Origin of the sequence: Pelagirhabdus alkalitolerans, from assembly GCF_900096905.1 — a bacterium.
GTDB lineage: Bacteria > Bacillota > Bacilli > Bacillales > Amphibacillaceae > Pelagirhabdus > Pelagirhabdus alkalitolerans.
Window position 1 is genome coordinate 57,672 of record NZ_FMYI01000008.1, and the last position, 43,375, is coordinate 101,046.

30 protein-coding genes (1 of these 30 running past the window's edge) are annotated in these 43,375 nt (G+C 36.9%); 20 read left to right on the forward strand and 10 right to left on the reverse strand.

Annotated elements, in window-relative coordinates; all coding sequences use genetic code 11:
* The 5 genes from BLR62_RS09925 to BLR62_RS09945 all read right to left on the reverse strand — a co-directional run.
* Window positions 1-1,281 carry the 5' portion of a glycosyltransferase family 2 protein gene (locus BLR62_RS09925; protein ID WP_090796434.1) on the reverse strand. 162 nt of this gene lie to the left of the window's left edge, so 1,281 of the gene's 1,443 nt are visible here — the first part of the coding sequence; it begins with the start codon at window positions 1,279-1,281; the stop codon falls past the left edge of the window.
* A gap of 34 nt (window positions 1,282-1,315) precedes the next feature.
* Window positions 1,316-2,266, reverse strand: coding sequence for a HEAT repeat domain-containing protein (locus BLR62_RS09930; RefSeq protein WP_176759274.1), 951 nt, complete (start codon window positions 2,264-2,266; stop codon window positions 1,316-1,318).
* Window positions 2,267-2,361: 95 nt separating this feature from the next.
* Entirely contained in the window at window positions 2,362-4,020 is a 1,659-nt protein-coding gene (locus BLR62_RS09935) for a response regulator (RefSeq protein ID WP_090796436.1), read from the reverse strand.
* A 21-nt stretch (window positions 4,021-4,041) separates the two neighbouring features.
* The gene (locus BLR62_RS09940) at window positions 4,042-7,275 is read right to left on the reverse strand and encodes an ATP-binding protein (RefSeq protein WP_090796437.1); all 3,234 of its coding nucleotides are present in this window, start codon (window positions 7,273-7,275) and stop codon (window positions 4,042-4,044) included.
* On the reverse strand, window positions 7,268-7,630 hold the full coding sequence (locus tag BLR62_RS09945) for a response regulator transcription factor (protein WP_090796439.1): 363 nt from the start codon (window positions 7,628-7,630) through the stop codon (window positions 7,268-7,270). The genes BLR62_RS09940 and BLR62_RS09945 overlap by 8 nt, the downstream gene beginning before the upstream one ends.
* A gap of 254 nt (window positions 7,631-7,884) precedes the next feature.
* Here BLR62_RS09945 and BLR62_RS09950 point away from each other — a divergent pair, with 254 nt between their 5' ends.
* The 18 genes from BLR62_RS09950 (at window position 7,885) to BLR62_RS10035 (ending at window position 34,506) form a co-directional block, all read left to right on the forward strand.
* Window positions 7,885-9,321, forward strand: a complete 1,437-nt coding sequence (locus BLR62_RS09950) for a M23 family metallopeptidase (protein ID WP_090796441.1) — start codon at window positions 7,885-7,887, stop codon at window positions 9,319-9,321.
* A gap of 142 nt (window positions 9,322-9,463) precedes the next feature.
* Window positions 9,464-10,165 carry a response regulator YycF gene (gene yycF / locus BLR62_RS09955; RefSeq protein WP_090796444.1) on the forward strand — a complete coding sequence of 234 codons (702 nt, stop codon included), beginning with the start codon at window positions 9,464-9,466 and terminating at the stop codon, window positions 10,163-10,165.
* A 4-nt stretch (window positions 10,166-10,169) separates the two neighbouring features.
* Entirely contained in the window at window positions 10,170-11,996 is a 1,827-nt protein-coding gene (walK, locus tag BLR62_RS09960; protein WP_090796446.1) for a cell wall metabolism sensor histidine kinase WalK, read from the forward strand.
* Between the two features lie 2 nt (window positions 11,997-11,998).
* The gene (locus tag BLR62_RS09965) at window positions 11,999-13,348 is read left to right on the forward strand and encodes a YycH family regulatory protein (protein WP_090796448.1); all 1,350 of its coding nucleotides are present in this window, start codon (window positions 11,999-12,001) and stop codon (window positions 13,346-13,348) included.
* Window positions 13,329-14,282 carry a two-component system regulatory protein YycI gene (locus BLR62_RS09970; RefSeq protein WP_090796451.1) on the forward strand — a complete coding sequence of 318 codons (954 nt, stop codon included), beginning with the start codon at window positions 13,329-13,331 and terminating at the stop codon, window positions 14,280-14,282. The genes BLR62_RS09965 and BLR62_RS09970 overlap by 20 nt, the downstream gene beginning before the upstream one ends.
* A gap of 3 nt (window positions 14,283-14,285) precedes the next feature.
* Entirely contained in the window at window positions 14,286-15,083 is a 798-nt protein-coding gene (locus BLR62_RS09975; protein ID WP_090796453.1) for an MBL fold metallo-hydrolase, read from the forward strand.
* Window positions 15,084-15,113: 30 nt separating this feature from the next.
* A complete protein-coding gene (locus tag BLR62_RS09980) occupies window positions 15,114-16,349 on the forward strand; it encodes a S1C family serine protease (RefSeq protein WP_090796455.1) in 1,236 nt (411 codons plus the stop codon).
* Window positions 16,350-16,815: 466 nt separating this feature from the next.
* Window positions 16,816-20,499: a glycoside hydrolase family 10-like protein gene (locus tag BLR62_RS09985; RefSeq protein WP_090796457.1), complete on the forward strand. Its 3,684-nt coding sequence runs from the start codon at window positions 16,816-16,818 to the stop codon at window positions 20,497-20,499.
* A 90-nt stretch (window positions 20,500-20,589) separates the two neighbouring features.
* Window positions 20,590-21,516, forward strand: coding sequence for an ROK family protein (locus BLR62_RS09990; RefSeq protein ID WP_090796459.1), 927 nt, complete (start codon window positions 20,590-20,592; stop codon window positions 21,514-21,516).
* 131 nt (window positions 21,517-21,647) lie between these two features.
* Window positions 21,648-22,988, forward strand: a complete 1,341-nt coding sequence (locus tag BLR62_RS09995) for an ABC transporter substrate-binding protein (RefSeq protein WP_090796461.1) — start codon at window positions 21,648-21,650, stop codon at window positions 22,986-22,988.
* A gap of 273 nt (window positions 22,989-23,261) precedes the next feature.
* Window positions 23,262-24,170 (forward strand): carbohydrate ABC transporter permease, encoded by a 909-nt coding sequence (locus BLR62_RS10000; protein WP_090796463.1) that lies wholly within the window; start codon window positions 23,262-23,264, stop codon window positions 24,168-24,170.
* Window positions 24,171-24,181: 11 nt separating this feature from the next.
* Window positions 24,182-25,003, forward strand: coding sequence for a carbohydrate ABC transporter permease (locus tag BLR62_RS10005; protein ID WP_090796465.1), 822 nt, complete (start codon window positions 24,182-24,184; stop codon window positions 25,001-25,003).
* A gap of 29 nt (window positions 25,004-25,032) precedes the next feature.
* Window positions 25,033-26,715 carry an ROK family protein gene (locus tag BLR62_RS12475; RefSeq protein ID WP_176759275.1) on the forward strand — a complete coding sequence of 561 codons (1,683 nt, stop codon included), beginning with the start codon at window positions 25,033-25,035 and terminating at the stop codon, window positions 26,713-26,715.
* 18 nt (window positions 26,716-26,733) lie between these two features.
* Window positions 26,734-28,272 carry a DUF4127 family protein gene (locus tag BLR62_RS10015; RefSeq protein WP_090796468.1) on the forward strand — a complete coding sequence of 513 codons (1,539 nt, stop codon included), beginning with the start codon at window positions 26,734-26,736 and terminating at the stop codon, window positions 28,270-28,272.
* Window positions 28,272-29,867, forward strand: a complete 1,596-nt coding sequence (locus tag BLR62_RS10020) for an FAD-dependent oxidoreductase (protein WP_090796498.1) — start codon at window positions 28,272-28,274, stop codon at window positions 29,865-29,867. The genes BLR62_RS10015 and BLR62_RS10020 overlap by 1 nt, the downstream gene beginning before the upstream one ends.
* A gap of 22 nt (window positions 29,868-29,889) precedes the next feature.
* Window positions 29,890-32,994, forward strand: a complete 3,105-nt coding sequence (locus BLR62_RS10025; protein WP_090796471.1) for an alpha-mannosidase — start codon at window positions 29,890-29,892, stop codon at window positions 32,992-32,994.
* A 45-nt stretch (window positions 32,995-33,039) separates the two neighbouring features.
* Window positions 33,040-33,744: an N-acetylmannosamine-6-phosphate 2-epimerase gene (locus BLR62_RS10030; RefSeq protein WP_090796472.1), complete on the forward strand. Its 705-nt coding sequence runs from the start codon at window positions 33,040-33,042 to the stop codon at window positions 33,742-33,744.
* Window positions 33,745-34,002: 258 nt separating this feature from the next.
* On the forward strand, window positions 34,003-34,506 hold the full coding sequence (locus BLR62_RS10035; protein WP_090796475.1) for a GNAT family N-acetyltransferase: 504 nt from the start codon (window positions 34,003-34,005) through the stop codon (window positions 34,504-34,506).
* A 44-nt stretch (window positions 34,507-34,550) separates the two neighbouring features.
* Here the strand turns inward: BLR62_RS10035 and mgrA are convergent, their stop codons facing one another.
* Both mgrA and BLR62_RS10045 read right to left on the reverse strand, forming a co-directional pair.
* Window positions 34,551-35,543 carry an L-glyceraldehyde 3-phosphate reductase gene (mgrA, locus tag BLR62_RS10040; RefSeq protein WP_090796476.1) on the reverse strand — a complete coding sequence of 331 codons (993 nt, stop codon included), beginning with the start codon at window positions 35,541-35,543 and terminating at the stop codon, window positions 34,551-34,553.
* Window positions 35,544-35,623: 80 nt separating this feature from the next.
* Window positions 35,624-35,983, reverse strand: a complete 360-nt coding sequence (locus tag BLR62_RS10045) for a Lin0512 family protein (RefSeq protein WP_090796479.1) — start codon at window positions 35,981-35,983, stop codon at window positions 35,624-35,626.
* A gap of 141 nt (window positions 35,984-36,124) precedes the next feature.
* On the opposite strand from BLR62_RS10045, the gene BLR62_RS10050 reads away from it, so the two are divergent.
* Both BLR62_RS10050 and rlmH read left to right on the forward strand, forming a co-directional pair.
* The gene (locus BLR62_RS10050; protein ID WP_090796480.1) at window positions 36,125-37,372 is read left to right on the forward strand and encodes a Zn-dependent hydrolase; all 1,248 of its coding nucleotides are present in this window, start codon (window positions 36,125-36,127) and stop codon (window positions 37,370-37,372) included.
* A 1-nt stretch (window position 37,373) separates the two neighbouring features.
* A complete protein-coding gene (rlmH, locus tag BLR62_RS10055; protein ID WP_090796483.1) occupies window positions 37,374-37,853 on the forward strand; it encodes a 23S rRNA (pseudouridine(1915)-N(3))-methyltransferase RlmH in 480 nt (159 codons plus the stop codon).
* A gap of 347 nt (window positions 37,854-38,200) precedes the next feature.
* Here the strand turns inward: rlmH and BLR62_RS10060 are convergent, their stop codons facing one another.
* The 3 genes from BLR62_RS10060 to BLR62_RS10070 are packed head-to-tail and all read right to left on the reverse strand — an operon-like array spanning window position 38,201 to window position 42,937.
* Entirely contained in the window at window positions 38,201-40,822 is a 2,622-nt protein-coding gene (locus BLR62_RS10060) for an AAA family ATPase (protein WP_176759276.1), read from the reverse strand.
* On the reverse strand, window positions 40,809-41,564 hold the full coding sequence (locus BLR62_RS10065; protein ID WP_090796489.1) for an ABC-three component system middle component 1: 756 nt from the start codon (window positions 41,562-41,564) through the stop codon (window positions 40,809-40,811). Before BLR62_RS10065 ends, BLR62_RS10060 begins: the two co-directional genes overlap by 14 nt.
* Before the next feature lie 2 nt (window positions 41,565-41,566).
* Complete coding sequence (locus BLR62_RS10070; protein ID WP_218119773.1) at window positions 41,567-42,937, reverse strand: ABC-three component system protein; 1,371 nt, start codon at window positions 42,935-42,937, stop codon at window positions 41,567-41,569.
* Between the last annotated feature and the right edge of the window lie 438 nt (window positions 42,938-43,375).

A 43,375-nucleotide genomic window follows, 5' to 3' on the forward strand; every position in this document is an offset into this window, starting at 1 on the left:
AATTAGGTATTCTTTTACATGATTATATTTTGAAAAGCTATATTCATCTAACAATATGGCACTACTTGATAAAAATATGCCATATAAAATGGATAATATGAGAAACACAATGAAAAATTCGAAGCTAACAATACCTAATAGGAATGATAATGGTACAAATAAATAACCGAAGACCTCTATGACACCACCAAGCATTTCAGCTAAGAAGAAATAAGGCATCGCCATTAAACCAACTGAGCCATATTTGAAATTTAAAAGCATGCTTTTATGGTTTAGCATTGTATCCATTAAGCCTTTATGCCAGCGTTTACGTTGGTTTTTTAAAATACGCCGATCTTCTGGTACTTGGGTCCAACATACCGGATCAGGAATGAAAACAATTTTATAAGGCTTTTTAAGTTTTCTTCTATTTCGATGAATCTTAACAATTAATTCCATATCTTCCCCAACTGTATCCTCTGTGTAGCCTCCTGCTTCAATGACAACATCTTTATTGAACACACCAAAGGCACCTGAAATGATCAGTAAAGCATTAAAGCTTCCCCAACCTAAGCGTCCAAATAGAAAGGCTCTTAAATACTCTACTGTTTGAAAGCGCACTAAATGTTTTTTGCTTAGGTGAATGGATTCAATAAAGCCTTTATCTACGACACAATCATTCACAGGACGAATGACGCCACCAGATACGACTACGGAAGGGTCTTCTACAAAGGGGCGAATGACTTTAGCTAGTGAATCACGTTCAAGAATAGAATCTGCATCTATCGCTGTAATAATTGGATATTTAGAAATATTAATACCAGCATTTAAAGCGTCCGCTTTTCCACCATTTTTTTTATCGACAACAACGATATTATCGAATAAACGTGAGAAATAGATGTCATTGATCTCTTCTGTATTTAGTTTTCTTCTGTAAGGCATTTTTATTTTTTGTAATTCAAATTCAGAAATTAGTTGATCTAAAGTACTATCTTTAGAACCATCGTTTACAATGATGAGTTCAAATTCACGATAATTCATACTTAACAATGCTTTCACATTATCATTGATGGTGCTCTCTTCGTTGTAACAAGGGATGATAAGCGATAACGGCGGGGTGTAATTAGATGCTAACATATCCTCATAAGACCAATACTTCTTTTTTTGTCGATGAATATATAAAGCGTGAATCGACACTAAAAAGAGAAGGGTATAAATAGCATTTACAAAAATCATGTAAAACAATACAAAGTAATTAAAATGAATCAGAATCGTTATTAAACTATCTGTCACTATATGCATGAAACCGCCCCTTTATGGTCAAAGAATAAATATATTAAATGTGAATCGCTTCCTTTTGAAGAGTGGCGTATGCGATATCCTGAGTGAACGGATCCTCTGCACTTAGTAAAGATAGTAAAGCGGATATCCCCTCTTCACCATGTGCTAACAAGGACTGAGATGCATTGTATCTGACATACCAATTTTGATCACTCGCCAAACGAGTCAACATCGTTATGGATCGATGATTACGCATCACTTGAAGGTATTTGGATAGAAAGAGTCGAACTTCCCAATCGGGATCGTTCACCCAATCTATAAGTGTTGATTGGAATAAATCGTCCCCCGTATATTCAAGGGAACGACTCGCTTTTAGTGCTGCAATTTTTAGTTCTTTCTCAGACTCAAAAAGGCAGGATTGAATCCAAGTGGTGGCTTCAACGTAACGTCTTCTACCCATTGCTTCTAAAACAATGGTTTGTATATACGTATCATGTTCATCCATCATTTCATTTAGAGCTTGAGAGATGTCACCTTCTACCAAGTCTAGGAGTGCTAATAAGTTAGACTTACTTAACCGATTTCGTTTGGTCCCTGTAATTAAGATATCAGATAAAAATTGATCATTCGTTAGTTTGATTAAACTTTTAGATGTGACAAAGAGCAATTCTGGGTCCAGTGTTTGCAACTGATGATAAAGATCATCGGTAAACATGCTTAATTCATATTCACCAACCCAATAAGTGGCTGCTTTTTGTTTCCACGTATTTTTAGAGTTTAAAAATTTTTCGACTCTTTTTACGATGAACGCATTCCCCAGTGTTTCTATAAGCGCTCGTTTTTTATCTCTAGTAATAACCGAACTATACTCTGAGAAAAGGGAGTGAATGACCTGTTGTTCTAGACGCGTTGATGGTGTAATGGGTAATTCATCAGTTTGGTCAGTAATAAAGCGTAAAAATGAATCTTCATACAAATTTTTTATTTGCTTTTTACGTTTGTTCAACAAGTTGGTCGACGCTTTTTTAAATAATAAAAAGAAAAAAAAGAGTGTGTTAATCACGAATAGAATGGCAACGAATGTTCGTAAGTATTGGCTTATCATGATTCATCCAACGCTTTATTAACTAATATTTTCTTAATTTTATGTTCTAATAGATCTAGAGAAAAAGGCTTTTCTAAATAATCATCGGCTCCTAGCTTTAAGCTTTCGATCATAGTCGATTCACTCCGTTTGCCCGATAGCATGATAATTTTCAAGTTATCTTTTTGACAAAACTTTTCTATTTTTTTTAAGACTTCAATACCTGTCATTTTTGGAAGCATAATATCTAACAACATTAAGTCATACGTTTTCTCACTTATTTTAGAAAGCGCCTCTTGACCATCTCTTGCATAGTCTACAACATACCCTAAATAATTTAATCTTGTTTTAATAATATTCGCCAATAATAATTCATCATCCACAACGAGTATTTTCTTAGTCGAAGAGGTTTTAATATCACTATCTAAAACAGTTTGGTTCTTACCATTTTTTTTAGCGGTATACAGTGCTTTATCCGCTTTTTCCAGCAAAATGTTTTGACTGGATTGTCCCTGTTTTAGTTGTGCTATACCTGCACTAAAACTTAGGTGAATTGTAGAATTTTCATTTGGTACTACAAAAGGGGTTGATTGCGTTTCTTGTCTAATGGATTCAATAATATGTTTTGCTTCAAGCTCTGAATGATTTGGAAATAAAATAAGGAACTCATCTCCGCCAAACCGATAAATTTGAGCCTGATTCGAGAGGTGCTTCTTAATCATATTGACAAAGTTAACTAAAATGGTATCTCCAAAAAGATGCCCATGTGTATCGTTTATCGATTTAAAATAATCCAAATCGAGAAAAGCAACTGAGCACAAACGCTCCTTTTCGATAAAAGCTTCCTTTTCTTTTTCAAATGCTTTAACAAAACCTTTTCTCAACTCAGCCCCTGTTAACTCATCTTTATAAAATTGATTCTCAATTTTTTGCTTTTTATTCAGAGTTCCAATAATCAAGGACACAAGCTCCTCGGGATCGACAGGCTTTGGAAGAAATGTTTCGGCACCTGTTCGAAGGGCTTTATTTTTTATTTCTTTACTGTTTAAGCCAGATAAAAAGATAAACGGAATACCATTATCTAATTCAGCAATCTCTTCATACATATCAAACCCAGATCGACCTGGCATGACAATATCAAAGATTGCTAAATCAACAGATTTTGTCTTTAATAGATCAATAGCCTCTTCACTATTATTAGTGATAAATACATTGAACCCTTCGGTGACCAACACTCTTTCTAAAAAGTTTAAAAGGTTAACATCATCATCAACGATTAAAATTGTACCTAATTTTTGGTCTTGTAGCTTTTCTCGATTTTGTGTCTCAGATTCATCGGTTGATTTTAGAATACGTTGATTCAGATGTTTTTCAAATAGGTGAATCAACTGACCTGCTGATTTGATAATTTTTAACTCTTGGTTTGATTGCTCTAGTTGTGCATGTAACAATGCTTCTAAGTTTTCAGAAACCTCAGCAATATCAGATAAACCGATGGTGCCAGCTGTTCCTTTTATACGGTGAATAAAATGATTCAGCCTATCAAAATGTTGTGAGTCTGTGTCATATAGATACGTGATTAAATGTCGCGTCATATAATTAAGCTCTTCATTATTATCTGTCAAAAAATGATGCTGACTTTTCTCGATCATTTTCTCCATCTTTGTTTTGTCCATTTCTACCCTCCTAATAAACACTTATGAGTTGTCTGTATCGCCTAGTAACTCATGACAAGCTTTGACGAGTACGTCTGGTGAATAGGGTTTTTCAAGGTAGGCATCGATTTGATATTTTTCACTTAAGTCTTGACCGACACTTAAGGCCGAAGACACAATAATCGGCAATGTACGCCATTTTGGATGAGCCTTTATCTCTTCTATCAATTCCCACCCGTTCATCGTGTCATCTAACATTAGATCAATCACAATAGCTGTTAAACTATGTTGATTGATAACAGTTGAAACATTTTGTGCGCTCAGATGATGGACAACATTAAATCCATTTGTTTTTAATGAGTCTGAGAGCAGACTCGCAAAGCTAATATCATCTTCTACTAACAAAATGGTTCCCTTTGTATCATGTGAACGATCGTTATCCTCTTGTAACGACGAATGAAGCAACATCTGTTGGTCATGTGATGGGAGTGAAATACTGACAGTTGTCCCCTCGTTTTCTATAGAATCAATCCAAATATCCCCTTGATGGGCTTGGACAATCCCTTTACTGATAGCAAGGCCTAAACCTGTTCCGCCTATTTTTTTACTAGCACTATTATCAACTCGTTTAAATTTAGTGAACATACTATTTAACTCAGACTTTGGTATACCAATGCCTTCATCTTTAATATGGATATGGACTTTATTCGCTTTATTTTGTATTTGAATCGTCACGATACCACCATCTGGTGAGAATTTAATCGCATTGTTGATCAGATTTGTTAAAAGTTGAATAAGTCGGTCATGGTCTCCCCAGACAGTGGTTGAAAGTGCCGTATCTTCAATATGAATCGTATGATGGGTATGTTGCTTGAACAATTGAACAACTTCCATAATTAATCGATTAAGTTCGACGGGCTCCATATTGTATTCTTGTTTACCAGATTCGATTCGTTGTATATCTAAGAAGTCATTAATTAAAGTCGTTAAGCGCTGTGCTTCTCTATAGATCGTTTCTAGATATAGCTTTTTCTTTTCGGGTTTTAACTCTTTGTGCAACAACATCTCGGTAAAGCCTAAAACACTTGATAGAGGTGTTCTCAGTTCATGACTAACGGTGCTGACTAATTCAGATTTCATTTGATCAACTTCGTGTTCTTTCGTTTGATCACGAAAGACAAATAGCGTACTTGTTTTTTCCCCTTTTGTGAAGATAGGAAACGCATATAATTTTATATACTTCATGTTGCCACTTGATTGACGACAAGCAATTGAAGCTTCTGTTAGCGTTGATGGATTGATCATTGTCTTAAAGAAACGTTTAATGTCTGAAGGCGATTCACATTGGTTGGCGAGTTGATCCATCCAATTCGCTTGCATAGACGTTCCCACTAGTTGATCATCCTCAAGGTCAAAGATGTCAAAAACATTTTGGTTCGTTTGAAGCATAGTTCCATCAACAGAGACCAATTGTAAGCCTTCGTTGACATTTTGAATGATGCTATTGTTTAAGCTTCTTTCTAGTTGTACGGCTTCATAGATATTGATACGGCTTAATGCCATACCTAAAGGCTTCATCAATAAGCTGATTTCTTCCATTTCTTCGTCAGTGAAGGTGTGACCAATTCGTGTGAGAGCTAAAACTAACTCAACCTCGTCTCTGTCATTTTTTACAGAGGTGTAGAAGTCATAAGCAAATGTTTTAACATCAGCAACCCCTTTTTCATCTTGTTTGACTTCGCGTTTGATGACATAGTGACTTTCATTTTCTAACCTGGATAAAATATAAGAATAAACCTCATCAGAATTTAGCAGTTCGTTTATATGTTCAGGTGTGAACCCCTTTTGTTCGTATGCATTATCATAAATGCTGAGTAAAAGCCCTTTTTCAAAGTGAAAAATAGATTCAAAGTAACGAAATGTTTGTTTTAAAAACGTTGATCGGTCACTGGTGAACGTTAACTCCTTGTTTAATAGACCATACTTTTCTGATTTATCTTTTTCGTATTGTGTTTCGTGAAGGAGAAGCTGTAACTGTTGCTCGTTATTTATATTTTCTGTAATGTCAATTCCGATCAATATATATTTGTAAATATGACTTTTTTGATCAATAAAAGGTACGATTGTAGCTTCTATCCAATAGAAATCACCATCTTTTGTTTCGTTTTTAAGCTTCCCGTTCCAAATTTTCCCTTTCGATATAGTGAGCCATAGGTTTTCATAATAGTTAGCTGAATGAAAACCACTTTTTAGAATGCGTGTTGAATGCCCCGTTAATTCATCTTCATCATAGCCTGATGTTTTGGTAAAACGATCATTTACGCTAAGAATCTTCCCTTCATTATCCGTAATACAAACTAAAGCAGACTGATCAAGTGCTTTATTAATGTGCTCAATTTCAGATATATAACTTTGTAATTGCTCCTGATTAAATTCCAATTGTTCTTGTTGAGTTAACAACTCTTGATTTTGAGTAACTAATTCTTCTTCTTTCTCTTGAATCTTCATAGCCATTTCATTATGGGTAGAAGCAAGAGTGTCAAATTCTTGTAAACCAAAATTCTCTTCTAAATTTGCTTTATGTTCTGTTCCTAAGCTTTTAGTAGCAACTAAAAGTTGATCTAGCGGTTGGTGGATCGATTTAAGTAGTCGATTAATCATAAATATAATAATGGAAAAGCTTAAAATACCAATGCTGATAAATACGATCATAAATAGATCAAAAAGCTCTGTCGTTTCATTTAAAACAGAATTTCTCTCGTTTTCACTGATTGATTGAACAGCATTTGTATAAGATAAAAAATAATTAATATCCTCGTATGTGCCGTCTTCACCAAGCTCTCGTAAGGATGCATAATCATCATTATCAACGTAATTCATAGCTTGAGGTAACAAAGTTTGACTGTAAGTATCGTAAAAGGTATTTAGCATCGTATAAAATTCACGTTCATTCTCTGATAGTTCTAGGTTTCCAAATTGATCGATACTTTCTTCTAACTGTTCTAAATCTCGATTGAGCTGTTCTAAATCAGTTTGCTCTTGAAAAGCATAATAACTTCTTGCTCTAAATAAAACTTGTGTTAAGTTATACTCTAATTGGCCAACCGCATCATAGTGTGCGCTCGACTGATTAAACTGCTGTCTAATATCAGATTGTATAGAATGTAAAGAGAAGATCGTTATCGCACTTATTAAGATGACGATGGATAGAGATAAAAAGGTAATTTTATAAAAACGTGTTTTTATAGTGTCGGATCGGTTTGTTTTATTAGTCATTTAATAACCCCTCAACGAGATTGATAAACTCAAGTGGACTAAAAGGTTTTTTAATAAAAATATCAACGCCAGCTTCTGAAGCAACTTGTTCATCCGTGGTTTGAGTCTTAGCCGTTAACATGATGATTGTTGCATCTTGTAACGTATTCGGTTCAAGCTTTTGCAAAAGATCAATACCTGTCATATGAGGCATCATGTAATCTAGGACAAGAATATCGTAGTCCTTTTGACTGATTTGATCATAGGCCTCCTGTCCATTACTTGCTTCATCAACTTCACAATTTAAATCTTCTAAGCTATCTGTAAGTAGCATCCTAAGTGCAACTTCATCATCCACAATTAAAATTCGTTTCATATACACCATCCTAAAACAGTTACTAAATAGTATTTTTACAAGCGCATTATGTCACTATTATGTCATATATGAGTCGTTTTGTCGTTTTATACTGATATATGTGTACCAAAAGGTGAAATATTTGAATCGTATAACAAATAATACAATTTGATTACAAAATCGTTAAAAGGGTTCCCTCCAAATCTACTAGTATGATAATCTACAATAGGTTTTAGTTAAAAAGACGTTTGAAGCATTTTTCAGGAGGGTAAGATATGAGTTTTAGAAACGTTCAATTAAAAAAAGATCATCTCATTCTAACAGCATTTTTCATCGTATTGCTCGCACTTTTAGCAGTGTCCGGCTTAAATCAATCAACAGTAGCACATGCAGATGAAGGCGATATGCCGATGATTCATCACGTTTATGTTGATGGTGAGCACATAGGACCCGTAAATGACGAGGAAGTCATTGAAGATCAGTTAGAAGAGCGTGTGGAGGAAGTTGAACAAGAAACAGACGATGAATATAGCTACGGTGTTAAAGAAGAGATTACATACGTTTCTGAACGTGTTTTTCGACCTAGTATAAATCAAGAATCAACGCTAGAAAAATTAGAAGATCAAATTACAGTTGAAATTGCAGCAGTCGAACTCATATTAGGCGATGCATCTGTCGGTTATTTCGAAACAGAAGAAGAGGCTGAAGATGTTATTGAAGCTTATAAAGAACAATTTATAGATGAAGATTTACTAGAAACATTAGATTCAGATGAAGATGATGAATTAGAACTTGATGATATTAAAATTACAGACGTTGAACTATCTAAGGACGTTGAATATGAAGAAGAAGTCGTTTCTGAAGATGAACTTCTAACATTAGACGATGCATTAGAGCTACTTGAAAAAGGAACATTAGAAGATCAAATACATGAAGTTGAAGCAGGCGATACACTCTCTTCAATTGCTTCGCAATATGAGCTCTCAGCAGATGAGATCATTGAGTTAAATGAAGATTTAGACGATGATGAAGCGATTCTTGGACTTGGTGATGAATTAAATGTTACAGATTATGCACCATTTGTTGATGTCATTGTATATCAAGAAGAATTAGTAGAAGAAACGATTAGTTACGAACGTGAAGTTGAGAAGTCTGATGACATGTTCGAAGGTGAAAGCGAAACGAAACAAGAAGGACAAGATGGTAAGAAAAGAGTCCATTATGCATTAGAAATTGTAAACGGTGAAGTCGTTGAGAGAGAGACAGAAGACGAAGAAGTCGTTGAAGAGCCGGTTGATGAAATTATTGTTGAAGGAACTAAAGTCATCTCATCAAGAGGGACAGGCGATTTTGATTGGCCAGCTGTTGGCGGCTATGTTTCAAGTGGCTATGGCCCGCGCTGGGGATCACACCACAATGGTATCGATATCGCAAGACCATCTAATCGTGATATCCTAGCAGCTGACAATGGTGTCGTTGAACGTATTAGTTACGATGGTAATGGATATGGTCACTACGTTGTTATTAACCATAATAACGGATATAAAACACTGTATGCCCATTTGTCAAACGTTGATGTTAGTGTGGGCCAAACTGTTCCACAAGGTTCAAAAATTGGAACGATGGGTTCAACGGGACGCTCAACAGGTATTCACTTACACTTTGAAGTCGAACGTAACGGATCAAGTATTGACCCACAAAGTGTCCTATAAAATAAATGAGAAGAAGAAAAGCCTCTGCTTTAAATTAGCAGAGGCTTTTGTTAAATTTGTATAAAGACAGACATTTGTTGTAAAGTACGATAAACTAGAACTAGTTATTTCTATTCGAAAAACTAAAAGAGGAGGCTATCAAATGAGTCAAAAAATATTAGTTGTTGATGATGAGAAGCCAATTGCAGATATATTGAAATTTAACCTAGAAAACGAAGGGTACGAAGTTGTATGCGCGTATGATGGTGATGAAGCCATCGAGCTTACACAAAAAGAGAACCCGGATCTTTTATTGCTTGATATTATGTTACCGAAAAAAGATGGTAATGAAGTGTGTCGAGAAATTAGAAAGACACATAGTATGCCGATTATTATGTTGACGGCTAAAGATTCTGAAATCGATAAAGTACTCGGGCTTGAATTAGGTGCAGATGATTATGTAACCAAGCCATTTAGTAATCGCGAAGTCATCGCACGTGTTAAAGCGAACTTGCGCAGACAACAACAACCTGCAGATCAATCAAGTGAATCGAAAGATATTCAAATCAGTACACTGGTCATTCACCCAGATGCTTATGCGGTGACAAAAGAAGGTCAAGAAGTCGATCTCACACATCGTGAGTTTGAGCTCTTGCATTACCTTTCACGCCATTTAGGTCAAGTCATGACACGTGAACATTTGCTTGAGACAGTATGGGGCTATGATTATTATGGCGATGTACGAACAGTGGATGTAACGGTGCGTCGATTACGTGAGAAAATTGAAGATACACCAAGCTCACCAGCATGGATCATCACTAGACGAGGTGTTGGTTACTACTTACGCAATCCTGAACAGGAGTAATATTATGAAAAAGGTTAGGTTCTTCCAATCTATACAATGGAAAATTATCGCGATTATGATCTTGCTACTACTACTTGCGATCCAAGTAATAGGTGCCTATTTCACGCAAGGTTTGGAAGCAGACTTGAAAGATAATTTTGAAGAGAGCATCGATGAACGCTTGGAAGTCCTTAGTTATAACATTAAGGAAGCTTTTTTGGAAGACCGGCCAGATGATGGCAGTGTTCCAACTTTAGAACAAGATATTCAAAATATTTTAACCCTTTATGGTCAAAGTGATACGTACTCTCGCCTACAAGTCGTTGACCGTCAGTTTCGTATTGTCGGAACGAATACACAAGCAGATGATGTCGGTAAATTGGTCACAGGTGATAATAGTGTAAGACCTGCGATTATGTCAGGAACACCAAGTCGTTCGATTCAGCGAAATGCAACAACAGGCGAACGTCATTTAGTACGTATTTATCCGATGCAAGACCAAGACGATGAGCCCTTAGGGGCGATTTATTTAGAAGCCTCAATGGAAGATGTGTATCAACAATTATCAACCATCAGCAATATCTTTTTCAACGGTACGATGATTGCGATCGTGATCAGTGCACTCGTTGGTATATTAGTTGCGCGTTCTATCACCAAGCCGATCACAGAAATGCGTAAACAAGCGCAAATCATGGCAGAAGGTGACTTTTCGAAAAAGGTTAATGTCTATGGTGTCGATGAGATTGGTCAATTGGCAGATACCTTCAATGAAATGAATGAAAAGATAAAAATCGCCAACTTCACAACAGAAGAAGAACGACGTAAATTAAGTTCAGTTCTATCCAATATGTCAGATGGTGTTATTGCGACGAATGAACTTGGCGAAGTGACACTAATGAATGTCCCAGCTGAGTCATTAATGAACCAAACGTTAGAAGATGTTAAAGGACTCCAAATCACCGAATTATTCGGTCTAGAAGAAGACTTGGATACCATCTTAAACAACCAAGACTCTAATTCGATGACACTTGATTTCAGCGATGATGAACAGTTCTTCTTATTAAAAGCAAGTTTTACCGTCGTATTAGATGAGAATGATCAGTTCGCAGGTCTTATTAGTGTGATTAGTGATATAACTGAAGAGGAAAAAATTGAACGTGAACGGCGTGAATTTGTCTCAAACGTCTCACATGAACTGAGAACCCCGCTTACAACGATGCGCAGTTATCTAGAGGCATTAGGGGATGGAGCATGGAAAAATGAAGAGATTGCCCCACAATTCCTTCAAGTGACACAAAACGAGACAGAGCGAATGATTCGACTCGTCAATGATTTGCTGCAATTATCTAAAATGGATCAAAAAGAGCAAGATATATTAAAAGAACGTGTAAATGTTGTGCCATTTTTCCATCACGTCCTTGACCGCTATGAAATGAACAAAGAAGAGACTGTTCGAATTGATCGAACGATTCCAAAAGAGAGCATTTTCCTCTGGTTGGATAAAGATAAAGTCATTCAGGTCATTGATAATGTGATGTCAAACGCCTTAAAGTATTCACCAGAAGACGGTACAATTCGATTTAAAGTAACGAAAGAACGTAAACGCGTCAAAATTATGATACAAGATGAAGGGCCAGGTATTCCACAAGAAAAAGTAGACAAGGTATTCGATCGCTTCTATCGTGCCGATGCTGCACGTTCTCGTAAACTAGGGGGCACAGGCCTCGGACTTGCGATCGCAAAAGAAATTGTTGAAAATCATCAAGGTCACATATGGGCAGAAAGCATTGAAGGAAAAGGAACCAAAGTATTCTTCACCCTGCCACTTATTGGCCGGAAAAGAGGAGGTTAAGTATGCAAACAGAGCATTTAAAATCGGTGTTACTCATTGCTTTAATTGTATCCAGTTTGCTCTTAACCTTAGCACTCTGGAATCACCAACCCGATTTTGAAGTTGTTCAAACGGAAGACGACTTAGTGGATGCACAACTCGAAGATGGACACCGTCTCACCAAACGTGATGTTCTTTCACCAACAGAATTTGTCTTTCATACCGATCAAAGCTTGGCGCCATTAGCACTTTTAAATCAAGAAAGAGAACAAGCGCTATTTGAACAGGTTCAAGAGATATCGCTCTATAATTTTTCGGTATTTAATTTAAATGAGGAATGGTGGGAAGATCATGATAACCGGTTAGAGATCATGTTCCCAACTACTTATTCATCTGCTGTCATTTATGATGTGTTTGGTATTGATGCCGATGAACAAATCCCAACTGCTTCGTTTAATCGAATTGAAATTGTTCTTGACCACGATGGTTTTCAGGTGGTGTTTAGAAATGATGAAGATGAGCGTGTGATTGGTGCCAGTATGCAAAACTATAGTGATGAAGTAGAAGAATTAGAGGCTTTTATGAGTGAAGAAGAGGTTGTATCACTCGATACAATCGAAAGCAGCAGAGGTCAAACGATTTATTTACCTAATGAATTTGACCGGGATGTGCTTCTGTTCTCTTATACCGAGATACCAAGTGAGCCGTTTCAAAGTGTACTCTTCACTAATCCATCTGTCGTTCGAAGCGGGTATACAACAGAAGGTTATACAAATTTAGTGGATGGCACGCGTGAGTTGATTATACAACCTGAACAAATTTCATTTACAAACTTAACGAATGAACAGCAAAGCGAAGAACATGAATTAACGCATTATGAACTGTTAGACCAAGTCCAAAACTTTATTAACACACATAACGGATTCGCATTTGAAGAACCCTTTCACTACTTTGTTTCAGAAGTAGAAAACAATCCAAATTCAAGTGTTGTCGAGTATAGCATGAGCTATGAAGGCATCCCAATTTTCTATAATCAAGAGATCGCATCGATGTCGGTGGCTTGGCATAATCAAGAGGTGTATCAGTATGAACGCCCATTAATTTCACTTGTTGATTATCGCGGCGTTGGTCGAAAAGCATCAGAAGTGCCATCAAGTGAAGACGTGATCGATATTTTAGAAAGTGAGAACTATAGAGGAAGTGCTATTTATGATGTGACATTGGGTTATCGTGTCCGTGAGCAGGATGGTAGTCAAGGTCAAGTTTATGAACTTGTACCGAGCTGGTATGTTAAAGGTGTTCATGGCTGGCACCCTTTGATCATCCCATCTGAGTATACAGGAGGTGATCAACGTGCAATGGGGGCAAATTAAATCACTATTTATCCTTTGTTTTCTTGTGCTGAATGTTTTTTTAGTTTTTCAACTAATTGATCGACAAGAAGAAGAATTATCATTTATACCAGAACCATCACGCGAAGAAGAACTTGAATTTAACATTGAGGGTCTAGATGACTTATCTGAAGAACAGTACGAGGCCCCTTTAGTGTATGCGCAAAGTTATGAGTATAATGAAGTTGCTTCAAATGAGCTTTCTAACCTACCGAATCAACAATCTGTGGTTATAAATGATACGACGCTTTTTTCGAGGTTTGAAGAGCCTGTCAGTATGCCATCGTCAGAAGATAGTGAGTTTCGTGAGTTATTTAATCAAATGATTTATAATGGGGCGGACTATTCATTTTGGAAACAATTTGATCAGGCGAACCTGTATGTGTTCGTTCAAGAAATCGAGCACCCTATCTTTTATAACCCAAATGCCCTATTATTTGTGCAAACGAATGATAATGGCGAGATCGTTCAATATATTCAAACGCAATTAATAGAAAGTGAAGAAGACGATGAATCACTAGATGCGCAAAATTTAATTCAACAATATGATGCGGTTTACCGTCTTTATCATAATACGAACACATTAGAAAGTGGTGATGAGATCACAGATGTACATCTTGGTTACCACAATCTTGTCTCATTACAAACCGGAGAACAGTTGTTAAATCCAACGTGGCATATTGAAGTGAATGAGCAAATCGATCACTTTATTAACGCGATTGAAGGCCATGACTACCCACAAAATGAAGACTTTGTCTCGGATAATATGAATGAGTTTATAAACTTCTTAACAAGATCAAATGGCGATCACACGATTTTTTATCAACTAGAAGATGAGGACGAAGAAGATGAATTAATTGAAGAGATGTATCAAGATTGGTTAACCGTGCAAGAAAATTTAACTGAGGTGGAATAAGTCATGAGTTTACGTTTTTCTGTGCTCGCTTCTGGCAGTACAGGCAATGCTTTTTATATAGAAACTGAGAAAGAACGCATATTGGTCGATGCCGGATTAAGTGGCAAACAAATCGATCGTTTAATGCATGAAACAGGAATTGATCCAACCACATTGTCGCGAATACTCGTTACCCATGAACATAGTGATCATATTAAAGGATTAGGCATTATCGCAAGAAAATATCAACTTCCGATCTATGCCAACTCAAAAACGTGGCAAGCAATGGATGGATCGCTCGGTAAATTAACACTCGATCAAAAATTTACCTTTGAGCGTGATACAACTGAAACCTTTTCAGATCTTGATGTGGAATCCTTTGGCGTCTCACATGATGCAGCCGATCCGATGTTTTTCACCTTCCATCATGAAGGTAAAAAAGTAGCGCTCGTCACCGATCTTGGTTATGTGAGTGAACGGATCAAAAAAACGGTTGAAAATGCAGATGCTTTAATTTTTGAAGCCAATCATGACGTCTCGATGCTACAAATGGGACGGTATCCGTGGAATGTGAAACGTCGCATACTCGGTGATTACGGTCACGTCTCAAATGATGATTGTGCGATTGCACTTGAGGATATAATTGGTGATGAGACAAAGCGTATTTATCTTGCCCATTTGAGTAAAGATAATAACATGAAAGATATAGCGCGTATGTCAGTGGAACAACATTTATCGGCAAAAGATTTCGGGATTAATCACGGACTGACGATTCATGATACCGATCCCGCATCGCCAACATCGCTTTATCACGTTGTCTGACCCATACTAAAAAAGAAAGAAGCTGATCCGATGGTTTATTATGATGATGGTTCACGTAAAAGAAGACGTAATCGATTCAATCAAACAAATCGAGGATATTTGCTTCTTTTTTTAATGGTGGGAACGCTCGTCGGTGCCTTTTTATTCGCCGTTTTTTTACCGATGATGGCTGCAAATAATTGGCTTCCTTATCACGTATCCGTTGAACCCGAACCAAACAGTCAAACAGAGCCCTTTTTAGATGATCCATCCTCAGATGCCTTAACACCTGTCAATTTAGATATTTCAACGCAACTCACATCCGTTGTGGAAAACGTCATGCCAACTGTTGTCGGCGTTGAAACGATCCAATCACAGTATCCAGCGTTTTGGGAACGCTCTGGCGGTGAAGGTGGTTCAGGATCTGGGGTCATCTATTCAGTCGATGATACGCGCGCCTATATCGTGACCAATCATCATGTGATTGAAGGGGCACGGGATATAGATGTCATACTGGAAACAGATGAACGGATTGAGGCAACTTTAGAGGGCTCCGATTTGTTTACCGATTTAGCCGTTTTAAGTGTTGATGCGAATGGGATTGACCAAGCAATTGAACTGGGAGATTCAACCTTAACAAAGGTCGGTGAACAAGTTATCGCAATCGGTAATCCACTCGGCCTCAATTTATCTGGATCTGTCACACAAGGTATTATAAGCGGGACACAACGTGCGATCCCACAAGATTTTAGCGGAGATGGTCGAGCGGATTGGCAAGCTGAAGTTATGCAAACAGATGCTGCGATCAATCCAGGTAATAGTGGCGGGGCACTCATTAATATGTCGGGTCAACTGATTGGGATTAACTCGATGAAAATCGCCCAATCTGCCGTTGAAGGGATCGGTTTTGCGATCCCAATTGCTGAAGCCATTCCCGTTATTGAAGAACTAGAAGCAGAAGGTGAAGTAACGCGTGCCTACTTAGGTGTTGAGGCTTACGCTTTAAGTGATTTACCACCCGAAGAACATACGAACCGCTTTAATTTACCGACATCTGTTGAACATGGGGTTTATCTCCAAAGTGTTGAAGCTTTCTCACCAGCAGCAGAGGCAGGACTAAAAGCAGATGATGTGATTACAGAATTAGATGGTACATCTGTCTTTTCAATTGTTGATCTGCGCCAACACTTGTACCAACGAAAACAACCCGGCGATGAGATGACGGTTACCTTCTATTCAGAAGGCGAACAGCAAACCGTCACCGTTGAATTATCCACACAACCTTAACGAAAAGCACTTAAATCCTCATGATTTGCGAGGTTTAAGTGCTTTTTATTATCCACGGATACTAAAAAGTTACACACAACCTGTGAATAACCCTGTGTGTAACTCACTATATCTAGTACAGAACGCACATTCGAATACTAAATACCAAGAGTTACTTGTGTATGAGTGGATAACTGTGTGGATAAGGTGTGTTTAGCTTGTTGAAAACGACTGGACAAAAGAAATGGAGCCTTTGTGTGGATTGTTTTGTGGATAAATGGGTGTGAGTCAGGTGTTTCTCATTTGTTTTACTTTCAGAAAAGAAAATTTTTTTCTTAAAATAAAAATAATAGAAATTAAATTTATAATAGCATTGAACTTATGTAAGCGCTTTAGTAAACTGGCGCTGTAGATATACATCACATAGAAAAGGAGGGTCATCACTTCATCAGTTAAATTGTGTTCAATTAAAAGGAAGGGGTCAAATATGAAGAATCAAATGAAAAATTTCTTTACTTTATTATTAGTATCCACATTGTTGATAAGCGGGATAGCTCTTTATCAGCCTCACGCATCACATGCTGAAGAAAATGATGAGGAAATTCTAGTGAAACATGACGACGAAACAATTGAAATCGAATTAGTTGATCCAGAGTTAACTTCGGAGGGCCAGGCAGACCGACCAGCTGATACGTTGACGTTATTCACAAGGAATTTTGGTGAATCGACAAAAACGAATGAGTGGGGTGTTGAGGTCGCGGTTAGTGATGGCATTGTAAAAAAAGTCAGCGATCCGCATAGCGGCAATACAGGTATTCCGTCTGATGGTTATGTTATTTCTGTCATTGACTCAGATGGACAGGAATATCGAGATCAATTGAGATCACAATTTTCTGAAGGTGATGAAGTTCGTTTAGAGGGTATTGATTTACCTGAATTAGATGATGACGAGGAATCAGAAGAGGAACCAGAAGAAGTATCAGAAATTGGGTCAGTCTCTAATCAAGATGGCGATCGCCTAACCGTTAATCAAATGAATGTAGATAGAACAGAGGATACCGAGGTTGTCCTTTACACTGCTCAATTTGGTTCTATGACAGGGACCAATGAGTGGGGACGAGAGATGATCGTTGATTTAAATGATGATGATGAGCTAGAAGTCAAAAGTTTTCGTGACATAGGGGAAGGTGATCAAAGTGGGTCTGAAATCCCTCGCTGGGGATTTGTTTTATCAGCACTTGACCCGTATCGAGATTATCTAGAAGAAGATGAGATCTTTAGTGTGGGAGATATTATCACATTGGAAGATATTAATTTGATTGAATTGGACAATGAAGAATCATTTGAATATGTGACGATTAACCCAACACCAGAAACCAATCCGGATGGTGTTGAAGATGAAGAAGCCGGTGAATATTTCCCTGGTCTACGTGGTGGTGAACAATTATTAATTTATACTTCGGACTGGGATTCAGAGACAACAGGCACGAATGCTTATGGTTATGAAATTGTTGTAGAGGGCGATCTATCAAATGGAACAATTGTCGCGACTGGTGGAAATGATTCGCACATTCCTGAAGATGGCTATGTATTATCCGGACACGGAGATGCAGCGTCGTTTCTAATAGGAAATGGCTCTGTCGGATCACAAGTCATTGTAGATGAGGATACAAGCACCGTTACATTGAAAACAACACCCGAAAGTTTAATTTCTAATGTGTCGTCTACACTAGCATCGGCTCAAGAACGGTATGACTTGGCAAGTGATCAATTGTTAGATGTAGATTTTACTTCTATTAAAGAAGCGTTAGAAAAAGCAGAGGACCAATTTGATAAAGCGAACGCCTTAGCAGAGATGCTTAGTGAAGGTGAAGGTGCTCACGACGATCAAATTGAATTTTTAACATTGTTAGATGATATAGAAGAAAACGCAAATACAGCGTTTTACAGAACGTTTGAGTCTCATAGGGTTGAAGGGCGATCAATATGGCATCGACCGACTGAAGAAAACCTAGAAGAGGTTAAAGCAAATTTAGATGAACTTGCTAAGAGTCATTTTAACTTAGTATTCATTGAAACGTGGAATGATGGTTATAGTATTACAAATTCATCGAATGATTTAATAGGTATGCAACCTAGAATTGAAGGAAACACATACGGTGAATATGATGATCTTCTAGAAGCATATGTCGAGGAAGGGAAAAAGCGGGGCATAGAGGTGCACGCTTGGGTACAAAATTATCGAGTGGGTCATAAAGGCAACGATCCTTCATCCCCGATCATTGACCAGAAGCCTGAATGGGTATTAGAACACTATGATGAGTCAATTTACACACCTCATGAAAATGACTATGTGTTTATGGACCCTGCTATTCCTGATGTCCAAGAGTTTTTAATGGACTACTATAAAGAACTGGTGGAAGATTATGATATTCAAGGTTTACAACTCGATTATATTAGATATCCAGTCGGTCATTATAGAAGTGATTCTGGTTATGGCGATTACAGTGCCAACGCATTTAAAGAAGAATATGATTTAGATAAAGATGAAGATTTACGTGACTTGCTTGATCGCGATGAGGATCCAGAGCTCGTTGAAACGTGGGAAGATTGGAAAACGGGTCACATTACTGATTTTGTGGAGTACACATTTGATGAATTAAAAGCTATAGATGATGCGTTAATTTTATCTACTGCTATATTTGAAGATATTCAAGATTCAATTGGCACAAAAAACCAAGACTGGCCAACATGGGTGCAGGAAGGATGGGTTGATCTAACGACTCCAATGGCTTATTACCGAGATGCTGATACAGTTGCAGATTCTGTGCATTCAATGGTGGATTTGGTAGATGGTAAAGCTCTTAATTATGCCGGAATTGCCCCGACTTATATGGGATTGCAAGATCGAGAAAATGCAAAACAAACCTATGCGGCTCGATTGGGAGAAGCTCAAGGGTCTGCAATTTTCGCTTCTCAAAATGTCTTAGGTCTTGATAATGTCCAAGATGTATTAAAAGAAAGTACGTATCGGGAATCTGCGGTCTTGCCACATGCTGACCTAGATGAGGTTATTCATGTTGGATTAGACGAATTATTTGATCGAATTGAAAGAATTTATTATGAAAATGAAAAGATAACATCAGATCATGTGTCATATATTGAAAATTATTTTGCTGAATTAAAAGAAAAGCCAACAGACACAGCATCAGATTTAGATGTTATTGAAAGTCAATTGAACGAACTAAAAGCAGAAGCAGATCAGCTATTTGAATCACCAGCTGACCAACGTTTTGAAGAGTCTTTGAGTTATTTGCAGCATATAATAGGTGTGCGTACACTCAGAATGGATTTAATAAGTGATGAAGACGTAGAAGATGAAAAAGCAGAAAAACAAATAGAAGAGAATACCGTAACAGTTAATGATCACTATATAGAAGAATCGATTTCTGCAAATCAGTTTGAAGTCTTATTAGACGCATCAAGTGGAGTTAATCAATTAGAGTTAAGTGAGGATCAGATAGAAAAGCTTAAAGAACATCAACTGGATATTGTCATTGAGTACGAAGGCGTCAATTTATCCGTACCCTCAAAAAACTTAGAAGGTTTATCAGTGATGACAATTGAATCAGACGCAGAGTCATCACAGTCATTAGTTGATCATGCCATGAGTGAAGTGTACACACTTCATGTTATGACAAATGACCAAACATTATCAACATTTGATCCACCCGTTCAATTATCACTACAAGTGAATAATAGCTTTGAAGAAGCAGACGATTTATCCATTTACTACTATAATGATGAGATAAGCGAATGGGAGGATGTAGGTGGAATTTATGAAGAGGGCTATGTATCAACAACTCTCGATCATTTCAGTACATTCGCCGTTTTCAGCGATGATGTGTTTGCTTCCGATGATAGCTCTGAATCAGATGATGACGATGCTACTGAATCTGTTGATTCTGATGAGGAAGATGAAGGAGATGAAGAGAAGTCAGATCCATCTGATTCGTATAATGATGAAGAGACGTCTGACGAAGATACTGAAGATGAAGAAACGTTACCAGACACGGCTACATTTACTTACAATTATTTATTAATAGCCGGTATTTTGATTATCTTAGGTGCGTTTATCCTATTCTATCAACGCTATAAAAAAGAAAGCTAAGATTTATAATCGCTTCCTTTTGAGATGACTCAAAAAGGAAGCGGTTTTTATGACAAGAGTGTTAAACAAAAGGGGTACAGGAGGATTAATATGAAAAAAATACTAGGTATAGATATTGGTGGTACTAAAATTGCTATCGCTATAATTGATGGGAGAGGTCACGTGATCATTCAGGATACGATAAAAATGAACCAAACATTACCCCCTAGTCAAGTATTTGAACAGATGAAAGGATGTATAGAAGATTTACTTCGTAACATAGAAATGCAGACATTCGATCTTTTTGGTATAGGTATCGGAGCACCCGGACCTATCAACAATGTAGAAGGGACAATCACAAATCCTCCAAATTTAAAAAAATGGAGAGGTGTTCCCATTGTAGAATGGGTGAAAACCTATTTCGGTTTACCAGTCTACTTTGACAATGACGCTAACGCAGCAGCATTGGCTGAAAAATGGATTGGCGATGGACAGAACCATCAAGATTTTGTGTATTTAACAATAAGCACCGGAATCGGAGCCGGGATCGTTAGTAATGACCAACTGTTAACCGGTTCAAGAGGGAATGCAGGGGACTTTGGTCATACAGTGATTGATCCAAGCTACGGTAAATGTATGTGTGGCCAGGAAGGTTGCTTGGAACATATTGCTTCTGGAACAGCTATTGCAAAAGCAATTTCTGAATTGAAGGAAAGAAACGTATCAACACAAGAGGCATTTGCTTATTATCGCAATGGTGATCCAAAAGTTGTACATTACTTAGATGGCGTCCTTAGGATATTGGGTATAGCGGTTGTAAATATCATTAATATGTTTGAACCGGAAGTCGTCATTATTGGAGGTGGCGTCTCTCAATCAGGTGATGTACTTCTTTCACCGATTCGTTCTTATGTTAGCAAATATGCCTTAAACAAAGAGAGTCGCTCAACACCTATTATCAATTCATCTCTAAAAAACAATACAGGAGTGATCGGAGCAGCCGCGTTGGTCTTACAAGAAGATTTAAAAAGAAATTAATTTCCCAAAATGAAAATTAATTTCTTTTTAAATAAATAAAAGAAAAATATTTCACAAAAGGATTGATTAAGTGTAAGCGCTTTATTACAATAGGGTTGTAAGGGTAATTCGAATAAAGGGAGGAAACAAATATGGGCAAATATCTAAAGAGTATCATGCTACTTTTATCACTCGCATTGTTAATGGCGCTAGCAGCGTGTGGAAATGGTGAGACAGAAGATGTGGAAGGAGATACTGACGAAGAGGAAGCCGATGAGGAAGAACTTTCTGGTGACATTACGTTTTGGACAGCTTCACTATCAGGTGATCCATTTGATGGCTACTTTGATGAACTTAAAGAAGAATTTGAAGACATGCATCCAGAAGTTTCAGTTACAATTCAAGATACACCACAAAATGAGATGGAGCAGCGTGTCTTAACCTCGTTAACGAGTGACGATGCACCAGACGTTGTGAATTTAAATCCTCACTATATGTCTAACATCGCTTCTCAAGGCGGTTTATTACCAATTGGTGACTATGTAAGTGATGATTATCAAGAGACGTATGTTGAAGGTGCGCTTGAATCAGGCTATTATGATGGAGAGTTACATGCATTGCCATGGTATTTAACAACAACCGTTAGCTGGTATAACCAAGAGCACTTTGAAAGTGCTGGAATTGAAGAAGTTCCAACATCTATGCCGGAGATTCATGAAACGGCAACAGCTATTTCGGAAGAAACAGGTAATACATCCTTCTTCCAAATTATAAATGATGGTAATGTTATTATGGAAAAGATGTCTACTCTAGCAGGTGACGACTACATTGTTGAGGATGGAACAGCCGTCTTTAATGAAAACGAAAAAATTGTTGAGTATTTCACGACAATGCAAGAGATGTATGACGAAGGGTTAATTAGCCAAGAAAACGCAGAAGGTGGAATTGGTACAGCCCAAGAGCTATTCATGTCAGAAGATATATCATTTTTAGAAGGTGGTATAACGTTCTTAGGTGCAGTAGAGTCTGGAGCGCCAAGTGTTTATGAAAACTCTGTAGCAGGCGACCCTTTGAATGATCCAGACAGTCCGGTAAATATTGCTGTCATGAACTTAGCTGTGCCAGCGAATACAGATCACCCTGAAGCAGCTGTTGCTTTTGCTGAATTCGTATTAAATGCTGAAAATCAATTAGAGTTTTCTAAGACGGCAGGTACAGTATTACCATCTACTGTCGAGTCATTAGAAGATGAGTTTTATACGGATCCAGGAGATAGTCCAAATGCAACTGGTATGAAAGCAGGTGCAGAAGCATTATCTACTGCAGAGGTACTTATTCCAGGGACAGATAATAATAGTGAATTACGTAATTTGACTCATGATGCGTTTGTTGATACTTTGATTGGAAATGTGGATCCACAAGAAGCACTTGATCAATTAGCTGAAGACTGGAATCAATCATTTAGTAGTGAAGGCATTGAAATTAGTTTTTAAAAAGTGATAAGTAACTAATTAACAAAAATCCCTGTTTCTAGTTAAAGTAACTAGAAACAGGGATTTTTTTCATTTTTGATAATAATTTTCTTTTTTATATTTTTTTAGAAAAAAGTTTTCAATTTGATTGATTATTACATACCCGACCTTTATAATAAAGATATAATCATTGAATTACCCTTACATGATCTGATTATATTTTTTCAAAATGATAGCGGTTTCTTACTTATCAAATAAGTCGGTGTTAAGCTGTCGTGAAATGGAGGTAAAAAAATGGAGATGAAGCGCATATCGAAACATGCTAAAAAAGGAAAGGCATTTTTGGCACCGTGGTTATTTTTATTACCAGCACTGGCTGTCATTATTGCTTTTTATATTGTCCCAATATTTGAATCATTTGCTTGGAGTGTTTTAGATTACCAATTGATTTTAGGAGAAGGTGAATTTGTAGGGCTGGATAATTTCAGGTATATCTTTCAAGATTCATTATTCTGGCTTGCTTTAACGAACTCAATTGTTTTTCTACTATTGGTATTACCGATGAATATATTCTTACCTATGATACTTGCTTCATTGGTTAATCAAAAACTTCGAGGTGTTGGTGCTTTTAGACTCTTTTACTATTTACCTGTTGTGACACCAATGGTTGTTGCAGCCCTTATGTGGGGGATGCTATACACGGAGTCCGGACTAATTGGGAGGCTTGTCTTCCAGCTTGGCTTGTTCGACAGACCAACAAACCTATTAATGCAAACAGCAACAGCGTTATTTGCTGTATCAGTCATTACAGTTTGGAAGGGTCTAGGATACTATATGATGATCTATCTATCGGGCTTACAGTCTATATCAGATGAGATTTATGAAGCGGCAGATATAGATGGTGCTTCATTCATCCAAAAATTCTTTCGTATAACAGTTCCGATGTTAACGCCATCTGTCACGCTTGTTTCTGTTATGACGATTATTAATGGTTTGAAGGTTTTTGAGGAGATTGCTTTAACGACTGGTGGAGGACCATCAGGTGCAACGACGACTTTAGTTATGTATATTTTCGATAAATTTATGGACTTAGATGTTAGTACAGCATCTGCTGCAGGCATTATTTTACTACTATTAGCAGTTGGTGGTTCGCTATTGCAAATGCGTATTTCTAAATCTAAAGAAGAAGATCTGAAAGGTTAGGAGGAGCTATAATGAAGAATAAAAAAAGAATAAAAACATTGTTAATCTACCTAATAATGCTTTTTTTCACTGTCATAACGATTGGTCCATTTATATTCACGTTACTCATTTCATTAAAAGGAGCTCAAGAAGGCATATTTACAACCGTATTGCCACAAGATCCTACATTGAGTAATTACGTAGATGCGTTTAGAGGCGCAAATTTTGGAGCATTTCTTCTAAACACAGCGATTGCAACAGGACTCGCGGTTCCATTGAATATATTGTTTTGTAGTTTAGCAGCTTACCCGCTAGCTAGAATGGATTTTAGGGGGAAGACATTAGCACTAACTGTTATTATATCAACGATGGCGGTTCCTTTTCAGCTATTTATGGCGCCCTTATTTCAATTAACGGGTGACCTAGGGTTGCGTAATTCATATTTAGGTTTAATTGTTCTTCAAGTTGGTACTGCCTTTGGTATTTTCCTAGTGCGTCAAGCATATTTAACCATCCCAAAAGCTTTAGAAGAATCGGCTTACATTGATGGTGCGAATATATTTCAAGTTTGGTTTAGAGTCGTACTCCCAATGATAAAACCGACGTTAATTACACTTGGTATTTATACGTTTACATTCACATGGGGGGATTACTTATGGCCATTATTAAATACAACCAACAGTGATATGTATACGTTATCTATAGGGTTGGCTCAGTTATCGCAAAGTTTCTCTGGTGCCAATATGAAATTAATTAGTGCTGCATCATTAATGACCACAATTCCTTCAATTTTCATCTTCATTTGGTTACAAAGATATTTTGTTGGAACAACTTCTGGGGCAGTGAAAGGTTAAGACGACTATTAAGAATGTAGGTGTATAAAATGAGAGAATTTCTAACAGTTGATATTGGTGGAACATTAACAAAATATGGTGTTATAAATGAGGATGGCGAGCTTTTAGAAAGTAATGAAATGCTGACCCGCGCTGAAAAAGGCGGACCATACATTTTAGAAAAAGTAAAAGAAATAGGCGATGAATATCTCAAAAACTATGAACTTAAAGGTGTTTGTATTAGTACGGCAGGTCAAGTGGATTCCAGACAAGGCAAAATCATATACGCGCTTCCAGAAATCATTCCGAATTATACAGGCATGATGCTTAAAGAAGAGCTAGAAACGCACTTTAGTTTACCAGTTGAAGTTGAGAATGATGTCAATTGTGTGGGGCTAGCAGAATCATGGTTAGGGATCGGTAAAGATGCGAAAAGCTTATTTTGTTTGACGATTGGAACGGGAATTGGTGGAAGCTATATTTTAGACAATCAACTTCACACAGGCCATCATTATTCAGCAGGTGAAATTGGTTATATTCCAATTGAGGGCGATCAGTTTCAAAATATTGCGTCAACGAAAAGCTTAATCCGAAATGTTGCACTTAAAAAAGGGTTGTACCCATCACAGTTAGATGGGAAAGCCATTTTCGAAAAGGCACATCAAGGTGATGAAATTTGTATTGAAGCGATAGATGAACTTATTAGTAATTTATCAAAAGGTATTGCAACCATTATCTATATGATGAATCCGGAAATGGTCGTTATTGGAGGAGGTATTTCCCACCAAAAAGAATACCTTTATCCTAGAATAATGGAGAACTTAGAAAAAGATTTAATCCCGGATCTGTTGGAAGTAACCAAAATTGACTTCGCAAGTAATTTAAATAATGCAGGGTTAGTTGGGGCTCTACGAAATTTTTTGATCCAAGAAACATTACATCCCTTGAACAAAATCATTACAGCAATTGAGTCGACACGACATAAATTAACAAAAGGCGAGAATAATATCGCAGATTTTGTTATTAATAATTTATCTGAAGTGCCCAATTTGACCATTTCAGAAATGGGAAAAAAAATTAAAGTAGCCGAAGCTTCGATTAGCCGATTTTGCAAAAAGGTTGATATAGGAACTTACAATAATTTACGGATTTTAGCGAGTAAAGCGAGTGTCAGTAAACGTAAGGTTGAGGAAGCTGCAGAAGGTGATGGGAATTCAGTTAAAGATGTATACAAAAAAATGATCGACCGATTTGATGATTTGCATGCATCAAAGGAGCTGCATAAATTAGCTCAAATCATTGATCACTCAAACCGAATATTTATCATTGGGACACCTGAAATTAAGGTGGAACTTGAAATGCTAGTGAATCGACTTTTAGATTTGGGCATTGATGTTCAAGCCTTTACAGAGCGCGATCAAATTGATCAATCTAAAAAAATTGTGCATGCTGACATCGATGTAGTTGGTGTGAGTATTTCTGGTTATGACAAGGAAATCGTTGATTATATGAAGCAAATTGACCCTTCTGTTCCAACAGCTTGTATAACAAGTCAATCAGATTCACCAGTGGCACGATCGGTAAATGAGGTGTTTATAACACCTTTAATAGAAATCAATCAATTCGTCTGCGCGAAAGAATTCACATTATATTATTTTATTGATTTACTATTACAAAACTTAAAAACCAAAAAGACTTCTCATATAGATGCAGTCATTGAGCAAGCAAAATAAGGTAAGGAGTTCGATTAGATGAGATGTGCTTATGTTCCGATCGATGAAAGGCCTTGTAACACACGTCTAATTGATCAGCTCGTTGCAACGAATGATCAATTAGATATTCTTACGGTTGAAAAGTCGATGTTAGGCTATAAGAAAAAAAGAGCCAATACGCAAAAGATTTGGGATTGGTTATTCCAAATCGAACAAGTTGATGGTATGGTTCTGAGTGCTGAAATGCTGCTTTATGGTGGATTAATCCCTTCAAGAATTCATGAACTAAGTGAAGAGGACCAAGATCAATTTGAAAAAAATATGAGACGCTTAAAAGAAAAAAATCCTCATACGAAAATGTATGCATCGTCCATTATTATGCGTACACCTCAGTACAGTTCATCAGATGAAGAACCGGACTATTACGCGGATTTTGGTTATGAATTATTTACACGTGCGTACTTACAAGATAAAAAGAATCGAGAATATTTAACAACAGAAGAAATAGATCAACTTGATGAGTTTGTGCGTAAGCTTCCGGAAGACATTGTCTCGGATTATGAGTCGAGACGCGCATTTAACTCAAGCGTTAACGAGTTGATGTTAACCTTGTTAGCTGAAGGCATAATCGATACACTGGTCATTCCACAAGATGATAGTGCGGAATACGGTTATACAGCGATTGATCAAAAGAAAGTGCTGCGTAAAATTGCCGAACTAAACTTAGAGAGTCAAGTACTCATGTACCCGGGATCAGATGAAGTGGGCAGCACCTTAGTGACACGCTTTTTTAACGATCAATCAAAACAAACGCCGACCGTCGCTGTTGAATGGAGTAGTACATTAGGTCCAAGTTTGATTCCGATGTATGAAGACCGCCCTTTTAATGAAACGTTAAAACGCCATATTCGAGCGATTGGTGCCAAACAAATCGATGATAAACCTCAAGCGGATATTGTGCTGTTTTATAATGTCCCAGGAAAAAATATGCAAGAATCATGGGATCAATTCACAGCAAAAGATCCAACTTATGATGCGTTTAGAGAAATGGTCACCTTTGTCGATCGAATTGAAGAAGCGATCGAATCCGGTTATCGGGTTGCTATAGCCGACTGTGCTTATAGTAATGGTGGCGATTATGTGCTGCTTAAACTATTAGATGAGCGGTGTTTGATCCCTAAGGTAGTATCTTATAAGGGTTGGAACACAAATGCTAATACATTAGGTACGACACTCGCCCAAGGTATACTTGCAACACAAACGCAAAGCCGAGCGATTGATCAAAATCTTTATTACCATGTATTAGATGATTTTCTTTATCAGGCCATTATTAGAAAAGACATCACCGATCACGTGTTACCTCAATGTCAGTTAACGTATTTTGACTTAAAAGATCACAAACGTATGATTAATCAAATGATCGATCAACGATTAGTTGAAGAACATAAGAAATACTTGCCTAATCATTACAAAGCGACAAAAGCCTATAAGGTAACATCTGATTCCCCATGGAACCGGATGTTTGAGGTAGACTTCATGATCACAGATACAAACGAGAGAAGTGGAGGCGTTGAATGATGACTCAATATACAGCAGATATTGCTGTTATCGGCGGGAGCTTTGGAGGTTGTATTGCAGCAATATCAGCTGCCAAGTCGGGTAAAACCGTCATGCTCACAGAAGAAACGGATTGGATAGGCGGTCAAGTGACAAGTCAAGGCGTGCCTCCCGATGAACATCAATGGATCGAAACAACGGGTTGCACGGATAGCTACCGGTTATTTCGTGATCACGTACGTCAATACTATAAAGATCACTATCCACTGACAGACGAAGCGACCGCGAACCCTGCGCTTAATCCAGGAAAGGCGTGGGTGTCGCGTATTAGCCACGAGCCTAAAGTTGCTTTAAAGGTTTTGGAATCGATGATGGCACCTTACATCAATAGTGGAAAATTAACGATTTTCTACCATACAAAACCTGAATCTCTTTCTAAGGCTGAAGGGAAAATTACATCATTAGATTTGATAAATATAGAGAATCATGAATCGTTAACCATTCAAGCCAATTACTTTTTAGATGCCACGGATACAGGCGAATTACTACCACTTGCTGGTGTAGCTTATCATTCTGGAGCTGAATCATACGATGACACACATGAAAAACACGCACCAGAAGTAGCAGACCCAAATGACACACAAGCCTTTACCTACGTTATCCCGATTGATTATGTAGAAGGTGAAAATGATACAATCGATCGACCTGAACAGTACGATTTTTGGAAAAATTATATCCCGAAGAATCATACACACTCACTTTTAAGTTGGTTTGTAGGAAATAAAAGTGACCCGACCCCTCAAAAGCAATTTACGCTGTTTGAAAACGATCAATCGATACCTGATTTATTTTCGTATCGACGCGTGATGGCAACAAGCATTTTAGCTAATCCAATTTATGACGGTGATGTGTCCTTAATCAATTGGCCTCAAAATGATTATTTTTTAGGTTCGATTATTGATGTTGATAAAAGGACGTATTCAGAACACATAGAAAATGCAAAGCAACTGAGTTTATCACTTGTGTATTGGTTGCAAACCGAAGCAGAACGTTTAGATGGTGGTTTCGGTTATCCTGGTATTCGTCTGAGAAAAGATGTGTTTGATACAGAAGATGGTTTAGCAAAATATCCTTATATACGTGAATCTAGACGGATAAAGGCCGCCTGCATGATTACAGAAGACATGGTCAGTAAAGAAACAGGCAATGTTGACGGGATTTATCATCATGAAGATACTGTAGGGATTGGCTGTTATCATTTAGATTTACACACAACGGCAACGAGCATGAGCGCATTGTATGTGCCCTCGTATCCTTATGAGATTCCGTTAGGCGCATTTATTCAAGAGGAACTATCGAACCTTCTACCAGCCTGTAAAAACATAGGCACGACACATATCACAAACGGCTGTTATCGATTACACCCGACAGAATGGAATATAGGAGAGGTTGCCGGTTATTTAGCGGCCTATTCAATGCAACATGGTTATACGCCTCTCGAAATCTATCAAAATAAAGACACGTTAAAAAACTTTCAGCGTTATTTAGTCGAACAAGGTGTACAGATTAGGTGGCCTGAATATGTTGAGAAAGAAGTACACGACCCAATAAAGTAATGATAAATAAGGACGTGACATTATGTTTTTCGAATTAGATAAATTTCAAGCAAGGTTAAGGGAATTAAATGACTATAGGATGTTGGAAACAACACCGATTGGTCATTTCTTTTATCAACCTGACCAAGAGGGTCGTAACGGTACGTATCCTCCTAAATCATATGCCGATCAAACATTATCAATCGGTGAACGGTGGAGAGGGAGAGATGCGTATGTCTGGTTAAATACGACCGTGACACTTCCACCGTCCAAAGAAGATTGCAAAGTTGTCGGTTATTTTGATCTTGGTAAGACAGCCGAGGGTAATAGTGCAGGTTTTGAGTCTCTTATGTTTATTGATCAAAAACCGTTCCACGGTGTTGATAGCAACCACAAAGAAGTCCTGCTTCCTCCTGATAAACTAGGTAAGCCTGTTCGACTTGACTTTCGATTATGGTCGGGACTAGAAGGAGGCGGTGTGAAGGTTGAGCAAGAACATCGTCTAAATGCTGCTTTAATCGGTTATTTGCATTTACCAACCGATCAATTTTATTGGCAAATGCGTGCGATTTATGAACTGTTAGTATTAGAAGAAGAAACCAACCCCGTTTATTACCCTCTGGTTCAAGCGGTTGAAAGTGCGCTTAAAAAAATAGATTGGCGTAACCCAGGGTCAGCACTTTTTTATACAAGCATGAAAGAAGCGTATACAGATCTGTCGGGCTCACTTAAAGAACTCAACCAAACACACCCAGTCAAGATCGTGTCTGTCGGTCATACACATATTGATGTTGCTTGGCTGTGGCAATTGAAGCATACGCGAGAAAAATCAGCACGTTCTTTTTCTACGGTGTTAGCCTTGATGGAGGAATATCCAGAGTATTTATTCCTGCAAACACAACCACAACTATATGATTATTTGAAACAAGACTATCCAGACATTTATGCCAACATTAAGCGTAAAGTTGCTGAAGGCCAGTGGGAAGTAGGCGGTGGTATGTGGCTAGAAGCGGATTGTAATATCCCCTCAGGTGAATCACTCGTCCGCCAATTCTTATTCGGCTATCATTTCTTAAAAGATGAATTTAATGTAGAGTCAAAGTATTTATGGTTACCCGATGTATTTGGTTATAGCTGGGCGCTTCCTCAAATCTTGAAAAAAAGCGGCATTGATACGTTTATGACAACGAAAATTAGTTGGAGCCAGTACAACCGGATGCCGCACGATACGTTTAATTGGAAAGGGATCGACGGTACAGAAATTCTGACCCACTTTATTACCACACCTGATAGTGGCGATTGGTGGTACTATACGTACAATGGTGAAATGAACCCTAAAGCAGTCAAAGGCATGTGGGAGAACTATCGCAATAAAAACCTAAACCAAGAGCTTTTACTAGCTTATGGTTACGGAGATGGTGGCGGTGGTGTCAACCGAGACATGTTAGAGATGCAAAAAGCAATCAAACAGACACCAGGACTCCCAACCGTTGAAACGACGCGAGCAGATGACTATTTTAATCGACTACAAGAAACAGTTGAACAAACCGATCAATATGTCCATACGTGGGATGGTGAATTGTATCTTGAGTATCACCGCGGAACGTATACAAGTCAAGCAGAAGTGAAAAAGAAAAACCGAGAATTAGAACTGAAACTAAAACATGTGGAGTGGTATCACACACTTAAAACGATTGAGAACAAATCGTTTGATACTTATCCTCAAGCTGATATTAACCAAGCTTGGAAGATTTTGTTGCGACACCAATTCCATGACATCATACCAGGCACCTCGATCGAAGAAGTGTATCAAGATACACGAGAAGAATATGAGCAGGTCGAACACTTGCTAGATCGTGCCTTAAACCATGACTCAGATTACACTCAGGGTGCCATGGCGATTTATAATGATGCTTCGTATGATCGGTCAAGCCTAGTCTTTTTACCAAATACAAAAGGCGATTGGATCTCAAACGGAAATAGTCATGTGATCGAATCACAACAAATGGCTGACGGTCAATTGCTTTATGTGAAAAATGTACCATCTATGGGATACATCAAGCTAAATCCGGTTGAAAAAACAAACGATGAATCCGGTTCGCCTTTTGATTATGACAACCACGTGTTAACAACGCCTTACTATCAGCTCACGTTTGATGAAAAAGGCCAAATTCAAGAACTGTTTGACCTTGAGCACAGGCGTGACGTGATCGCGCCGAAAGAATCAGGCAATGTGCTACAAGTGTTTGAAGATAAGCCCGTCCGTTATGATGCATGGGACATTGATCTTTATTATCAGCAGAAACAGTACGATGTAGAGTTAAGTCAACCACTGACACTAGAGGATATGGGGCCGTTACAAGTGACCTTTAGTGTATCGTATCGCTATAATCAGTCATTGATCAAACAATACATTAAACTATATAAGCACAGTCGCCGCATTGATTTTGAAACGACAGTCGACTGGCAGGAGCACCAACAATTACTGAAAGTATCCTTCCCAGTCAACGTTCGCTCAACAGAAGCCACCTTTGATATTCAATATGGTAATGTTAAGCGACCGACGCATTGGAATACAAGTTGGGATCATGCGCGCTTTGAATCTGTCGGTCATCAATGGGCAGATCTCTCGGAAGGCAATTACGGTGTTGCCTTATTGAATGATTGTAAGTATGGCTACGATATAAAAGAGCATACGATGAGACTATCCTTGATCAAATCGGGTATTCACCCTGACCCCGAAGCGGACCAAGGAACGCATCAATTCACTTACGCACTCATGCCACATGCTGACGATTGGTACAGAGGAAAAGTCGATCAAGAAGCGTATGATTTAAATCAACCATTGCATGTTAAAGATCACGCGTTTAGTGATGATGCGTCAAAACGGTTGTTTTATCTCGATCACGATCGTGTCGTCATTGATGCTGTGAAAAAAGCAGAAAAAGAAGATGCTGTTATTGTACGTATGCACGAAAAGACTGGTTCTCATGTGATGACGCAACTTCTGAGTGATTTTGCGATTGAACAGTGGACAGAAGTCGACCTTATGGAGCGTCCGATTCAAGATGACGTGATGACAGGTCCCATAAACGCGATGGTTCATCCATATGAAATTAAAACCTTTAAGATTTGGTTCACACGTTAACCATACGTTCTATTTAGATAAGAACACCTGATTGGAGGAATGACCATGAATTTTTTGAACAAATTAAATGGCGGGAAATTAATTGTTTCTTGCCAAGCCCTAGAAGGTGAGCCCTTGCACTCACCCGTTATTATGGGAAAGATGGCGCTTGCCGCTAAACAAGGTGGCGCTAACGGTATAAGAGCCAACTCCGTAGAAGATATTCAAGCGATTAAGAAAGAAGTCGACCTTCCTGTTATTGGGATCATTAAAAAAGATTATGAGGATTCATCAGTGTTTATCACGGCAACTCTAGATGAAGTTAAGTTACTATTAGATTCAGACGTCGACATGATTGCCCTAGATGCTACGGATAGAAAACGTCCGAACAATGAAATTTTAGCATCAATCGTGCATTTCGTAAGAGAAAACGCTCCCAACATGGAGCTAATGGCAGATGTATCAACTTTAGAAGAAGCGATTGAAGCGGATCGATTAGGATTTGATTGTGTATCGACAACGTTAGTCGGTTATACAGACGAAACGAAAGGTCAGTCACTGTTTGATCAAGATTTTCATATTTTAAGAGAAATGAAAGATAAAGTATCGATTCCTGTCGTTGCAGAAGGCAAACTTCAAACACCCGAATTGGCGCGGCAAGCTGTTGAAAAAGGGGCTGATTTTGTTGTGGTTGGTAGTGCAATCACAAGGCCACAACTCATCACCCAAACATTTGAAAAAGCTATTCATCCATTCAGTGAACGCTCATAACTTATGTTTGATAGGATCACCTGATCGATTGATCGGGTGATTTTTTATGGTTTTAAACCCTAAAATGGGAAAGGTTATCCGAATGGGATATCGGGTATACAGAAAAGACAAGTAACCAGATGTTGAGGAGGGATTTTTATCGCGACACAAAAAATTACGTATCGCCCACTTAAACCAAGTGATGAAGAAATATTAACAGAAATCACACGTGATGTTTGGGATTACGATGATTTAGGAAGTGCTAAAACCGCTAAACAGATGGCACATGTGTATCTGTTGAGTACGTTTTGTGAGTATACATTCTCTCAAGTTGCCTTAGCTGATGGCGTGCCTGTAGGCGTGATGTTAGGCAAAAACAACAAACAGCATAAAAAACCACTCAAACAAACGATCCGTTATTACTGGGCAGTCGCTAAAATGCTGATGCGAAAAGAAAGCAGGGGCGTGCTTAATCTATTTGCAGAAATTGATCGTGAGAATGAGGAGCTACTCGAAAGCTTAGAACGTTCATTTGATGCTGAACTCGTCTTATTTGCTGTCTCACGTGATCAGCACGGTCAAGGCATTGGAAATGCGCTGTATCAAGCGTTTTTAGACCAATTAAAACAAGAACAACTGGATACATTTTATCTCTACACCGATACAACGTGTACGTATACATTTTACGATCGGCAAAACTTACACCGCTTAGCAGAAAAGACGATGACTTTACCACTATTTGATGAACAGCTCACCTTGTACATCTACAGTAATACACCATAAAAAAAGCCTGATTTAAGATACGTATCTTAAATCAGGCTTTTCGTTTAATTTGTTAAAATCGATTCAATTTTGGCTAGTTCTTCTGGTGTGAAATCAAGTCGGTCTAATGCTTTCACGTTTTCTTCGATTTGACTCACCCGACTCGCGCCGATTAAAGCACTCGAGACGACACCTTGTCTTAGCACCCATGCTAGGGCCATTTGAGCGAGTGATTGGTCACGTAATCGTGCCATTTCATTAAGTTGAATGACTCGATTTAAAACATCTTCAGAAATATCTTTTTCATTTAAGAACGGAATATGTGATTTGGCTGCTCTTGAATCACGCGGGATCCCGCCTGTATATTTGTTCGTCAATAAGCCTTGTGCCAGTGGTACAAAAGCGATCGCGCCTGCACCAGCATCTTCTAACACATCGGTTAATCCGTCTTCAATCCAACGATTTAACATCGAATAAGACGCTTGGTGAATAATAAATGGCGTTTTTTGTTCCTTTAAAATTTCAACGGCTTTTTCTGTTTCGTCGGCATTATAATTTGAAATCCCAACATATAACGCTTTTCCTTGCTTCACCAATAAATCAAGCGTTGCCATCGTCTCTTCAAGCGGTGTTTCAGAATCAGGGCGGTGGTGATAAAAGATATCGACATAATCGAGCCCCATCCGGCTTAAACTTTGGTCTAAACTTGAGACTAAGTATTTTTTCGATCCCCAATCACCATAAGGCCCGTCCCACATATGAAAGCCAGCCTTGGTTGAAATGACAAGTTCATCACGGTATCCGGCAAAATCTTTCTGCAGAATACGACCGAAATTCTCTTCTGCCGAACCTGCGGGCGGTCCGTAATTGTTCGCTAAATCAAAGTGGGTAATCCCTAAGTCAAACGCCCGTTGTAACATATGACGTTGGTTTTCAAACGAATCCGGTTCACCGAAGTTGTTCCACAGACCTAATGAAATGGCTGGTAATTTCAGTCCTGAACGTCCGACGCGATTATACGTCATCTTTTGGTAGCGGTCTTCTGCTGGTTGATACATGGCGATCTGCCTCCTAGGTGTCAATTTTATTCGTTAACGCTTTCATTCTTGGTTAAAGAAAAAGGAATGATGATCCATTCCTAATAGCCGACTTGCACGGCCGCATTGACAATGTACATTAAGTCATTGCGATCCGCTTGTTCTTCTAACTGAATCCCACTCGTTGTGGCGAGTCCACCTGCTTGGACATCAACGGTAACCTCGCCATAAGGAATCTCAGCTTTAATTTTTTCTAAATCTAACATATCTTGATCTTTCGGCACGCCGAGTACAATGTTCACTTTCATCTGATGTAACGATTGTTCAGGTAAATAATCTTTGATCCCTGGCATTGAATTGTAATGAATTGCATTTTCAACCGCACGAATCGACGCCTTTGTCACATCTTGTCCATGCGTGTCAATGCCAACGCCTGTCTCGATAAATATAATTTTCTCCATGATCGTCACTCCTTCATATTTCCTTCACTATTTCCCGGGAAATGTTACCTTTCATTTTATCACAGGCAGTCACACACTACTAGCAGAAAACAATTCGTGATATGATACAACTAAAGATAATCAATTAAAGGGGTTTTATAGATGCAAATTAATCAAACGAGACTAGCTGAACGGATTCAAACACTTGGTGCGATTGGGACAGATCCACAAGGTGGTTTAACACGATTACCCTTTACAAAAGAAGAAAAAGAAGCCAAAGACTTAATCAAACAATACATGCAAGAAGCGAACTTACACGTCACAGAAGACCAAGTCGGCAATCTATTTGGTACGCGTCAAGGACAAGGAACAAATAGAAAAACAGTTCTTTTCGGCTCACATATTGACACGGTCTACAACGGTGGGAAATATGACGGCGCAGCAGGTGTCTTAACAGCCATTGAAGTGATGCAAACACTGGCGGAGAATAATGCGACACATGATGACGACCTCACCATTGTCGTCTTTACCGATGAAGAAGGCGCGCGGTTCTCATCCGGCATGTTAGGCAGCCAAGCGCTGATCGGAAACTGGACAGAGGACATGTTGCAAACAACAGCGGACAAAAATGGGGTAACCATAGCTGAAGCGATGCAAACGTATGGCTATCAAGCTGAAAAGATCGACACGGTTCAGTTAGATGGAGAATCTTTAAGGTGCTTTTTAGAGCTGCACATTGAACAAGGAAAAGTGTTAGAACAAGAAGACACATCAGTGGGATACGCAACAGGCATTGTCGGTATCCGTTGGCTGAACGTCACGATTACAGGTGAAGCCGATCATGCTGGGACAACACCGATGAACTTACGAAAAGATGCCTTAACCGGCGCAAGTGAAATCATCCAAGCGATTGAAACAAAAGCTAGTACGTATCCTTCACTCGTCGCAACAGTTGGCCAGCTATCCGTTAAACCTAATGGCATTAACATTATACCAGGTGAGATTAGCTTTACGCTTGATACCCGTGACTTAGATGATGTGTTGCTCGATCAGTTTGTTGAGGAAATCCATCAAACGGTTGAGACGATTACCGAAAAACGCGGATTAAACGCCCATATCGATCAACTAAATCGAGCAGAATCGATCGCCACATCACAACACGTGAATGAAGCATTGGAATCCAGTTTGAAAAAGAACCAACTAAAGGTTGTCTCGCTTCCGAGTGGTGCTGGACACGACGTGATGAATATGGCGAGTTTAACAGACGTTGGCCTCATCTTCATCCGAACAAAAGACGGCATTAGTCATCACCCAAATGAGTTTGCTTCAGACAGTGATTTAGCTGATGGCGCGCAAGTCATGCTTGATACGATTATCCAACTGGCTGAGCAGAAAAAGGAGCATGATTAAGATGCAAATCACAATTTTAAGCGTCGGCAAACTAAAAGAAAAATATTTAAAACAAGGCATCGCCGAATACGAAAAACGCCTAAGCAAATACACGAAACTGTCATTAATCGAACTCCAAGACGAAAAAGCACCCGAGAACCTAAGCGAAAAAGACATGACCGCGATAAAAGACAAAGAAGGCGAACGCATCCTACAAAAATTATCAGACGACTCCTTCGTCATCACACTAGAAATTGAAGGTAAGCAACTATCATCCGAACAACTCGCCAAAAAGCTCGACCAGCTCGCCACACACGGCAAAAGCAAAATAGCATTCGTTATCGGTGGCTCACTGGGCTTGAGTGAAGCGGTCATCAAACGAAGCAACTTCTCACTATCCTTCTCAAACATGACACTCCCTCATCAACTGATGAGGCTTGTCTTACTTGAGCAGATCTACCGATCATTTAGGATTAATTGTGGGGAACCTTATCATAAGTAAATGCGGATTTTTAAAAGAAAACGATATGGAGTAGTGCATTAGTAGTTATTCCTATAAGTAAAGATAGATTTTATAGCAAGGTACTTGAGTGATTTAGCCATAAGACTATAAATTACTTTTTAATATTTTTGCGATGTCCAGAAGCAAACTTTTAATAAGAGTAGTAGAAAAGAGAGTGTTGCTATAATAAAGATTCTAAATAACAAATCCATTTTAACCAACTCTACATTAATTAATAGTTTACTGTAACATTTGATGCTGGTACAGTTTCATGGACACATCTTATTAAAATGATTGGAATTAATTTAATAAGATGTGTCCATGAATTTAAGAATAATTACTTATCATCAATAGAAAAATTTTGATTGTACATCAATCAAAGATACTTGCTTAGAATTCATCTTTTCAAATTTGTATTTCATGAAAAGTGCATTATTATCATTATGTGTTGAAAATATTAATTGATAGTCATTTAAAAATTCATGTCTAATTAACTCAACAAATGAGTGAATGTTCATGCTATCCATTTCCTGAATTGGATCATCGATAGCAAGGAACTTTAAGTTTTTTGATATATTATATGTTTTATTTATAGCCAATGTAAAAGCTATTGAAGTTACTGCTAGCTGTCCAGAACTTAAATGATGTATTGCATCGTGATCAGAACTGGTATCTGTTAAGAATTTAATCGCATCACTTTTATCCTTTGTCGATAAAAATATTCCCATACCTTGTTGGTAATTCTGTAATATCTTAGCTGTATAAATGTAAAAAGGAAGTTTAATATTATTTGCCATTTCTCTCTTATGATTTTTAATTGTTTCCTTTATATTATCTCTTACGTTATTCATATTTTCAATAATATTATCTAATCGCCTTTTTCTATCTTTATATACATTTAATATTTCCGATTGATTTTGTGAGAACACAAAATTTATATATGCTACTTTGTGCTCGAGTTCTGCTTCATTTATCTTATAAAAGTTATCTTTTTTTGATTGAAAATATACTTCATAAAGATTATCCGCATCTTCAACTTTATTATTTTCAAAAGTATAGACTTGTTTTCTCTCTTCTAATAATTTCTTTAACTTACCTGATTGATTTTTTAAATCTTGTAATGTTTTTGGTTTATTAATATCATCGAACACTAATTCTGCTAATTCCTTTTCCGGAACTACTCTCCTAATCTTCTTTAAATCATAATCATAAGATTGTACTACTAAATTTCTCATCATTTCAAATAATTCAGACGAGACTTTCATATTCTTTTCAATATTTTCTTTTAGTAGTTCAAAGTCCTCCTTTAGATCCTCATAGCTCCCTAATTTATTCCATGCAATTTTATCTGAAACATACTCAGTTAAGACTAAGAAATCAAACTCTTTATTTTTGAATTCCCCTAATAACTCCAATATTTTTTTATCTATTATTTTATTTTCTTCTTTGTATTTACGCATTTTATGGATAATAGGATTGATGAAATTACTAGTTAACTTCTGTTCTACTTCCACTAGTTTATTTGATTGATCATTCAAAGACTTCCTGAAACTTTCCTCTTTGTTCCTAAACTCCTTATTCAGTTCTTCATATGTTTTCCATATAAACCCACAGTAAGGACAGGAGGAATCATAGTTTTCATCTTTTTTATATTCATCAAGTTTCTCCTTTAATCTATTTCTTAACTGAATCATATCCATCATCAAGCCTTCTATATCACTTGTAGCAGCATTTAATTCTTTTCTATACTTAATTAATTCTAAAAAATCTTCTTTAGTTTTAGGCATGATCTTTTCCACAAATTCTTCTACTTTTTCAATCTTTTCATCTAAATCTGTGAGACTTAAAAACGCATCATATTCCTCGTGTTTTCTATTAATAGTTTTATACTCTTGATACTTATCAACATGATGTTGTAAAATAAATGCTTTCAATTTAAACGTATCTTCTTTTAATTCAAAATCTCCTTTTAACAAATCATAGTGCTTTGTTTTTATTAATTTATGTAAAATAAAATAATTAATAAATTCATCATTCTTAATTTTACTCTCTAAAAAATTAACATTTTGCATTTTATAATATTCATCTGGTTCAAATCGATTAATAAATGATATTATTTTTTTAATTTCTTTTAAATATCCTTCACGCTCTTTAAAAGATACATCTATATCTTTATTTTCAAATAAAGTCTCCTTATCAAATTTTATATCCTGATTAGGAAATAAAGTTGTATATTCAACTGCATCAACTTTCTGAACTGTTTTGTAAGCATCTATCTTGTCTTTCAGTTGATTGGTAATATGGTTAAAGGTACTTAACATATTAGATATACGTTGGAGTTCTGCTTCTTCTTTATTAGTATTGAATAAAAAACTTAATGAATCTTTCCGGTCCTTCTCTGATTGCTTTAAGAAGAACGTTGTTTCTTCCTGTTGTAAATAATTGAATAAATTATAAATATCTTTTATTTCCATATCAGGAGAATTAAAATCAAAAAAATTATTAATTTCTTTACTTGTTAATTCCTTATGCTCTTCTGGATTAAAGGTATCTGCAGAAAAATCATCTGGATAATCTATATATGTTTGTAAAATGTAAAAATCATCTGGTTTATGTTTCCTCCCCGATCGATAAACTCTCTTCTCTTCATCTTTAGGTAAATACTTAGTAATAATTAAATCTTTACTTTTATTTTCTACCTTTTTTTTCAACCATACTTTAACAATTACATCTTCATTTTCATTATTTTGAAAGAATAGTTTATTATAGTCTTTTCTATGATGTGTTACAGCCCCTTTTGTTAAAGTTCTGTGAATTTTACTAGTCAAGCATAATTCTAGTGCATCATAGATTGTTGTTTTACCGAAACCATTTGGTCCTATTAAAAGGTTTGTTTGATTTTCGAACTCAATAATCTTTTTATCTTTTATACCTTTAAAGTTTTTAAGATATATCTTATGAATCTTCATTTGTCTTTTCCTCCAATTCATCAAAAAAATTAAGTAAAATTTCCTCATCTTTTTCCGTATTTAGAAAGGAGTTTTTTAATTGTTCCAGATACTGCTTTTCTTCTTCATTATTTAAAATTGAAAGATTTTTATCTATCCATGAGTGTATTAATTGATATTTATTTAATAAACCTCTATTAACAATATTATCTTTCATCCTTTTTTGTATGGAAATATATGGTTTATCCGCTATTTCATAGATTAAAAATGACAACTTAACATAAAGCTGTATGACAAAGAAAAATTCTTCATCTTCATAATATATTTTTTCAAATTGATCCATTCGTTCAGAATCTAATAACACTTCCTTGATTATCTGTACAACAGCTTTACTGTTCTTAATTTTTTTAATACTACCCTCCGTATAAGCAATTACATATTTTCGAAAATAGTATTCATCTTCTTCTATCTTGTAAATGATTCTTTTATTATTTCGAAAAAATTCTTCTAAATCATTTGTCTTCACATAAATAATCAATGAAGTATTCTTATTTATATCTTCATTCTTTCCATTTAATTCACCTTGAGTATTAATCATTTTATCTGTCTTATCACTCGTGAAAAAACCTTCTAAGTCATCTTCTTTATAACTAGCAGTGAAAAAATATTCTTGATTATTCTTTTGTAAAAACTTGAACTCACCTGCGTCTTTTACTATTTCAAATTCATTTTCATAAAAAATTTCTGCCAAAATATCCTCCATTTTTATCCCTCATTTATCCTTTTAATAACCTCTGTTGCTGTTATGAACTTCATTTCAGAATTCATTATATGAATTTTATTTTCATCATTTTCGTTACTCCAATTAGAGTTGACTTCATCTTGTCCCTTAATAATTTCTGGAACTACTTTTTGATTATTAATTTGACCATTTATCAAAAAATCTCTTTCGTGAATTTTTTTTAAATACTCACTATTATTCGATATTTTTCCAACAACTGATTTTATGCTGGCTTGTTCTCGATTAATGAGTGACAAGGTATATTTTCCATTTTTATATCCTAAATAATCTCTATCAAAAGTTTGTTCTGTTATATTACATAAACATCGATACATTATATCTTTCAAGCTATCTGACTGCAAATGAGTCGTTAGTATTTGACTATTCGCTAGATTATCAACACTTTTCTGGTCTGGATTTAAGTATATGATAAAATTTTTAAATTTATCATCATTTAGGTGGTAAATCTCCTTAATAATTGATCCTATATCATCTATTATCTCTAAATCCAAGTTAGGTGTATTAAGTTGTAATTCTTCTACATAATCATCCCAAACACACATAAATACTTCTCTCATAATTTGAGTATTAGTTCTCTCTTGAGCTCCAGTACTTATTACAATTTCAAGAATTTCTTTTAAACTAAGTGTAGGGTATCCAACAGGTTCTTTTAAATGTTCTTCTCTCACTTGATTATCTAACGCATCTACAATATATAAAAACTTCTCTTTATGTATTTGTTTAATTTCTTTAAAAGGAGAATTTTCTTTTATAAGTATTTCCTTTATTTCTTTAACACAATAGGCTTCTAATTTACATTCTTCATCACTTTTGGAGAAGTCACAAAAATATTCGTGTTCATTATACTGATAAAGTTGTACTTTATTCGGATTTGGTATATAAACTGTTTGTGGAGGTACTACTTTTTCAAACTCCTCCTCTGTTAAGCCGAACCCTTCTACTTCAACTATTGTATGTAAGTATCGAGAACCCTCGTCTACCTCTATCTCTCCCGGACTATTATCTTCTTTTATTGAACGATATTGGAATGCTTGGGTTTCTTTCGTCATTTCACCATTAATTATAGGGTATGCTTCTTGCAATACATCTTTATATGCATTTGGATAATTTCCATTTTTATATGCTTTTACTTGATGCCTTGAATTTACTTTAGAACCATGCATAATATCGAAATCTTCTGCTGATTCAAACTTTATTATCCAATTATTAATCGTTTCATCTTTTTCTAATAATTCATTTATTTTTCTTAATGCTAAAAGAACTCCAACCTTTGATTGGTGAGTGTAGCCGTGCCAACTAGCAGTAGCATTTCTATTAGACATAATATCACTCATTTCCATTTATTATTGAATTCCAAGTATAAAGTATTTAAACAACTATCTAAAATGAATTTATTTTTTTATAAAGCTTTAAATACATTGAATAATCTATGTACTTATAATGAAAATTCTATGTAAATTACTAGATGCTTTCTTTTCAAATGTAAATAACATATATTTAAAGATAGATATTTTAAAAGTGAATTCTTTCTAATTGATAACTATTTTGGAGAACTTCTTCATAAAGTTCTTTTCATCCCCTTCTACACCAAAAAAGCACGTTAGGCACATCACAGAGAACCTTATTACTAAGTAGATGAGTCTATCACTCTTACATATGTGACCGTCAAGTAAAATATTACAGTTTTTGCTGATTAATTTGTTACACTTTCCTGCCCGAAGATGTTCTTACGATGCTTCATTCGATAACTGTCACCGTTTAAATGTATAATT

Bases quoted from the DNA above. Each gene is read 5' to 3' on its own strand.
- BLR62_RS10025 (WP_090796471.1), top strand. From the start codon at position 29,890: ATGTTTTTCGAATTAGATAAATTTCAAGCAAGGTTAAGGGAATTAAAT.
- mgrA (WP_090796476.1), bottom strand. From the start codon at position 35,543: ATGTATCAACCAGCAGAAGACCGCTACCAAAAGATGACGTATAATCGC.
- BLR62_RS09935 (WP_090796436.1), bottom strand. From the start codon at position 4,020: ATGGACAAAACAAAGATGGAGAAAATGATCGAGAAAAGTCAGCATCAT.
- BLR62_RS10045 (WP_090796479.1), bottom strand. From the start codon at position 35,983: ATGGAGAAAATTATATTTATCGAGACAGGCGTTGGCATTGACACGCAT.
- BLR62_RS12475 (WP_176759275.1), top strand. From the start codon at position 25,033: ATGAGAGAATTTCTAACAGTTGATATTGGTGGAACATTAACAAAATAT.
- BLR62_RS09990 (WP_090796459.1), top strand. From the start codon at position 20,590: ATGAAAAAAATACTAGGTATAGATATTGGTGGTACTAAAATTGCTATC.
- BLR62_RS10020 (WP_090796498.1), top strand. From the start codon at position 28,272: ATGACTCAATATACAGCAGATATTGCTGTTATCGGCGGGAGCTTTGGA.
- BLR62_RS09980 (WP_090796455.1), top strand. From the start codon at position 15,114: ATGGTTTATTATGATGATGGTTCACGTAAAAGAAGACGTAATCGATTC.
- BLR62_RS10015 (WP_090796468.1), top strand. From the start codon at position 26,734: ATGAGATGTGCTTATGTTCCGATCGATGAAAGGCCTTGTAACACACGT.
- BLR62_RS09975 (WP_090796453.1), top strand. From the start codon at position 14,286: ATGAGTTTACGTTTTTCTGTGCTCGCTTCTGGCAGTACAGGCAATGCT.
- BLR62_RS10060 (WP_176759276.1), bottom strand. From the start codon at position 40,822: ATGAAGATTCATAAGATATATCTTAAAAACTTTAAAGGTATAAAAGAT.
- BLR62_RS09940 (WP_090796437.1), bottom strand. From the start codon at position 7,275: ATGACTAATAAAACAAACCGATCCGACACTATAAAAACACGTTTTTAT.
- BLR62_RS10050 (WP_090796480.1), top strand. From the start codon at position 36,125: ATGCAAATTAATCAAACGAGACTAGCTGAACGGATTCAAACACTTGGT.
- rlmH (WP_090796483.1), top strand. From the start codon at position 37,374: ATGCAAATCACAATTTTAAGCGTCGGCAAACTAAAAGAAAAATATTTA.
- BLR62_RS09995 (WP_090796461.1), top strand. From the start codon at position 21,648: ATGGGCAAATATCTAAAGAGTATCATGCTACTTTTATCACTCGCATTG.
- BLR62_RS10030 (WP_090796472.1), top strand. From the start codon at position 33,040: ATGAATTTTTTGAACAAATTAAATGGCGGGAAATTAATTGTTTCTTGC.
- walK (WP_090796446.1), top strand. From the start codon at position 10,170: ATGAAAAAGGTTAGGTTCTTCCAATCTATACAATGGAAAATTATCGCG.
- BLR62_RS10005 (WP_090796465.1), top strand. From the start codon at position 24,182: ATGAAGAATAAAAAAAGAATAAAAACATTGTTAATCTACCTAATAATG.
- BLR62_RS09945 (WP_090796439.1), bottom strand. From the start codon at position 7,630: ATGAAACGAATTTTAATTGTGGATGATGAAGTTGCACTTAGGATGCTA.
- BLR62_RS09985 (WP_090796457.1), top strand. From the start codon at position 16,816: ATGAAGAATCAAATGAAAAATTTCTTTACTTTATTATTAGTATCCACA.
- BLR62_RS10000 (WP_090796463.1), top strand. From the start codon at position 23,262: ATGGAGATGAAGCGCATATCGAAACATGCTAAAAAAGGAAAGGCATTT.
- yycF (WP_090796444.1), top strand. From the start codon at position 9,464: ATGAGTCAAAAAATATTAGTTGTTGATGATGAGAAGCCAATTGCAGAT.
- BLR62_RS10035 (WP_090796475.1), top strand. From the start codon at position 34,003: ATGGCACATGTGTATCTGTTGAGTACGTTTTGTGAGTATACATTCTCT.
- BLR62_RS09965 (WP_090796448.1), top strand. From the start codon at position 11,999: ATGCAAACAGAGCATTTAAAATCGGTGTTACTCATTGCTTTAATTGTA.
- BLR62_RS10070 (WP_218119773.1), bottom strand. From the start codon at position 42,937: ATGAGTGATATTATGTCTAATAGAAATGCTACTGCTAGTTGGCACGGC.
- BLR62_RS10065 (WP_090796489.1), bottom strand. From the start codon at position 41,564: ATGGAGGATATTTTGGCAGAAATTTTTTATGAAAATGAATTTGAAATA.
- BLR62_RS09950 (WP_090796441.1), top strand. From the start codon at position 7,885: ATGAGTTTTAGAAACGTTCAATTAAAAAAAGATCATCTCATTCTAACA.